General features: G+C 41.7%; 54 protein-coding genes and 2 pseudogenes. 24 read left to right on the top strand and 32 right to left on the bottom strand.

Annotation, left to right across the window (positions count from 1 at the left end):
* Positions 1–623: 623 nt before the first annotated feature.
* The 3 genes from HLH16_RS09695 to def all read right to left on the bottom strand — a co-directional run bounded on the left by HLH16_RS09695 (position 624) and on the right by def (position 3,806).
* Positions 624–2,666 (bottom strand): TonB-dependent copper receptor, encoded by a 2,043-nt coding sequence (locus HLH16_RS09695; protein ID WP_171529154.1) that lies wholly within the window; start codon positions 2,664–2,666, stop codon positions 624–626.
* Between the two features lie 87 nt (positions 2,667–2,753).
* Positions 2,754–3,182: a DUF2946 family protein gene (locus tag HLH16_RS09690; protein ID WP_171529153.1), complete on the bottom strand. Its 429-nt coding sequence runs from the start codon at positions 3,180–3,182 to the stop codon at positions 2,754–2,756.
* 93 nt (positions 3,183–3,275) lie between these two features.
* Entirely contained in the window at positions 3,276–3,806 is a 531-nt protein-coding gene (gene def, locus HLH16_RS09685) for a peptide deformylase (protein ID WP_171529152.1), read from the bottom strand.
* Positions 3,807–3,925: 119 nt separating this feature from the next.
* On the opposite strand from def, the gene HLH16_RS09680 reads away from it, so the two are divergent.
* The 3 genes from HLH16_RS09680 (at position 3,926) to tsaC (ending at position 6,948) form a co-directional block, all read left to right on the top strand.
* Entirely contained in the window at positions 3,926–5,086 is a 1,161-nt protein-coding gene (locus HLH16_RS09680; RefSeq protein ID WP_171529151.1) for a LysM peptidoglycan-binding domain-containing protein, read from the top strand.
* Between the two features lie 101 nt (positions 5,087–5,187).
* Complete coding sequence (gene dprA / locus HLH16_RS09675) at positions 5,188–6,333, top strand: DNA-processing protein DprA (RefSeq protein WP_171529150.1); 1,146 nt, start codon at positions 5,188–5,190, stop codon at positions 6,331–6,333.
* A gap of 45 nt (positions 6,334–6,378) precedes the next feature.
* A complete protein-coding gene (tsaC, locus tag HLH16_RS09670) occupies positions 6,379–6,948 on the top strand; it encodes an L-threonylcarbamoyladenylate synthase type 1 TsaC (RefSeq protein ID WP_171529149.1) in 570 nt (189 codons plus the stop codon).
* A gap of 418 nt (positions 6,949–7,366) precedes the next feature.
* Here the strand turns inward: tsaC and HLH16_RS09665 are convergent, their stop codons facing one another.
* Positions 7,367–8,281: a DMT family transporter gene (locus HLH16_RS09665; protein ID WP_171529148.1), complete on the bottom strand. Its 915-nt coding sequence runs from the start codon at positions 8,279–8,281 to the stop codon at positions 7,367–7,369.
* Positions 8,282–8,443: 162 nt separating this feature from the next.
* Between HLH16_RS09665 and HLH16_RS09660 the strand changes: the two genes are divergently transcribed.
* The 5 genes from HLH16_RS09660 to HLH16_RS09640 all read left to right on the top strand — a co-directional run bounded on the left by HLH16_RS09660 (position 8,444) and on the right by HLH16_RS09640 (position 12,016).
* On the top strand, positions 8,444–9,223 hold the full coding sequence (locus HLH16_RS09660; RefSeq protein ID WP_502707644.1) for an AraC family transcriptional regulator: 780 nt from the start codon (positions 8,444–8,446) through the stop codon (positions 9,221–9,223).
* Between the two features lie 186 nt (positions 9,224–9,409).
* Entirely contained in the window at positions 9,410–9,943 is a 534-nt protein-coding gene (locus tag HLH16_RS09655; protein WP_171529146.1) for a PM1805 family lipoprotein, read from the top strand.
* A gap of 174 nt (positions 9,944–10,117) precedes the next feature.
* Positions 10,118–10,663 carry a glutathione peroxidase gene (locus HLH16_RS09650; RefSeq protein ID WP_171529145.1) on the top strand — a complete coding sequence of 182 codons (546 nt, stop codon included), beginning with the start codon at positions 10,118–10,120 and terminating at the stop codon, positions 10,661–10,663.
* A 208-nt stretch (positions 10,664–10,871) separates the two neighbouring features.
* On the top strand, positions 10,872–11,249 hold the full coding sequence (locus tag HLH16_RS09645; RefSeq protein ID WP_171529144.1) for an RcnB family protein: 378 nt from the start codon (positions 10,872–10,874) through the stop codon (positions 11,247–11,249).
* A gap of 146 nt (positions 11,250–11,395) precedes the next feature.
* Complete coding sequence (locus HLH16_RS09640; RefSeq protein ID WP_171529143.1) at positions 11,396–12,016, top strand: PM1805 family lipoprotein; 621 nt, start codon at positions 11,396–11,398, stop codon at positions 12,014–12,016.
* Positions 12,017–12,074: 58 nt separating this feature from the next.
* Here HLH16_RS09640 and adhP read toward each other — a convergent pair whose 3' ends face one another.
* The gene (adhP, locus tag HLH16_RS09635; RefSeq protein ID WP_171529142.1) at positions 12,075–13,109 is read right to left on the bottom strand and encodes an alcohol dehydrogenase AdhP; all 1,035 of its coding nucleotides are present in this window, start codon (positions 13,107–13,109) and stop codon (positions 12,075–12,077) included.
* A gap of 348 nt (positions 13,110–13,457) precedes the next feature.
* Between adhP and HLH16_RS09630 the strand changes: the two genes are divergently transcribed.
* From HLH16_RS09630 to HLH16_RS09620, 3 genes are all read left to right on the top strand, one after another.
* Positions 13,458–13,901, top strand: coding sequence for an AAA family ATPase (locus HLH16_RS09630; RefSeq protein ID WP_171529141.1), 444 nt, complete (start codon positions 13,458–13,460; stop codon positions 13,899–13,901).
* Between the two features lie 81 nt (positions 13,902–13,982).
* Positions 13,983–14,927, top strand: a complete 945-nt coding sequence (locus HLH16_RS09625; RefSeq protein WP_171529140.1) for a hypothetical protein — start codon at positions 13,983–13,985, stop codon at positions 14,925–14,927.
* A 388-nt stretch (positions 14,928–15,315) separates the two neighbouring features.
* Positions 15,316–15,789 carry a hypothetical protein gene (locus tag HLH16_RS09620; protein WP_171529139.1) on the top strand — a complete coding sequence of 158 codons (474 nt, stop codon included), beginning with the start codon at positions 15,316–15,318 and terminating at the stop codon, positions 15,787–15,789.
* A gap of 44 nt (positions 15,790–15,833) precedes the next feature.
* On the opposite strand, the gene HLH16_RS09615 is transcribed toward HLH16_RS09620, so the two are convergent.
* From HLH16_RS09615 to HLH16_RS09570, 10 genes are all read right to left on the bottom strand, one after another.
* Positions 15,834–16,253, bottom strand: coding sequence for a F0F1 ATP synthase subunit epsilon (locus HLH16_RS09615; RefSeq protein ID WP_131290509.1), 420 nt, complete (start codon positions 16,251–16,253; stop codon positions 15,834–15,836).
* A 27-nt stretch (positions 16,254–16,280) separates the two neighbouring features.
* On the bottom strand, positions 16,281–17,675 hold the full coding sequence (gene atpD / locus HLH16_RS09610; RefSeq protein WP_131290513.1) for a F0F1 ATP synthase subunit beta: 1,395 nt from the start codon (positions 17,673–17,675) through the stop codon (positions 16,281–16,283).
* Positions 17,676–17,701: 26 nt separating this feature from the next.
* Positions 17,702–18,571, bottom strand: coding sequence for a F0F1 ATP synthase subunit gamma (gene atpG, locus HLH16_RS09605; RefSeq protein ID WP_131290517.1), 870 nt, complete (start codon positions 18,569–18,571; stop codon positions 17,702–17,704).
* An 88-nt stretch (positions 18,572–18,659) separates the two neighbouring features.
* Positions 18,660–20,204 (bottom strand): F0F1 ATP synthase subunit alpha, encoded by a 1,545-nt coding sequence (gene atpA / locus HLH16_RS09600; RefSeq protein WP_131290520.1) that lies wholly within the window; start codon positions 20,202–20,204, stop codon positions 18,660–18,662.
* Positions 20,205–20,250: 46 nt separating this feature from the next.
* Positions 20,251–20,787 carry a F0F1 ATP synthase subunit delta gene (locus tag HLH16_RS09595; protein ID WP_086193904.1) on the bottom strand — a complete coding sequence of 179 codons (537 nt, stop codon included), beginning with the start codon at positions 20,785–20,787 and terminating at the stop codon, positions 20,251–20,253.
* Positions 20,788–20,798: 11 nt separating this feature from the next.
* On the bottom strand, positions 20,799–21,269 hold the full coding sequence (locus tag HLH16_RS09590) for a F0F1 ATP synthase subunit B (RefSeq protein WP_131290525.1): 471 nt from the start codon (positions 21,267–21,269) through the stop codon (positions 20,799–20,801).
* Positions 21,270–21,307: 38 nt separating this feature from the next.
* Positions 21,308–21,553: a F0F1 ATP synthase subunit C gene (gene atpE / locus HLH16_RS09585; RefSeq protein WP_000424060.1), complete on the bottom strand. Its 246-nt coding sequence runs from the start codon at positions 21,551–21,553 to the stop codon at positions 21,308–21,310.
* Positions 21,554–21,636: 83 nt separating this feature from the next.
* Entirely contained in the window at positions 21,637–22,512 is an 876-nt protein-coding gene (gene atpB / locus HLH16_RS09580) for a F0F1 ATP synthase subunit A (RefSeq protein ID WP_004649569.1), read from the bottom strand.
* Positions 22,513–22,617: 105 nt separating this feature from the next.
* A complete protein-coding gene (locus HLH16_RS09575; protein ID WP_131290529.1) occupies positions 22,618–23,016 on the bottom strand; it encodes an ATP synthase subunit I in 399 nt (132 codons plus the stop codon).
* A 171-nt stretch (positions 23,017–23,187) separates the two neighbouring features.
* Positions 23,188–24,027: a metal ABC transporter solute-binding protein, Zn/Mn family gene (locus HLH16_RS09570; protein WP_131290532.1), complete on the bottom strand. Its 840-nt coding sequence runs from the start codon at positions 24,025–24,027 to the stop codon at positions 23,188–23,190.
* 141 nt (positions 24,028–24,168) lie between these two features.
* Between HLH16_RS09570 and HLH16_RS09565 the strand changes: the two genes are divergently transcribed.
* The 3 genes from HLH16_RS09565 to znuB are packed head-to-tail and all read left to right on the top strand — an operon-like array spanning position 24,169 to position 26,234.
* A complete protein-coding gene (locus HLH16_RS09565) occupies positions 24,169–24,666 on the top strand; it encodes a transcriptional repressor (protein ID WP_131290535.1) in 498 nt (165 codons plus the stop codon).
* The gene (znuC, locus tag HLH16_RS09560) at positions 24,639–25,430 is read left to right on the top strand and encodes a zinc ABC transporter ATP-binding protein ZnuC (RefSeq protein ID WP_131290538.1); all 792 of its coding nucleotides are present in this window, start codon (positions 24,639–24,641) and stop codon (positions 25,428–25,430) included. The genes HLH16_RS09565 and znuC overlap by 28 nt, the downstream gene beginning before the upstream one ends.
* Before the next feature lie 3 nt (positions 25,431–25,433).
* A complete protein-coding gene (znuB, locus tag HLH16_RS09555) occupies positions 25,434–26,234 on the top strand; it encodes a zinc ABC transporter permease subunit ZnuB (protein WP_131290541.1) in 801 nt (266 codons plus the stop codon).
* Between the two features lie 90 nt (positions 26,235–26,324).
* Here the strand turns inward: znuB and HLH16_RS09550 are convergent, their stop codons facing one another.
* Entirely contained in the window at positions 26,325–26,945 is a 621-nt protein-coding gene (locus HLH16_RS09550) for a LysE family transporter (RefSeq protein ID WP_131290544.1), read from the bottom strand.
* Positions 26,946–27,107: 162 nt separating this feature from the next.
* On the opposite strand from HLH16_RS09550, the gene HLH16_RS09545 reads away from it, so the two are divergent.
* Positions 27,108–28,025: a Dyp-type peroxidase gene (locus HLH16_RS09545; RefSeq protein WP_171529138.1), complete on the top strand. Its 918-nt coding sequence runs from the start codon at positions 27,108–27,110 to the stop codon at positions 28,023–28,025.
* A 61-nt stretch (positions 28,026–28,086) separates the two neighbouring features.
* Here the strand turns inward: HLH16_RS09545 and HLH16_RS15770 are convergent.
* Positions 28,087–28,236: pseudogene (locus HLH16_RS15770) on the bottom strand (lysozyme inhibitor LprI family protein); the annotation flags it as partial.
* Between the two features lie 223 nt (positions 28,237–28,459).
* Between HLH16_RS15770 and HLH16_RS09535 the strand changes: the two are divergent.
* The 4 genes from HLH16_RS09535 to HLH16_RS09520 all read left to right on the top strand — a co-directional run bounded on the left by HLH16_RS09535 (position 28,460) and on the right by HLH16_RS09520 (position 34,305).
* Positions 28,460–29,614: a methionine aminotransferase gene (locus HLH16_RS09535; protein WP_131290550.1), complete on the top strand. Its 1,155-nt coding sequence runs from the start codon at positions 28,460–28,462 to the stop codon at positions 29,612–29,614.
* 121 nt (positions 29,615–29,735) lie between these two features.
* Positions 29,736–31,103, top strand: a complete 1,368-nt coding sequence (locus tag HLH16_RS09530) for an MATE family efflux transporter (protein WP_131290554.1) — start codon at positions 29,736–29,738, stop codon at positions 31,101–31,103.
* 161 nt (positions 31,104–31,264) lie between these two features.
* Positions 31,265–32,635, top strand: a complete 1,371-nt coding sequence (locus HLH16_RS09525) for an LLM class flavin-dependent oxidoreductase (RefSeq protein WP_131290557.1) — start codon at positions 31,265–31,267, stop codon at positions 32,633–32,635.
* A gap of 308 nt (positions 32,636–32,943) precedes the next feature.
* Positions 32,944–34,305: an LLM class flavin-dependent oxidoreductase gene (locus tag HLH16_RS09520; protein WP_131290560.1), complete on the top strand. Its 1,362-nt coding sequence runs from the start codon at positions 32,944–32,946 to the stop codon at positions 34,303–34,305.
* A 115-nt stretch (positions 34,306–34,420) separates the two neighbouring features.
* Here HLH16_RS09520 and HLH16_RS09515 read toward each other — a convergent pair whose 3' ends face one another.
* Both HLH16_RS09515 and HLH16_RS09510 read right to left on the bottom strand, forming a co-directional pair.
* Complete coding sequence (locus HLH16_RS09515) at positions 34,421–35,248, bottom strand: ABC transporter ATP-binding protein (protein WP_131290563.1); 828 nt, start codon at positions 35,246–35,248, stop codon at positions 34,421–34,423.
* Between the two features lie 37 nt (positions 35,249–35,285).
* A complete protein-coding gene (locus tag HLH16_RS09510) occupies positions 35,286–35,501 on the bottom strand; it encodes a TOBE domain-containing protein (RefSeq protein WP_131290566.1) in 216 nt (71 codons plus the stop codon).
* A gap of 224 nt (positions 35,502–35,725) precedes the next feature.
* Here HLH16_RS09510 and HLH16_RS09505 point away from each other — a divergent pair, with 224 nt between their 5' ends.
* Positions 35,726–36,823 (top strand): sigma-54 interaction domain-containing protein, encoded by a 1,098-nt coding sequence (locus tag HLH16_RS09505; protein WP_131290569.1) that lies wholly within the window; start codon positions 35,726–35,728, stop codon positions 36,821–36,823.
* 181 nt (positions 36,824–37,004) lie between these two features.
* Here HLH16_RS09505 and HLH16_RS09500 read toward each other — a convergent pair whose 3' ends face one another.
* The 9 genes from HLH16_RS09500 to HLH16_RS09460 form a co-directional block, all read right to left on the bottom strand.
* On the bottom strand, positions 37,005–37,835 hold the full coding sequence (locus HLH16_RS09500; RefSeq protein WP_131290572.1) for an ABC transporter permease: 831 nt from the start codon (positions 37,833–37,835) through the stop codon (positions 37,005–37,007).
* Between the two features lie 22 nt (positions 37,836–37,857).
* Positions 37,858–38,691: an ABC transporter ATP-binding protein gene (locus tag HLH16_RS09495; RefSeq protein WP_131290575.1), complete on the bottom strand. Its 834-nt coding sequence runs from the start codon at positions 38,689–38,691 to the stop codon at positions 37,858–37,860.
* Between the two features lie 21 nt (positions 38,692–38,712).
* Positions 38,713–39,741, bottom strand: coding sequence for an ABC transporter substrate-binding protein (locus HLH16_RS09490; protein WP_131290578.1), 1,029 nt, complete (start codon positions 39,739–39,741; stop codon positions 38,713–38,715).
* Positions 39,742–39,752: 11 nt separating this feature from the next.
* Positions 39,753–40,565, bottom strand: a complete 813-nt coding sequence (locus tag HLH16_RS09485; RefSeq protein ID WP_131290581.1) for an ABC transporter permease — start codon at positions 40,563–40,565, stop codon at positions 39,753–39,755.
* A 2-nt stretch (positions 40,566–40,567) separates the two neighbouring features.
* A complete protein-coding gene (locus HLH16_RS09480; RefSeq protein WP_502699822.1) occupies positions 40,568–41,413 on the bottom strand; it encodes an ABC transporter permease in 846 nt (281 codons plus the stop codon).
* The gene (locus HLH16_RS09475) at positions 41,407–42,657 is read right to left on the bottom strand and encodes an MFS transporter (protein WP_171529137.1); all 1,251 of its coding nucleotides are present in this window, start codon (positions 42,655–42,657) and stop codon (positions 41,407–41,409) included. The genes HLH16_RS09480 and HLH16_RS09475 overlap by 7 nt, the downstream gene beginning before the upstream one ends.
* A gap of 24 nt (positions 42,658–42,681) precedes the next feature.
* Positions 42,682–43,728, bottom strand: coding sequence for an ABC transporter substrate-binding protein (locus tag HLH16_RS09470; RefSeq protein WP_131290590.1), 1,047 nt, complete (start codon positions 43,726–43,728; stop codon positions 42,682–42,684).
* Positions 43,729–43,752: 24 nt separating this feature from the next.
* The gene (locus HLH16_RS09465; protein ID WP_131290593.1) at positions 43,753–45,234 is read right to left on the bottom strand and encodes a putative porin; all 1,482 of its coding nucleotides are present in this window, start codon (positions 45,232–45,234) and stop codon (positions 43,753–43,755) included.
* A 663-nt stretch (positions 45,235–45,897) separates the two neighbouring features.
* Positions 45,898–46,746 (bottom strand): SDR family NAD(P)-dependent oxidoreductase, encoded by an 849-nt coding sequence (locus HLH16_RS09460; RefSeq protein WP_171529136.1) that lies wholly within the window; start codon positions 46,744–46,746, stop codon positions 45,898–45,900.
* A 233-nt stretch (positions 46,747–46,979) separates the two neighbouring features.
* Between HLH16_RS09460 and HLH16_RS09455 the strand changes: the two genes are divergently transcribed.
* The 3 genes from HLH16_RS09455 to phoR all read left to right on the top strand — a co-directional run bounded on the left by HLH16_RS09455 (position 46,980) and on the right by phoR (position 50,004).
* Positions 46,980–47,690 carry a TetR/AcrR family transcriptional regulator gene (locus HLH16_RS09455; RefSeq protein ID WP_131290599.1) on the top strand — a complete coding sequence of 237 codons (711 nt, stop codon included), beginning with the start codon at positions 46,980–46,982 and terminating at the stop codon, positions 47,688–47,690.
* A 219-nt stretch (positions 47,691–47,909) separates the two neighbouring features.
* Positions 47,910–48,620 (top strand): phosphate regulon transcriptional regulator PhoB, encoded by a 711-nt coding sequence (phoB, locus tag HLH16_RS09450; protein ID WP_171529135.1) that lies wholly within the window; start codon positions 47,910–47,912, stop codon positions 48,618–48,620.
* A gap of 25 nt (positions 48,621–48,645) precedes the next feature.
* On the top strand, positions 48,646–50,004 hold the full coding sequence (phoR, locus tag HLH16_RS09445; protein WP_171529134.1) for a phosphate regulon sensor histidine kinase PhoR: 1,359 nt from the start codon (positions 48,646–48,648) through the stop codon (positions 50,002–50,004).
* Positions 50,005–50,027: 23 nt separating this feature from the next.
* Here phoR and HLH16_RS09440 read toward each other — a convergent pair whose 3' ends face one another.
* The 3 genes from HLH16_RS09440 to HLH16_RS09430 form a co-directional block, all read right to left on the bottom strand.
* The gene (locus HLH16_RS09440) at positions 50,028–50,675 is read right to left on the bottom strand and encodes a glutathione S-transferase (RefSeq protein WP_131290609.1); all 648 of its coding nucleotides are present in this window, start codon (positions 50,673–50,675) and stop codon (positions 50,028–50,030) included.
* 98 nt (positions 50,676–50,773) lie between these two features.
* Positions 50,774–51,172, bottom strand: coding sequence for an OsmC family protein (locus tag HLH16_RS09435; RefSeq protein WP_171529133.1), 399 nt, complete (start codon positions 51,170–51,172; stop codon positions 50,774–50,776).
* 27 nt (positions 51,173–51,199) lie between these two features.
* The gene (locus HLH16_RS09430; RefSeq protein WP_131290615.1) at positions 51,200–52,147 is read right to left on the bottom strand and encodes a pirin family protein; all 948 of its coding nucleotides are present in this window, start codon (positions 52,145–52,147) and stop codon (positions 51,200–51,202) included.
* Positions 52,148–52,547: 400 nt separating this feature from the next.
* Between HLH16_RS09430 and HLH16_RS09425 the strand changes: the two genes are divergently transcribed.
* Entirely contained in the window at positions 52,548–53,750 is a 1,203-nt protein-coding gene (locus HLH16_RS09425) for a GGDEF domain-containing protein (RefSeq protein WP_252151806.1), read from the top strand.
* A gap of 56 nt (positions 53,751–53,806) precedes the next feature.
* Here the strand turns inward: HLH16_RS09425 and HLH16_RS09420 are convergent.
* Positions 53,807–53,920, bottom strand: a pseudogene (locus HLH16_RS09420) (IS30 family transposase); the annotation flags it as partial.

Genomic DNA, 53,920 nt, shown 5'->3' with positions numbered 1-53,920 from the left:
CACACAAGTTGTTCTTCATAATCTCTTAATGATCTTCTTGCTACTTCGTCAGCAGCAAGCTAGGTCGGCTATATTACTCTCTATCTCTAAAAAGTCAACAGGTTTTATTGATTATTTTTAAACTCATCCAAGATTTCCAGATTCAAACCATTTAGGCTAAACCCTTGTTTCTTAACAAGTTTTAATCAACATCACCGCCGATGGATGTGCATTCTACAGGATTTCAGTGGGGTTGCAATACTTCTTGCAAAGATTTTTTATCGTGTGTTTATTTTTCAAACCAATAAAAATATAAACCACTGTTATATATAATTAATTTATTTTCATTATTTTTGAATTTTATTGAGCACCCCCAAAAAAACCTACCCAAAATCACTATAAGCAATTGTTTTAAATAAATTTAAATTATAAAAATCTTTATCACATGACTTATACTGTTTAATTCATACTCTATTCTTGTTTTATTCTTCGCCAAGCTGGCGTTTATATACACAAAACTTGTTTTGTCCGGCCTTATTTCTAGAAATAGATGCTCTATTTAAATATGGAAAAATGAACTCCAACGCTAAAAATTAAAAAAGCCACCGCTATTTAGCAATGGCTTTTGGAGTATTGAGTAACAATTAGAATTTCATACTGATCCGCGCCCAGTAGTTACGTCCAATATTGTTGAATTGTTCACTTGCAGGTAATCCTACACCCGCATTCCCCATTTTATTCAAATGCTCGGTATATGCACGATCCAAGACATTATCAACACCAACAGAAAGATCTATACCCTCAGAGAGGTTATAAGTGCCATTTAAAGATAAAGTTCCAAAACCTGCACTTTTTTTATTGTCATAACCAACGATATTCCCTTCTCTTTCGCTAATTCGACTTTGGCCATCGACAATACGCCAGTAAGCCCCCAAGGTATAACGGTCTTGAATATAACGAAGATTGATGCGCCCTTCTAAAGGTGCGATTTGCGGCAATGGCGTATTATTGGTTGTGTTTTCTCCCCAGGCATACATGGCGCTCATGTCCGCCTGAATTGCGTCAGTAAACTGATACCCTACTCCGGCTTCTGCACCGGCGATGGTGGCATCGACATTCCGGCTATGGGCTTCAAGCATCCCCATCATGCCAGTAGGTTTATATGTCGTTAACACATAATCATTGATCAAACCCGCATATGCTGATGCCCATGAGTTGAACTTACCGTGCGAGTGTTGATAACCCAGATCAAGTTGTAAGGTCTTTTCAGTATCAATATTGGCAAAAGTATTAACGTTATCATTTCCCGTTTTAGGACTAAATAATTCCCAATAATCCGGCATACGCTCGACATAACCCAAACCTACATAAGTTTTGCCATCATCATGCTCGGGATGATGATTTTCAAAACGAATAAAGGCACTAGGTAAAGTTTCATTGCGTTCCTGCTGAGATTGAACAGCATCTACATTGACCTGATCCAGACGTAACCCAGACACTAGCTTATTGTTATCACTAAGCTGATAACTGAGTTCGCCAAAAGTCCCCATAGACTGGAATTTCATATCTTTAGTACGTGGCATGTTTTGATAAGCAATATTATTCTCTGTATCCGTTTTACGGATGCTGTGCTCATTATTCTGACTATCGATACCTGTAATGAGCTGTACCTTATCCCATTCACTGGTCATAGCTACACGCGCATTTAAAGTTCTACGCGATACATTAGTGGCTGTTGGTTTAGGCATCATCATATTTGGCTTAAAATCACGTAAACTATAATTATCCATGACATGATCGTTATAGTTATAGTTCACTTGAGCTTCGACTTTTTGAATGACATCGGTAAGATTTTTCTTTTCTACACGAAGTCCTAAACTTTCACGGGCAAACTTGGAACCATCCATCATGCGTCCCGCATAGACCGCTTCACCGTCTGCCTTACCCCCACTCAGCTCGATCCAGGTATTTTCATCGGGTGTCCAGCCTAAAGCGATATCCGTATTCCAGCGCTCCCATGCCGATGGAACAGTATCATCATTGCCATCTTGATAATCATCTGACTCAGAACGATTGGCATTTAAACGGATATATTTGGTTTCGTCACCAATCGCGGTTTCCACATTCTGATCCAGACGACCATAAGAACCGAGCAGCACACTGGCCTGACCACGATAATTTTTTTCAGCTGTTAATTCAGTTTCCGGACCACGCTCAAAAATGACCGTGGCTGCTGAACCAGTATTGGCATACTGAACCGTTTGCGGTCCTTTAATCACCGAGATCCGGTCATAACTTTCTGGGGAAATATACGAAGTCGGTGAGTCCATGCGACTTGGGCATGCCCCAAGATTTTCCGTGCCATCGGTCAGGATTTTAATCCGCGAACCAAACATGCCACGGAAAGTGACATCACCATTGGTGCCAGCACCGCTGTTGACCGAACTGAAGCCGACAATGCTCTGCAGATAATCTGCACCATCTGTGGCTGGAATAGGCTGGATTGGCTGTTTTGGATCTGCATGCACAATCAACCCATTGGCATCATTGCCTTGATGAGCTGTGGCCACAATTGGCGCTAAAGTTTGTACGATTGCCGTTTGCTGTTCAGCACATGCTGAAGCTGAATAACCGGCAACACAAATCGCAGCCGCAAGTGGCTGTAAAAAGAATTTTGGCTGAGCCATTTTCAATCTCACTAATACATAAATATGAGCTGCGGTTGAAGCAGCGTAAGGGGTAGAGTCAGTCAAGACCCGAAAATACCTTTTGATTTATGCAAATAGTGGTGGGGCTCGCCCTTGGGGCAGAAGAAAGAGTCGCTGCAAAACAAACCAGACATGACTAAAGGTCTTCTGGAATGCAATTAAGCGAACCTGGATACGATCTAAAACTTCTTTGACTTCTAATTCAGGGGGCAAAACCAAATTACCGTAGACGGTACAGTACTGACACTTATGATTGGCATCGTGATCATGCCCTGCATGTTGTTCATGCTCTTGAGTGTCTTGATGGATCTGATGCTGGGAATGTTCAGAAGGAGAAGTTTGATGAATAGAAGTAGAGCTGAGTAATAATGCACGCGTAATGGTTTCACAGACCGGAGCAATCTGATATTGCTTCGGAAGCAAGGGCTGTAAAAAAACAGCAATCTGTAAAAATACCGCTATACAAGATAGCAGTAGCCCACTACGTAAAAGCACAGGCAAACCCTAAAATTTGTCTAACTCAAGTATAACAAAGCCCAATCGAAATTGGGCTTTTTGTTATTTTTCATTTTATTTAAATATTTGTGCTTAACGTTTTACCGCAACCTTGTCTTTTTCACGTTGACGAACAACTTTTTCGACTTTTTCACGTGCACGTTGACGCTTTAATGGCGATAAATAATCGACAAATAACTTGCCATTTAAGTGATCCATTTCATGTTGAATACAAACAGCGAGAAGTTCGTCTGCTTCTATCTCAAATGATTGACCTTCAAGGTTAATTGCCTCAATTTTTACACGTGACGGACGCTCAACTTTATCGTATATTTGAGGCACTGACAGGCAGCCTTCTTCATAGGGCTGAGTTTCTTCAGTTAACGGGGTAACTTTGGGGTTAATAAATACCATGGGTTGGTCTTTATTTTCAGATAAATCCATGACAATCAGCTGAATATGATGATCGACCTGTGTTGCAGCCAAACCAATACCTGGCGCTTCATACATAGTTTCAAACATATCTGCTGCAAGCTGACGAATTTCATCAGTAACTTCTTCGACTGGTTTAGCAATGGTACGAAGACGGGGATCCGGGAAACTTAAAATAGGTAATAAGGCCATACGGTGTCCTCACTTATGCCATTGATCAAAAAACAAAATGAAGGAATGCTTCATCAAAAAAATGTGTGTAATATCGTTATTATAACGCAACTACATACATAATTTTAGGAATTATGATAATGAAAAAGGTTTTGAAGGGCATGCCAACTTTTAGTGCCTTGGGGTTTAAAAAACAATTATTGGCACTTGCCGTTTGCGTAAGTGTTGGGGTCGGCGTTGTCAGTATAGCTGAAGCAGCACCCGCTCGAAATATTAATCCACCTGCATTAAAAGCCGGAGCACCCCAAGTTTATGTGGTGAAAAAAGGCGATACTTTATGGGATATTTCCAAAAGATTTTTAAAAAATCCAGTACGCTGGCCTGAAATCTGGGCAAGCAATAAACACGTGAAAAATCCACACTGGATTTTCCCGGGCGACCGTCTGCTGATGTGTACCTATAATGGCAAACCGATTATCGGTAAAGATGAAGGTGATGGCTGTGAAGGGATTATCCGTCGTTATACCGGTGGCACTGGTACAAAACTGCAACCTCAAGTTCGGGTTGAATCTTTAAACAACGCCATTCCTGTGATTCCACTGGAATATATCAAACATTGGTTAGAACGTAGCACCATCGTGACCCCTGAATCGATTCAAGGTACGCCATACATTTTAGGTACTGCGGATCAACGTGTGCTTGCGGCAAAAGGTCAAACCGTTTATGCACGCGGAAATGGTCTGGAAGTCGGTCAACGCTATGCAGTTTACCGTGAAGGCGAACCGTACATGTTTAGCGATGCAAAAGGTCAAAAATACAATGCCGGTCTTGAGTTAATTCAAGTTGCCTCTGGTGTGGCTGTACGCGGTGAAAATGACATTACTACACTGGAACTGACAGACACTTATAATGCTGAAGTTCGTCGTGGTGATCGCGTTCTGCCTGAATACGATCCAATGCTGCCAACCTTGTTCTATCCAAGCAATGCCGAAGATGTGGTTGGCGGCGGCCAAGTGGTTCGCGTAATGGGCTCCATTGGAACGGCGGCAAAACACAGTGTGGTAACGATTGACCGTGGTAGCTTGCAAGGTGTTCAAGTTGGACATGTGCTCACAGTGAACCAAAAAGGCGAAGTCGTTACTGATCCGAAAACCAAAGAACGTGTTCAATTACCTGGTCAACGTATTGGTAACATCATGATATTCAAAAGCTTTGAAAACTTAAGCTATGCTTATGTGCTTGATAGCGAATTACCGATTAAAGTCGGTGCTGGCATTCAGCCACCACTGATGGATGAATAATCCTTTAATCTAAATCTAGAAATGAGGCTGACATTCAGCCTCATTTCTTTTTTAAACAATAATTTAAACAATAAAAAGAAGACATTTTTAAAGGTCTCATTATGCTCAATTCATTAAGCTCCTTACAGCTGGATTACATTCGCTTATGGTTTCTGGTGCAACACTCTCTAACCAGCTTTTATAAAATCAATTCACACTATTCCAATCTTGCTGAGGCAACACAGCCCGATCAAATTGAAACGTGGCAAAAGCTGGGTATTCACAAAAATCATATTCAGCGCCTGCGAGATTTTCACCTTCCCGAATCACAGCTGCAATTTCAGCATTGTGTTACCCTTATTCAAAAACATAGCGACTTTATTCTCACCTTCGAGCATCCTGACTACCCGACTCAACTACTGCCCTATGCCGATAAACCACCTATTCTGTTTGGTCAAGGTGATGCTAAAGCACTATTACAACCTCAAATTGCGATTGTCGGCAGTCGTAAACCCAGTGCCCACGGGCGACAAGTGGCTTATGATTTTGCCTATTATTTAAGTGATCAAGGTTTTTACATTATTAGTGGCTTAGCAGAAGGGATTGATGAAGCCGCACATCAAGGTGCTTTACGCCACAGTCGAACCATTGCCGTGATGGGCACAGGCTTAGACCAAACCTACCCGACACAGCATCAGCAACTGCGACAACAAATTATTGCTCATTCGGGTACAGTAGTGACTGAATTTTTACCCGGAACCCCGCCTTTACAGCAACACTTTCCACGACGTAATCGTCTAGTGAGTGGCTTAAGTCTTGGCGTGATTGTTGCAGAAGCCGCACTGAAAAGTGGTTCTTTAATTACGGCGAAATGGGCGGCCGAACAAGGTAAATTGATTTTTGCTATTCCAGGTCATATTTATAGTGAGCATCATCAAGGCTGTCACCAACTGATTCGTGAAGGTACTATTTTGGTCGACCATCCTGAACAGGTGATTGAAGATTTAGCGCTACCCACCCAATGGCAGAATCAACAGCAGATTGAACAATCAAAAAGTTTGAATGGTATTGAAGTACAAACCGAATTACCGCCTCACTTAACGCCCCTGTATAACCAACTGGATTGGGTGGGACAAAACATAGACGATATTGTTGCTAAACAACAATCCGATATCGGTACACTGACCAGCCAACTGATGGAATTAGAGCTACTTGGCTTATGTATGCAACAGGCGGGTTTGTATCTACGTTGTCGTCCAAGTAAATAAGGTTCACAATATCCCCCTTAAATATATTTGAAGGGATAAGATCCAATGATTACCACCTCTGTTGCCGAAGCTGCTCAATGTTTAAAACAAGGACAAGTTTTAGCATACCCTACAGAGGCAGTTTGGGGCTTAGGCTGTGATCCTTTTAACCAGCAGGCTTTCTTGGAAATTTTACGCTTAAAGCAACGTCCGATTGAAAAAGGGGTGATTTTATTGGCGGCACAGATCGTGCAAGTGGAGCCTCTATTAGAGCCCCTTAATACAGAAATGCGTGAAAAAGTAATAGATTCTTGGAGTCATCGCTCACCGACTGAACGAGCGACCACATGGTTACTTCCTGCAGGCGACCATATTCCCAACTGGATTAAAGGCAACCACCCTAAAGTGGCGGTCCGTGTCACCACGCATCCTTTATGCGTGGCGCTATGCAATGCGTTTAATGGTTTTATTGTATCGACCAGTGCCAATCCTGCCGGTGGCACGCCTGCACACTCACTTCAAGAAGCCAATCAATATTTCTCAACGCAAATCAATTATTTGAATGGTGATTTGGGTCTTAGCCAAGAACCGAGCAGGATTATTGATGCCGAAACAGGTGAAGTGATCCGCGCTTAAAGCGGATCATTTTAACTGTTTGATTGATCAATACTAATTTTTGGACAAAAAAAAGCTCAGCCATATAGGGACGGCTGAGCATAAAAAGGATGTGCATAAATCACATCCAGAGGGTCTGTAAATCTGGTTGCAAAAGTTTAAATATTATTAAGAAATACTTAAACATTCACGATATAAATATTATCTAATAAATTATGTTGCTATACAAATATATTATTTATCTTATAAAACACTTAAAAACTATGAAATACTCATCATATTTTCTTAACAATTTAAATTATCTCACTATTTTTTAATCATCTTTTTTCTAAATAATCGTTTCAAGCTATGATTAAAACGATTATTCATCTCCCAATTCAATTAAAAATGAGTGAAAAAAAGTAATTCATTTGTTGTTTTTTTGATCTTATTTTTTAATTTAAGCATTCAATTTTACTGTTTCTACTGTCACCACTTTCTTTTGCGCCAATAAAATTCCCAGCAAAATGACTACGCCACCCATACTATGATAAATCGTCCAAGCTTCAGCTAACCACAGATTGGCAATAATCGCGGTACAGACCGGCATTAAGTTCATAAAAATACTGGTTCGATTCGGTCCAATCATTTGTACTGCCAGCATCCACACTAACGGTGCAATCAAGGAGGGGAAAATACCGGCATAGACAACACTGCCGACATTGTATTGATCAATCGCATCCAATCCTAACCATAAAACAAAGGGCAGATGGTAAAGCAAGGCAAAAACCATCTGCACATACAAGCTAATCATCAGTGGAATTTGGAGTTGCCACTTTTTCAGGAATACACCATAAAAAGCATAGAAAAATACCGCCAGCACCATCATGATATCGCCCAGATGGCCGCCTGACTGAATCAGATGAAGCGGATTTCCCTGGGCCATTACATAGAGCAAACCGGCAAAAGATAAAATACTGCCCACCACTGCAAAACGGTTCGGAATCTCCTTGAGCATGAGCATGGAAACAAAGATGGTAAACACGGGAATAAAGGCATTGATAATGCCCATATTGGTCGCCGTCGTATAATGCGCTGCGGTATACCCCAAGCCTTGATACAACACCATGCCAAAAGCACCCAATACTGCAAGCTGTTTCCAGTGCTGCATAACCAACTGACGTTCACGCCAGACTTTGCCCAACAAAAAGGGCGTTAAAATAAGAAAAGCCACTAGCCAGCGATAAAAACTGATACTGACAGGAGAAATATAATCTGCCACATAGCGTGTCACCGTAATATTCATTGACCAGATTAAAACCGCCAGTAATGGCAAACCAAGTGCCCACCAGACTGTTTTATTTTGCTGTGTCATACCCTTTCCTGTACTTGAATATCCAGTATTCATTTTTACTGAAGTCTGAAATAATTAGAATATCGAATTTCAGACATCCATATCGAGCTACAGACACATATAGATTGCTTCACTGCTGCGTAAGTAAAATTCATGATCGTTATAAAATTGAGGCAGTGACATATAAAAATTGAGAACAAGGACATTCACATGCTGGAACATATTGAACACTATATAGAAGTGGATGATTTCTTTTATCAAAAGGATGAAATTGTTGCGCCACACAGTTCCTTATGGGGCGATTTTAATTTTAGCCTGAATGGTATTCTAGAATATGAAATTGAAGGACAAATTTATCTGTCGCCACCGAATTACGGTCTCTGGCTGCCCCCTCAAACAGCGCATACTTCTATCGCTTTAGATGAACAAATCACTCATTATGTCTGTATTCGAATCCATCCTTCATTATGTGAACATTTTGCATCTTGCACCAAAACTTTAAGTATTCGCCCTTTTCTTCGGCATCTGGTACATGAAATCCTAGAACAAAAACAACAAGGTATATCGACCACACATTATCCGCATTTATTACAAGTGCTGATGGATCAACTGAAAACTGCACCAGCTTATGAGCATTATTTACCACAAACCAGTCATGTCTTGCTCAAGCCGCTCTTACAGCAATTAGCCAATCCGCAGCTATTTCAGAAAAGTTTGCAGCAACTGCTCCGCGACTCATCCATAAGCGAACGACATCTACTGCGTTTAAGCCAGCAAGAATTACAGTTGAGCTTATCTGAATGGCGAAATCGCGCGAAAATTTTATATGCAATCACTCAGATTCGCCAAGGCAAAACCTTGAAAAAATTGGCCTATGAACTGGGTTATCAGCACAGTTCCAGCTTTATTGAGTTCTTTAAACGCTATACTGAAAAAACCCCTGCACAGCTGCGTGATGTCTAATATTTAAACGGCTTTAAATTACCTTTTTTGCAATTTTCGGCAAATAACCCAACAAAAAAACCATAGTCAGCAGCCAAAAAAGTATGCGATTTTGATCACCATACTCCACTTAGTATGTGCCGTATTTTTAAATTTGAATGAATAGAATCAGGTTTAATGATTGAATCAAACCTATGAGGATGCGTTATGAAAAAACGATTACTGGCTTCACTGTGTTTTGCGGCTATGGCATTAACAGCCTGTGATAAAAAACCAAATGAAGCACCTGCATCGTCATCGACTCGCCCTACTAACACTCAACCCGCAACTGCTGCCTTAAGCTCAAACAATGCCGCAGATATTAAAAATGATTTAAACCAAATTGAAACGCTCTCCCACAGTCGAGCCAAAGAAGCAGCAGCCTTGCAAAACAAAGCCAATGAAGCGGCACAAAAAAGTGATAAAGCTTCTTTAAATGCGATTGTTGCGGAAATGAAAACCTACATTGCACGCTTTAATCAAGATCTCGATGCTTTAAACCTGAAAAGTTCAGAGCTTGATGCTGTCCGCGACAAAATCAAAAAATCCAATAATATTGGAATAGAACTTTCTGAAGCGAGTATTGCCAATACACCCGATACTAAAAAAATTACCGAACTGCAAAACCGAGCCACTCAATTGCAAAAAGAATTGCTCACTGAAATGCAGGCTTTGCAAACCAAAGCGAAAACAGCTCCATAATCTTGGGCGGTTATATAAAAAGCAGGTCTGTCAGCCTGTTTTTTTAATTCCTTTATCTGGGAAGACTCGCTCACAAAGACTAAATTCTCAACAAGCCCGAATAAATGCTTGTCGATAGGCGCAATAACCGTTAAAACAAAACAGTGATAATCTCAAGCATTTAAGGACAACAGAATGAGCCAATCCGTTTATGACATTCCTGTCAGAACCATTCAAGGCAATGACACTACACTGAACCAATATCAAGGTAAAGTTCTGCTCATTGTAAATACCGCATCTAAGTGTGGTCTTACTCCGCAATACGAAGGCTTGGAAAAACTGTATAAGGAAAAGAAAGAGCAAGGACTTGAGATTTTAGGTTTTCCTGCCAATAACTTCCTGGCACAAGAACCGGGTTCTGATGAAGAAATTCAGGAATTCTGCTCACTCAATTACCAGGTCGATTTCCCACTGTTTTCTAAAATTTCGGTTGCCGGTGAAGACAAGCACCCACTTTATCAAACTTTGACTCAAGCGATTCCAGAACGTATTGGCGAAGGTCCGTGGTGGAAAGATTTGGTTGATTATGGTTTAACCCCGAATCCTAAACCGGAAGTGCTGTGGAACTTTGAAAAATTCCTGATCAATAAAAGTGGTGAGGTTGTGGCGCGTTTCGCACCGGATATTACTGCGGATGATGCACGTATCGTTGATGCGGTGAATGCCGAACTTGCCAAGTAATTTGTAACAACAATGTAGGCATCTACACACCGTGTAGGTGCTTATTTTTTATTATAGAAACAATAATTTAAATTAATGAAAATCCATCCTCCCTATTTCATATTTCATCCTTTATTTTAATCATTTAGCAACACTTCATCCATGATCTATCAAGGACTTAGGCATAAGATGAAGCTATAAACCAACCGCCATGAACAAAAGGTAAAGTATGAATACTCTAATAAAAGCAATCGTTTTATCACTCTCTACTGCTTTGGTTGCTGCACCTGCAATGGCTGCTCCACAAGAGCATCATTCGCAACAACACAACCAGCAACATAACCAACAGCCTGTTCAAAATCACCATAAAGCACCTGTTCAGCAACATCACAATGCTGTACATAAAAAAGCGGTAAATCCATCACATGACTGGAGAGTGGGTCAAAAAGTACCAAGTCAATATCATGGCAAAAGCTATAAAGTTGACCACACTAAATACAAAAAATTGAGCAAACCTGGTAAAAACCAACAATGGATTAAAGTGAATGGCGATTATGTTTTAATCAATGTGAAGAGTCATAGCATCATCAAAATCATTGGCGGCTAATTCCAGCGATCTCGGTGAGAAAAGAGTGCTTCGGCACTCTTTTTTAATGCCTGAAAATAAATTTGTTATCGCTTTGCAACAATCGGTTTTTTCTACACATTTCACCCTTATATTAAGCATCATTAAAGTAAAGATATGAATTGGTTATGAAAAAATTCATCCAAAATGTGGTTTCTCCTTTTGTGATGTTTAGTGCGGGCATTTTGTTGATGGGCTGTGAGCAAGCCAATTCTCCTGATTCAACAGAAAACCAAACTTCACAATCAAGCGAAGTATCTGAACAGCTTTCTAAAGAATCAGCAGAAACACCTAAGGCTGATCTGAAAAATGGCAACATGTTTTATATCGTGCGTGACGTTGCAGATATGCAGCTGAAAGCTGGCGATTATGTTGAGCAGCTCAAGCAAACTCAAACTGATTTAGAAACTGCCATCAATGACAAAGATCAGCAGCAGCTCCAAGCCACTGCCAAACATTTACAACAACAACTGACCGGTTTTAATCAGGCGCTGACTGGCTTGAACCTGAAAAGTCAGGAAATTGATTCGATTCGTCAAAATATCATGCAAGCCAATCAGCAAGTCCTTGCTACCCCATTTTTAAATGGAGAAGTGGATTTGAGTCAGGTCGATTTCAAGAAAATTGAAAAACAGATGGGCAGTATCCAAATGGAAATGATCAAATTGGCCGGGATGATGATTCCACAAGGACAGGATGAACCAGAGCAGAATGAACAAGACCCAAATGAACCAAATCAAGAAAGCTAATGCTTAAACCAAGTTAGACCAATTCAGTTAAGCTGAATTGGTCTAATAAAATGGATCCTTAAAGTCTCATATCAATCACAATACGCCCGTCAATTTTCCGGTGCTCCATACGCTCAAAAATATCATTAATATTTTCTAACGGTTCCACATGTATATGAGCCTTGACCTTGCCACGAGCAGCAATATCCAGTGCTTCTTTCAAGTCTAAACGTGTTCCGACAATCGAACCACGCACCGTAATCCCTTCCAGTACCATATTGAAAATGGACAAGTCGAATGTCCCAGGCGGCAAACCATTCAAAACCATGGTTCCACCACGACGTACAATCGCAACTGCTTGTTCAAATGCTTTAGGCGATACAGCGGTTACCAATACGCCATGACATCCCTCACCACCTGTAGCTTTTAACACTTCTTCTTTAACATCGACTTTAAGCGCATTTAATCCAACATCCGCGCCCAGACTTTTTGCCAAATCAAGCTTGGTGTCATCGACATCAATGGCGACCACATTAAAGCCCATGGTTTTTGCATATTGCACTGCTACATGCCCCAAACCGCCAATACCGGAAATGGCAACCCAGTCCCCAGTTTTGGCTTCCGTCATTTTCAAGCCTTTATATACCGTAACACCTGCACACAAGATCGGAGCGATTTCAAGAAGATCGACCCCTTCGGGAATGACACCGACATAATCACCATCTGCCAGGCAATATTCGGCAAAACTTCCGTTGACTGAATAACCTGAATTTTGTTGCTTTTTACACAGTGTTTCCCAGCCTGCATAGCAATGATCACAGTGACCACAAGCCGAATAAAGCCATGGAACACCGACAATATCACCCACTTTTAAGTGATCAATTCCCTCACCTATTTCTATGACTTCACCCACGCCTTCATGTCCCGGAATAAAAGGTAAACTCGGTTTCACCGGCCAATCCCCATGCATGGCGTGTAAATCGGTATGACAAACACCTGTGGCAATGATCTTTACCAAAACTTTGCCCGGGCTGATTTTGGGTATTTCAACTTCTTGTATTTGTAGTGGTTGATTAAATGCAGTCACCACCGCTGCTTTCATGGTATTTGCCATGTTAATTCTCTCCCTATTACCCATACTAAGATGGTTCTTTTTTTAAAACCATGGTTCACTATATAGAGCAATAAATAGCCAATAGTAGGGGTTTTGTAGCAGATTTGCTTGTTTTGAATTATTGTTGCAGCTCATTTACATGGTATCTTTCAGCTAAAATTTAAATGAATAAAATAAGCAGATCGTGAAACAAGAAAGTCAGATGTTCTGTTGATTTCAGGGCATTTTAAAAATACTGAAGTGATGAGCTGCTCACTACATTCAAAAGAAGGTCTGTTAATGGAATTTTGCCCCATTAGTCATTGCATGATTTAATGAAGATTCTCTTTCTAGTTCGCAGAATTTTTCATGCAACTGATTATTTTTACCGGTGTCCAAGCTTCAGGTAAATCCTCTTTTTACTTAATAAATTTGCATCACAGTCATTTGCGGATTAATTTGGATATGCTGAAAACACGGCATCGTGAAAATCTAATTTTTGAAGCGTGTTTAGCGGGTAAATCTAAATGTGTGATTGATAATACCAACCCGACAAAAGCAGATCGCGCACGTTATATTGAGCGTGCTAAAGCTGCCGGTTTTGAAGTAATTTCTTATTTCTTTGAAACGGACTTAAACAGTACTTTACAACGAAATAATCAACGTATCGGTAAAGCCAATATTCCTGAAGTCGGTGTTCGGGCAACCTATAAAAAATTAGAACACCCCAGTTTAGCTGAAGGTTTTGATGAAATTTTTAAGGTGAAGATTGTGGGAAATAGAGAGTTTTCTATTTTGCCTATAAATAATTGATGTTTTTATAAAAAAACAGTAACCACTTCTCATTTTTGCTATAAAATGTGCAAATAGAAATATAGAAAAACATTTTATATAATGAAAAAAATTGTTCTTGTGGTGGTCTGTTTAGCAATCATGGCATATGGCGTGTTGCATTTCATCATGCCTGAAAAAACCACGCCACACTTAAATCAATTTTTTTCTAAACCAATAAAAGATGTTCACCTGATTCAAGACTGGCTCAAACACAATCAACAGCAGCAATTATTATTGGTTGATGTCATTCAACCGGTCAATCCAAAGCAAAAAAGTGCTTATATTGAATATATAAAACAACGAATTGAATTCAACCAACAAAATATTCAGCGTCTTGAGCTCAGTCACTATCACAGCAAGACATTTAAAGAAATTCAACAACTTGAAATTCATGCTCTACAACAATGGAATAATATCCATCAAACTAATATTGTGGATGCTTTTGAACAGCAACAACGTTTTCTAGATCTGCCCATTGCAGAGTTTGAACAACTGGATTCTGGAGCACGTTATGTATTTCAACAACAAGAAATTAGCGTATTGCAACAATTACAACAGTTAGTCCAGCAAAACAGCGATTTTGTTGCAGATATTGACCACAGCCTACTTAGCGACTGGCTTAACTATCATTTAATGCAACATGAGATTCACCCGATTGTTGCCGAATGGCAAGACCCATCCTCAACTAGAACACGTAACCGTTCAGAAGCGTCGCAAGATTTACAATTGTATAAACGTTTTCAACCCAATACGGATGAATACAAATACATTAAGGCTCTTTCAACTCAGCTTTGGCATGTTGAATATCCAGCTTCATCCAATTTGGTCGCAGCAAACCCTCGACCTATTTCATATGCGGATCAATCTGGAGAAGATATCCTTTTACCTGAAGATGCACCAAAAGCTGAAAAATTAAAGCAATTGATTAAGATGCAAAACGACAGAGTGAATCGTCTATTGTTAGGTCAGCTCAGAGAGGCTTTCTTCAAAGACAACAAAAATTAGAATTTTAGTTTAGGAAAATAGCTCAAACAGTTTTGATGAGATGTTTAAGGTGAAGATTGTTGGAAATGGGGAGTTTTTGGTTAATTTATTGATATAAATAAATAAGCTAGTAAAATAATTTCATAATTTTCAAATATATCTAATCTATAAAATGAATACACCCCAAATAATCTATAATTTTCTTTGTCGACTTGAACCATGCCTTAAACAAGGCTACAGACCTTTTGAAAGTTTTTAAATTGCTCTTGGAGTAGAAAGTAACTATAAAGATTTCTATCGATTACAATTAAAGTTAGCTGAATATATTTATAATCTTGCAGATTTTATCGAACTGGAACAACCTGATATCGATATTGATCGGGCATGGGTAAATGACATTATAAAATTCTTGTCATTGCCAATAAATACTAAATCTGATGATTTTGCACTTTCAGCCCATAAATTATTTCCTCATGTTAAAAACTTTATAGGTTCACAAATTCGTATTTGGAACTTAGTACATGGGAATCAGAAAAATTTAGATAAAGACCAAATGAGTTCAATCAAACAAAAATCTGAGATATTAATAGAAGAATTTATTAAAAATAATGAGTTGGCACCAAATGTAAGAGCATTTTTAATTAAACAGCTTCGCAAAATTATTGAAGCAATTGATCATTATCAGATCTATGGTAATGAGGGTTTAGTCGAGATCCTGGATGAATCTATTGGGCATGCTTTTACCAACAAAAACTACGAAGATTTTTTAAAAGATGATCAAAGTACCACATGGAAAGAATATTTATTAATTATTAGCACAGTCGTAACCACATCAGATAGTTTTGTTTCTTTAACAAACAATATTAAGAATTTTCTCCCATAAAAAAACCACCCTTTCGGGTGGTTTTTTCAATCTCGAACCGTCTCTTACTGAGCGCGGTTTTTGATTTTGCGGATCGTTTCCAACTGTGCAGCAGTTTCTGCAAGAGCAGCCAAAGCAGCAGCAGAGTCCAAATCGCTCTTTTGATTTGCAAGCAATTGTTCAGCGTGTTTACGCGCTTCAATAATTGCAGCTTCATCTAAATCGTGTGCACGAACTGCAGTATCTGCAAGAATCGTAACCACGTGCGGTTGAACTTCAAGAACACCACCTGATACATAGATTAACTCTTCTGTACCATTTTCAAGCAAAACGCGAATTGCGCCTGGCTTGAGCAAAGTTACCAACGGAGCATGGCCAGGCATAATACCCAACTCACCGCCAGCACCTTTTGCAATTAGCATAGTTACAGTGCCAGAGTACAAAGACTCTTTTACACTTACAACATCACATTGCATAGTCGCCATGAGAATCTCCTAAATTAGAGTAGCTAATTAAAGTTTCTCGGCTTTAGCAATAACTTCGTCAATACCACCAACCATATAGAACGCTTGTTCTGGAATGTGATCGTATTCACCAGCTAGAAGACCTTTAAAGCCACGAATCGTTTCTTTAAGAGATACTAATTTACCAGGCGCGCCAGTAAATACTTCAGCTACGTGGAACGGTTGAGAGAAGAAACGTTGGATTTTACGCGCACGGTAAACAACCAATTTATCTTCTTCAGCAAGCTCGTCCATACCCAAGATCGCGATGATGTCTTTAAGCTCTTTATAACGTTGCAATACATTCTGTACAGAACGTGCAATTTCATAATGCTCTTGACCAACAACTAACGGATCTAATTGGCGTGAAGTTGAGTCTAGTGGATCGATCGCTGGGTAAATACCACTTGACGCGATGTCACGGCTCAATACAACAGTTGCGTCTAAGTGAGCAAACGTTGTAGCAGGCGATGGATCTGTTAAGTCATCGGCAGGTACGTATACCGCTTGGATTGACGTAATAGAACCAGACTTAGTCGATGTAATACGTTCTTGAAGAACACCCATCTCTTCTGCAAGAGTCGGTTGGTAACCTACTGCAGATGGCATACGACCTAGAAGTGCAGACACTTCGGTACCAGCCAATGTGTAACGGTAAATGTTGTCAACGAACAACAATACGTCACGGCCTTTACCGTTTTCGTCTTTCTCGTCACGGAAGTATTCAGCCATAGTCAAACCAGTTAACGCTACGCGTAAACGGTTTCCTGGTGGCTCATTCATCTGACCGTAGACCATTGCTACTTTGTCTAGAACGTTAGAATCTTTCATTTCGTGATAGAAGTCATTACCTTCACGAGTACGCTCACCAACACCAGCAAACACAGATAAACCTGAGTGAGCTTTCGCGATGTTGTTGATCAATTCCATCATGTTTACGGTTTTACCAACACCGGCACCACCGAACAGACCAACTTTACCACCTTTAGCAAACGGGCAAAGTAAGTCGATGACTTTAATACCAGTTTCTAAAAGGTCAGTAGAAGCAGCTTGTTCAGCATAAGAAGGTGCTTGACGGTGAATCGGTAAACGCGCTTCAGTAGCAACAGGACCAGCTTCATCGATCGGGCGACCAAGAACGTCCATGATACGGCCTAGAGTCGCTGTACCTACAGGTACAGAAATCGGCGCACCAGTGTTAACTACGTTCAAACCACGCTTAAGGCCTTCAGTAGAACCCATTGCAATAGTACGAACTACGCCATCACCAAGTTGTTGCTGAACTTCTAAAGTAGTTTCAGTACCATCAACATGGAGAGCGTCATAGATCTTAGGAACGCTGTTGCGTTCAAACTCGACGTCGATAACCGCGCCGATGATCTGAATGATACGACCGCTATTCATTGCTGTCTCCTCAATTCAAAATAATGTTAAACGGCAGCGGCACCACCAACGATCTCAGAAATTTCCTGAGTAATCGCGGCTTGACGCAGCTTGTTATAAATAAGTTGTAGGCTCTTGATGATTTCACCCGCATTGTCGGTCGCAGCTTTCATTGCCACCATACGTGCAGATTGCTCACATGCGATGTTTTCAATCACACCCTGATACACCACAGACTCGATATAGCGAACCAACAAACCATTTAATAGCTCTTCAGCTTCTGGTTCATAGATATAATCCCAACCGTATGAACGGTTCAGATTCTCGCCTTCTTCAGCAGCTGCCAAAGGAACGAGTTGCTCAATCTTTTGATTTTGAGTCATGGCATTCACAAAGCCGTTTGATACAAGATAAATACGATCTAACTCGCCTTTATCAAATGCATCTAACATCACCTGTACAGAACCAGATAACTGTTCAAGACTTGGAGCATCACCCACTTGAGTGGTTGCACCAAGAACTTTACCGCCGTAGTTTTTAAAAAACGAAACCGCTTTTTGACCAATTAAAGCAAATTGAACTTCAATTGACTGCTCTTGTTGTTGCTGTACGTGTTTAACAACTTTCTTGAACAAGTTAATGTTCAAGCCACCTGCCAAACCACGATCTGAAGAAACAATGATATAGCCAACGCGTTTTACCGGACGTTCAACCATATAACGGTGTTTGTATTCAGGGTTCGCTTGTACCAAATGAGCAATTACACGGTGCATATTTTCGGCATACGGACGGCCTTGAGCCATGCGCTCTTGCGCACGACGCATTTTAGAAGCAGCCACCATTTGCATCGCGCGAGTAATCTTTTGCGTGCTCTTGATACTGGCTACTTTGGCGCGAATTTCTTTTAAATTTGCCATACGCTTAACCTAGTATTCGAAGGCTCTTTCAAGCCTCCGAAGGTTGATTCCGTGAACCAAACCGACTAGCTTTTAGCAATTGCTAAAATTAGTAAGTTTGAGTCGCTTTAAAGCTTTCAACACCTGCTTTGATAGCAGCTTCGATGTCTTTGTTGTAATCACCAGTTTCATCGATTTTTTGCATTAACGCAGCATGTTCTGAACGGAAGTAAGAGATCAACGCAGCATCAAAGTCTACGATTTTCTTCACTTCAACGTCAGCCATGTAGCCTTCGTTAGATGCATAAATTGAAACAGCTTGGTCAGCAATTGAGTAAGGAGCATATTGTTTTTGCTTCATTAACTCAGTTACACGTTGACCATGTTCAAGTTGTTTACGAGTTGCTTCATCAAGGTCAGAAGCGAACTGAGCAAACGCTGCCAATTCACGGTATTGAGCCAAAGCGGTACGGATACCACCAGACAATTTTTTGATGATCTTAGTTTGCGCAGAACCACCAACACGAGATACAGAGATACCCGCGTTCACAGCAGGACGAATACCTGCGTTGAATAATGATGTTTCTAAGAAGATCTGACCATCTGTAATCGAAATTACGTTAGTCGGTACGAATGCAGATACGTCACCCGCTTGAGTTTCAATAATCGGCAATGCAGTTAATGAACCAGTTTGGCCTTTAACTTCACCGTTAGTGAATTTCTCAACGTAGTCAGCAGATACACGAGAAGCACGTTCAAGTAGACGTGAATGTAGATAGAACACGTCACCTGGATACGCTTCACGACCTGGTGGACGGCGTAAAAGCAATGAAATTTGACGATACGCAACAGCTTGTTTAGACAAGTCATCATAAATGATTAACGCATCTTCACCACGGTCACGGTAGTATTCGCCCATTGTACAGCCAGAGTACGGAGCCAAATACAGCATTGCTGCTGGATCAGATGCACCTGCTGCTACAACAGTGGTATACGCCATAGCGCCAGTTTCTTCTAGCTTGCGCACAACGTTAGCGATAGTCGATTGTTTTTGACCAATAGCTACGTATACACATTTAATGCCAGAATGTTTCTGAGCGATGATCGCATCGATCGCCATTGCTGTTTTACCAGTTTGACGGTCACCAATGATCAACTCACGTTGACCACGGCCTACAGGGATCATTGTATCTACTGATTTATAACCAGTTTGTACAGGTTGATCCACTGATTGACGCCAAATTACGCCTGGTGCTACTTTTTCAACAGCATCAGTTAATTTTGCATCAATAGGGCCTTTACCATCAATTGGGTTACCCAAAGCATCTACGACACGGCCTAAAAGTTCTGGACCAACCGGAACTTCTAATACACGACCTGTGCAACGCGCTTTTTGACCTTCTTGAAGGTTTAAGTAGTTACCTAAAACAACGACGCCCACTGAATCCTGTTCTAGGTTCAGTGCCATACCAAATAAGCCGCCGTCGAATTCGATCATTTCACCGTACATTGCATCAGCAAGGCCGTGAATACGCACAATACCGTCGGAAACCATAACAATGGTCCCTTCGTTCTTAGCGGTCGCGCTGGTGTCCAGATCGCCGATACGCTGTTTAATGAGCGCACTGATCTCGGATGGATTCAGTTGTTGCATTGCGCTATACCTCAATCTTTTTTAAGTTCAGTCTTCTTATATGCAATTAAGCAAGAAGACGAGTCCGCATTTTTTCAAGCTTGTTAAGTGCAGAGTCATCTATCACTTGGTCGCCTGCACGAATAACAACACCTGCGATTAACGCCGGATTAACTTCTACAGTTACATTTACAGCAGCGTTAAATTTTTTCTCTAACGCTTGAGCAAGTAATTGTTCTTGTACAGAAGTCACAGGGAATGCTGATTCAATCACAACATCCACAGTATTGTTATTCTGTGATTTGAGTAGTTCGTATTCTGCTTCAATTTCAGGTAACAACGCTAAACGATCGTTGTCTGCAAGAAGAGTCAAAAAGTTTGACACTTCTTGAGTTTGATTCTCACCTAAAACTTTTGCAAAAACACTTACCTGCTCAGCAGGAGTAAGCTCAGGGCGATTCAAATAAGCGGAAAATGCTTCGTCTTGCACCGCAGCACTGAGCACTTGTAACACATTCGACCAATTGTCAGTTGCACCTTGCTCAGAAGCGAAAGCAAATGCTGCTTTTGCGTACGGGCGTGCCAACGTCAAGAGTTCAGCCATAATCGCCTCGCTTAAAGTTTAGCAGCCAGCTGAGTAAGCATGGCATTGTGAGCTTCCGCATCAACTTGCTGGTTCAGAATTTTTTCTGCACCAGTAACTGCCAAGGCAGCAACTTGTTGACGTAATTCTTCGCGTGCAGCATTGATTTCAGTATCAACAGTTTCTTTCGCCTGTTGACGGATACGCTCACCTTCAGCAGCTGCTTGGGTACGCGCTTCTTCGATCAATTGTGCACCACGACGGTTCGCTTGTTCGATCAATTGAGCCGCTTGTGCTTTTGCCGCATCTAATTCAGCTTTCACTTGAGCTTGCGCATCGGCAAGGTCAGCTTTTGCTTTTTCAGCAGCATTTAGCCCATCAGCGATACGACGCTGACGTTCACTAATCGCATTGATTAGTGGTGGCCATACAAACTTCATGCAGAATGCGACAAACATCGCAAATGCAATTGCTTGGCCAATCAATGTGAGGTTGATATTCATAGCTATTCCTCAATAGTTTAATTTAGGAATTAAGCTGATTAACCTACAAATGGATTAGCGAAGATGAAGAACAAGCCAATACCAACACCGATCATAGGCACAGCATCAAGAAGACCTGCGATTAAGAACATACGAGTTTGAAGTTGTGGAGCCAATTCTGGTTGACGAGCAACAGCTTCAAGGAAACGGCCGCCTAAAAGACCAAAACCAATCGCAGTACCTAAAGCACCAAAAGCGATCAAGATAGCAGATGCAATTGCAACTAGACCTAAAGTGAGTTCCATGATAATTCCTCAGAGGTTAGGTTTTATACCAAATTAAGTTAGAAAACTGTACCCAACCATCTCGTGATAGTCAGGCAATACCATTAATGTTTTTCGCTAGCCATACTCAAGTATACGATAGTTAGCATCATGAAAATGAATGCTTGTAGCGTAATAACAAGAATGTGGAAGATCGCCCAAGGCACAGACAACGCCCACTGGATCCAGAACGGTAATAACGCGATGAGGATGAAGATTAACTCACCTGCATACATGTTACCGAAAAGTCGGAGAGCCAATGAAACTGGACGTGCAAGGAAGGTTACCAATTCCAAAATTAAGTTCACTGGAATAAGCAACGCTTTTGCAACTGGGTTACTTGGATTGAACGGGTTAAGTGCCAATTCGCCAACAAAACCACCAATACCCTTTTCACGGATACTGTAGAACAGGATTAAAACAAATACAGACAATGACATACCAAGGGTAATGTTAGGGTCAGTAGATGGAACAATCTTGAAGTAAACGTGGTGAGGGTCCATACCAAACACGTTTGCACCAATCAATTGAGCTGTATACGGGATAAAGTCAACTGGGATCAAGTCCATTGCGTTCATGAGGAAAATCCACACGAAAATGGTCAATGCAAGTGGTGCAATTAAGCGTGATTTGCCATGGAAAGTGTCGCGAACACTTGAGTCAACAAACTCAATGATCATTTCAATTGCAGACTGGAACTTGGTAGGAACACCAGAGTTTGCAGCTTTCGCTACGCACCAGAACAACAAACAGAAAATCACACCAAGCGTGATTGACCAACCCATTGAATCCAAGTGAATAGCAGTGAACCCCATCTGTTGAGCTTCATCAGCAGTCTCAGCCAATTTCCAAGAACCATCCGGCATTTTGCCATAGGTTAAATTGGTCAAGTGATGCTTGATATACTCGGTCGAAGTAAGCGCATGTTCTTCAGCAGCCATAAATCACACCTGGTCAATGTCAAATACTAAATAGAGTGAACGAACATCGCGTGCTGCCTGATATCTCGTCCATCTCCTAAAAAACTTTTCAATTTTTTGTTGTGCTTAAACCCGTTTTTGTAGACGTGACGCCAAAAAAGGGGCGACCCACGACATGGCTTGAACGAGGATAAAACCACAAAACAACGCCACCGCTGACAACGGTTTAACGTTACTTAAAATTAAAATGAAACCAACGATCACAATTGCAAACTTGCCCATCAAGCCTCTATACATGTTCGAAAGAACCTGCTTTGAAGCTCGCGCACCTGCGGCTCGAAACGATTGCCAAGAAAAATAACAACTTGCAAGCCAACACACCAACGCACCAAGTGCGGCGCTGTAGGCTGCAGTCGAGTCTTTCAGGACCCACGCTATCAAGGCTGAAACAGGGATCATGCATGCTTGTAAGATGACCAAAGCTTTCGCTAATCGTCGATCAATCATGCGACTAGTTCGGCTCATTATTTATTCACTCACAGCATTCATGCTTGACAAGTTTAGCTGATGATCGTTTTTAATCGCAGGCATTATAGAGTTACACCCCTGAACATGCAATCTTTTCCCGACCTAAGTCTGGTTTTTTTCAACGATTAAGTTGCTTTCATACTAATCAATAGTTGTTTATTTTTTGTATTACTTTCGTGCATTTAGCACACAGTTATGGGTTTGCTCGGCAAGTTTTTTCCAAGCCAGCACAAAATCCCCTGCCCCACCCATGCTTTCGTCTACTGCCTGAAAGGTAATCGGATTCAATTTCTGGTATTGATTTTTACTGGCATGCCCTTCAGCCAACAGGCACATTTTGCGACTCGGACGGCTATCATTTAGGTATTTAATTTGCGCCATCGTCGGTGCGACATGCGGATCATCGGTCAATGCACCGGCAAATTTCAAATTTAAGGCACGTTCTAAATATTGATACGCATCGTGATATGCCCAGTAGGTCTTTGCAGATGAATTGGTATTATATTGTTGTGCAGTCTGCAACATCGCTTGTGCAAAGCGCTTGGCATTGGCCCAATAGGTATCTTTATATTCGGGTAATTGCTGTGAACGCAGGGCTGCAATAAAAAAGCCAATCCGCACCGCATTGTTAGGATCTAGCCACACATGCGTATCTACCGTATTGTTCAACGGCACACCACGGGTAGTACGCTGAGGTAAGGTTTGCACGATACCGGAATCTAAAATAGAAATGGCTTTAGGATTATCAGACAACAGCTTATTCAATGGGGCTTCATGTGCCTTGCCCAACCAGATCACCAGTGATGCATCCAGGATAGCTTTGCGATGTGCTGGCGTAAGCGTGACATCGTGTCCGGTTTGATCCGCCAATAACAGTACAGGCTTTTCAACCCCTTGCGTGATTTCTTCAGCAATAAGATAAATTGGATGCGTAGAGACCACTAAACTTTGTGACCAGCTTAAGGTGGTGAATAAAGCAAGCGCACAAAATGCAAAGAAACGGGACATGAAAGAAGATCACTAAATTTTCAACAGGTGTTATAATATAACAAATAGACAAAAATACCTACGGCTAATCGAAACGGGTATCGCTTCATGTTAAGATTTAATGTCCATTTGTTTTTATAAATTTCGCACTTGAGGTTGGCTATGAGCTTATGTTCGCACGAACATCACAATGCATTACATGGCGTACATGACCATCATAATGTCGAAACACGACTGGCTGAAGCTGAAAGCCTCTGTGCGGCAACTGGCGCACGTTTAACACCGTTACGTAAAGAAGTATTAGGTCTGATTTTAAATGCCACAGGTCCAATGGGTGCATATGACTTATTGGCTAAAATTAAAAGTGATTCCGACCGCCCTGCTGCTCCACCGACAGTTTATCGCACTTTAGACTTTTTATTGGAAAAAGGCTTAATCCACCGTTTAACTTCTATTAATGCTTACATTCCATGTTGTCATCCGCGTGAAGGACATCAGGCTGCATTTTTAATTTGTACCCATTGCAAGAATGTGACAGAAGCTTCTGCACAGGGTTTATTAACACAATTAGATGCGCTTTCAGCATCTGATCAATTTACTGCACATCACAGTATTATTGAAATTTCTGGGATATGTCAGCAGTGCCGCAACAAACAGTAACAGCTCACACACTGATTGCCTTAGACAAAATCAGTGTACGTATCGATGAGCGTGACATTTTAAAGAATGTCGATTTCGCCTTACATGAGCGAGAAATTGTCACGTTGATTGGTCCGAATGGCGCAGGGAAATCTACCCTGATTAAAGTCTTGCTAGGGATTGTGAAAGCCAATTCAGGCAAAATTCATAGTCATAAAAAATTAAAATTTTCTTATGTGCCGCAAAAGTTTAATCCGTCGCATAGCTTGCCTTTACGGGTACAAGACTTATTGGCCTTAGAAAAATGCGATGCGGATAGAAAAGCAGAAATTATTTGCGATACCGGCATTACTAAACTCCAAGATTCTAAAGTACAACAACTATCGGGTGGTGAACGACAACGTGTTTTGTTGGCACGTGCTTTACTGCGTCAACCCGATGTACTGGTTCTGGATGAACCGATGCAAGGTTTAGATATTCAATCAGAAGCTGAACTGTACGAATATGTAAGAAGCTTGCCAATAAAATATGGCTGTGCCGTGTTAATGGTATCGCACGACCTGCAATGGGTCATGCAGGGTACGCACCGCGTGGTGTGTTTAAATAAACACATCTGCTGCAGCGGTTTACCTGAAAATGTGCAAAAGCATCCAGAGTATCAAGCCATTTTTGGTACCAATCGCGTTTTCTATCAGCATCATCACGAGCATTGTGCGCACGGTGACAGTGCAACCCCGTGCCAGCATGATCCTCGTCCTCATATTCACCCAGAACCGGAAGCTTAAGCCATGATGGAATGGTTACAAATATTGTTACCTGCATGGACCATGGGAACGCTACTGGTGTTTCTGACTGCTCCGCTGGGTTGTTTAATGTTATGGCGACGAATGTCTTTTTTTGCGGACACCATGGCACACGGTACTTTACTGGGTGTTGCGATTGCCGGTGCTTTAAGCCTCCCACTTTGGTTAGGCGTGACCTTTTTGGCATTCTTGTTGGTCGGTATTTTATGGGTCCTGCATGACCCTCGCCTGCCCAATGATGCTTTGCTGGCACTCTGTTCAGCCACCCTACTCTGTTCAGGCTTATTGTTTATCCAGCATATTCCAAGTTTAAGACCCGAACTGCTCAGCTATCTTTTTGGCGATCTGCTGCAAATTTCATGGTCCGATCTCCCAATGTTTGCTTTTGTGATTATTGCCGCTTTAGCTGTGCTGTATAAAAACTGGCAAGCACAGATTCAAATTGCAATTGACCCTGATATGGCAATAAGTGAAGGCGTGAATGCCAAATGGCAACGTCTGGTGTTTATGTTGTTATTGGCACTCTTTACCGTGTTGGCTTTACGTGCGGTAGGTTCATTGTTGATGGGTGCTTTACTGGTTATTCCAGCATTAACTGCACGACTTCTGGCAAACTCACCTAAACAGATGGTGGTTTGGGCTTTTGTGATTGCTCAAATCGGGATTAGTGTAGGTTTATGGTCAAGTGTAGGTTTAGACACATCGACAGGCTTAACAATTGTGCTCACCATGGCGATTTTGTTTGCAGTGATTTTTACAGTGCAGAAAGTGAAGAAGTTGGCTTAGTCTTTCCTTTATATATCGATCATTCTTTTAAGATGCATTTATTTTCTAACAGCCTCTCCTTATAAGGAGAGGCAAAACAATCTTTACTGATTACTGATGTACCAAGCTAAGTAATCCCGCTGCACAGCTAAACAAGACCGCAAAAGTCCGGTTCATATATTTTTGCTGTTTAGGGGATTTCAATACGCGTAAAACTTTGGCTGCAAGCCCTGTATAACCCGCCATCACGATCAGATCAATCGTGACCATGGTTACCGCCATAATCAGATACTGAATCCATTGTGGTTTGGATAAATCTAAAAACTGCGGCAATACCGCCAGTAAAAATACAATCGCTTTGGGATTACTCATATTGACCAGGAAGCCATGCAAGATTAGTTTAGCAATTGATTTATTCGGTTGTTCCTGTTGAATCTCAATCGACTGAGTCGGTGCTTTCCATTGTAAATAAGCCAAATACAATAAATACAACACACCAAACCATTTCACTACCAGAAAAGCCCAAGGCGTCGTTGCAAATAACACCCCTACTCCGGCTGCGACAATCCCAATTTGCACCAACAATGCGAGTTGCAAACCTAAAGCATTCCAGTAGCCACGGCGAAAACCATAGTTTAAACCACTCGACATTGAAGCGATTGCACCTGCACCAGGAGAAATGCTAATCACCCAACACGCCAGCATATACGCCAGCCAAACTTGGTAAGACATAAAATATAAGGATATAGAAATATGGAAGTATTATATGACTTTTCATCTTTTAGAAGCTTTAAAAATCAACTATCAAAATAAAACTTTGGGCTATTCACTCAGGCAGTGATGAGGCACAATAAAGCCAGCCACGTATTTTATAAAAATTGTTAGGAGCCATGTATGACTGCCCAATCTGTAATTTTACCATTACCATCAGATCATGCTCGGTTTATTGTTTTACGTTTAAAAGACTTAACGATTAATGAGTTAAAAGAAAAGCTTGCAGATTTATTTACTACACGTGATCGTTTAATCACACAGCATCCTAACGCACAAATTAAAACGGGTGTAGCGTTTGGTCCTGAGCTTTGGGCAAAACTCTATAATCAACCCCCTGAAGGTTTTAAACAATTGGAACCCATCCACGGTTCATTTCAAATGCCTGTTGTCCCTGCTGATATTTTAATTCATGTTGCATCTCAACGCACTGACATTTGTTTTGCATTAAGCCAATCTTTCTTTGAAGGTATTCAAGATAAAGTTGAAGTGCTGGATGAACGGGTATGTTTCCGCAATTTTGACGGTCGTGACCTCACAGGTTTTATTGATGGTACTGAAAACCCTCAATTCCCAGATGACCGTGCCGAAGTCGCTTTACTCGGTGAAGATGCAGGCATTTTTGCTGATGGTTCATTCGTCTTTGCACAACGCTATGCGCATAACTTGGCAAAATGGAAACAATTAAAAGTCGATGCACAAGAAAATGTGATTGGTCGAACTAAATTAGAATCTATTGAACTGGATGATGAGGTTAAACCTAAAAATGCCCACATTGCCCGTGTGGTGATTGAAGATGATGAAGGCGAAGAAATGGAAATTTTACGTCACTCTCTTCCTTATGGGGATGGTAAAGGTGACCAAGGTTTGTTCTTTATTGCGTATACCAAGAACTTAGAAATTATTGATCATATGTTGCAACACATGTTTGGTACAACTGGCGACGGTATTCATGATCGCCTGCTTCACTTTGTAACTCCAGTTGATGGTGCTTATTACTTTGTACCAAGTGAGGAGTTGCTGGAAAAGGTTTTGGCATAATAATAAAGTTAGAAATAGCTTATTAAGCTATTTCTAACTTTTTAATGGTTCAATATATAAATTAATTATATTTTTCTAAAAATAATATTCTTTCTTTAGTCATATCGATTTGACATTGCATAGCATCAAAATGACTTTCTCTTCCATAATTTTTTTCATCTGCTACACATGTTGATTCCTTAAGCTTGATCCATTCTCGTTGAGAGTTTTTTAATTTATTTTTTTTTTAAGAATATTATTTTAATAAGTGGCTGCATTCTAGGAAATGTTGTTTTTTTAGTCTAGTGAGTTTTTTGTTAATTTTATGAAAAAGCGGCATTCACTTAAATTGATCAGATGAGTTTAAAAATGCAGAGATTAAATTAGACTTTTATTTTTCAGTTCCTGTCTTGCTGCTACACTGAAAAGAATAACAATATTCAAGAGTTCGGGTCATGATTAACCTCCATTCCAAACTACCCGCGCAAGGGGTCACCATTTTTAGTGTGATGACTGCAATGGCACATCGCCTGAATGCCTTAAATCTCTCTCAAGGGTTTCCCGATTTTGCAGCCCCTCCTGCGCTGTTAAAAGCGTTAAGCCAAGCTGCTTTGGATGGCTTTAATCAATATGCCCCAAGTGATGGACTGATTTCGCTACGTGAACAATTAGCACATCAATTTTTAAAACGCGATCAACTGGTGATTGATCCTGTCACGGAAATCACCATTACCCCCGGGGCAACCATCGGGATTTTTTGCACGATTCAGGCACTCATTCATGCCGGTGATGAAGTCATTATTTTTGACCCCAGCTACGACAGTTATGCTCCAAGTGTGCAACTGGTGGGTGGCAAAGCCATTCATATTCCTCTGGTTGCACCCAAGTTTTCCGTGAACTGGAATCAGGTTAAAGATGCCATCAACGACAAGACCCGAATGATCATTGTGAATACTCCTCACAACCCTAGCGGTGCAATTTGGTCACGTCAGGACTGGTTAAATTTAATTGAACTGATTCGTGACAAGAATATTGTAGTGCTGTCCGATGAAGTCTATGAACATCTGGTTTTTGATGGTCAAAAGCACTATTCGGCGCTGTCTTTCCCTGAATTGCGTGACCGTAGCATTGTGGTCGGTTCCTTTGGTAAAACCTTTCATGTCACGGGCTGGAAAACCGGGTACTGCATCGCATCGCCTGAACTGATGAAACTATTTAGACAGGTTTATCAATTTGTCAGTTTTTGTGGTGTCACTCCAATACAGATGGCACTGGCGACTTTTATGCAGCAGCATCCTGAACATATTGAACAACTTGCCGACTTTTATCAGGATAAACGCGATCTGTTTAATTCAGGCATTCGCAACTCACGCTTTTATTTTACCCCGTCGCAAGGGACCTATTTCCAGAACCTAAATTACAGTGCCATTCGCCCCGATTTAAACGATGTCGAGATGTGTAAATTTCTAGCTGAGCATCATGGCATTGTGGCGATTCCTGTTTCCGTTTTTTACCAGCAAGCGCCCGAAAATTTACGTTTAATTCGTTTTTGTTTTGCCAAAAAAGATGAAACCTTAGAACAGGCATCTGCCATTTTATCTGCTGTTTAAGTTGATGATTTATTCGTAAGTTTAAGCCTTAGTTACTTAACAACTAAGGCTTTTTTAAGCGAACTCAGGTAGTGTAATTTTAAATCTGAAAAATGATAAAAATACCTTTACAGGACGTTCCATGCCTCATCATCAATCACTGCTCGATCAACAAAACTTATGGAAAACATTTTTAGTTTTTCTGTGGCCGTTGATTGCCACCAATATTTTACAAAACCTTTCAGGCACGATTAATACCGTTTTTGTGGGGCAAATGATGGGGGTGAATGCGATTGCTGCCGTGGCGGTATTCTTCCCGATTTTGTTCTGTCTGCTGGCTTTTGTGATTGGTCTTTCAGCAGGTGCAACCGTATTGATTGGACAAGCTTGGGGGGCGAAAAATATTGAAAAAGTCCGTTTTGTCGTCGGTTCGACCCTGTTTATGACTTTAATTGGCGGCAGTATTATTGCCCTGTTCGGGGTGCTTTTTGCTGAACATATTTTGCTTGCCTTAGGCACAGATCCTGATGTTATGCATCTGTCATTGCCTTATGTACAGTGGATGCTTGCCGGCAGTCCCTTGCTGTTTATTTATATTATTTATACTTCAATTTTACGCGGTGTCGGTGACAGCACTACCCCGCTGATTGCATCCGGCATGACCATTTTGATAGGCGTACTGATTACCCCTGTGCTGATTGCGGGGTATTTCGGCTTTCCGAAAATGGGCATTGTTGCACCTGCCATTGCCACCATTGTCGGTTACCTTGCTGTACTGATCTTTTTAGCCGTGTATTTAAATAAAAAAGATCATCCACTTAAGCCTGACCGTCATCTGCTCAGTCATATTCGCCATCAACGTGAACTCAGTATAATCATTCTACGTTTGGGCATTCCAACAGGGGTTCAAATGGTGACGACATCCGTTGCTGGCTTAGTCATTGTCGGCTTGGTGAATCGTTATGGTTCTCATGCAACTGCAGCTTATGGTGCAGTCAATCAGGTGCTGAACTATATTCAATTTCCCGCTCTGTCTATTTCTATTGCAGCGTCGATTTTTGCCGCACAAGCCATTGGTGCAGGAAAATCGGAACTCCTGAACAAAGTCACGCGTACCGCACTGGGTATGAATATCGTCATTACCGGTGGACTGGTGGCTTTGGCTTATCTGTTCTCAAAATATCTGATGGCACTGTTTATCATTGACCCGACGGTGGTTGTACTTGGACAGCAACTTTTATTTATTGTGTTGTGGTCGATTATTTTCTTTGGTGCGAGTGCCATTTTTGCTTCAATCATGCGTGCCAGTGGTACCGTGACTGTTCCCATGATCATCAATATTGCTGCCATTATTGGCATTGAAGTGCCGTGCGCCTATTTGTTCAGCCAATGGTGGGGCTTGCAAGGCATCTGGTATGCCTATGCCCTGGCCTTTGTCTGCTTATGTATTCTACAAGGTCTGTATTATCAGTTTGTGTGGAAGAAAAAAACCGTTAATGCGTTAATTTAAAAATCACTGTTCTTTGCAAAAGCCACTTCAAAAGGCTGATTGATACAATCTATTTTCCTTATCCCATATAGCTGATAAGGATTTAATTTTATCGTATTTTCCAAGCTTCTGATTCCTTGTTATAACCCTGTAAAAATGAATGATTACAATAGGGTATGACCATGTCGAAACGACAAATTAAACTGGGTGCTTTTATTCCCACCACCTCACAGCACGCAGCAGGCTGGCGTCACCCGCAGTCTCGTCCACACGATCATTTAAGCATTGATTACGCAATTGAACTGGCGAAAACTGCTGAAAAAGGTTTATTCGATGCCTATTTTCTTGCCGATGGCTTATCGGTAAATTGGAGTCATGGCGCTTCCAAAAGCAAGCAAAGTATTGGTTATAGTGACAAGGTGGTTGGTTTTGAACCGGTAACCTTATTTGCAGCCATTGCTGCCGTGACCAAAAATATCGGCTTTATTGCCACTGCCTCAACCACCTATGAAGAGCCGTACCTTTTGGCACGTAAATTTGCCTCTTTAGATCATATCAGCAAAGGTCGTGCGGCATGGAATGTGGTGACCACCATTTCAGCTGATACGGCACGCAACTTCGGCTTTAGTGCCCATCCGGATGCAAAAGTTCGTTATGAACGTGCCGATGAATTTATTGAAGTGACGCAAAAACTTTGGGATTCCTGGGAAGATGATGCATTCATTTACAATAAGGAAAGCGGTCAGTTCTTTGATGCCAGTAAACAACATGAACCACTGCATACAGGCAAATATTTTAATGTACAAGGTTCATTGAATGTCCCTCGCCCACCGCAAGGTTATCCGGTGATTGTCCAAGCCGGCCAATCCGAAGATGGTCGTGAACTGGCTGCAAAATATGCCGAAGTCATTTTTACCGCACAACAAAATTTGGATGATGCACAAGCCTTCTACCGGGATGTGAAAGCACGTTTAAGCAAATACGGTCGCCATGCCGATGACTTAAAAATCATGCCGGGCGTATCCATTTTCGTGGCAAAAACCGAACAGGAAGCCCAAGAAAAATATCAATTATTAAACAGTCTGATTCACCCAGATGTCGGTCTAGGTTTATTGTCAGGTCTGGCAGGCCATATCGATTTATCCAAATTTGACCTGGATGCCCCGTTCCCGAAACTGGAAGAAGCCGACATCAACTTCTCTAGCCGCCAGCAAATGATGATTGAGATTGCCCAAAAGCACCATTTCAGCATTCGCCAGCTGTATGAATATATTGCCTCGGCACGGGGTCACTGGACTTTAATTGGTACACCTGAACAGGTGGTGGACCAACTGCAAAACTGGTTTGAAAATGAAGCCGCTGATGGTTTTAATGTGCTGCCGCCTTCGACCCCGGCAGGCCTGAATGATTTTGTTGAGTTTATTGTGCCTGAATTACAGCGTCGCGGCCTGTTCCGTACTGCATATGAAGGAAGCACTTTGCGTGAAAATCTAGGTTTAAAGCGTCCTGAAAACCAGTATGTACTGGCACGACAACAAGCGCAGGCATCTTAATCCAAGAACGATTTTAAATGCCCTTCGGGGCATTTTTTTATGCCACTTTTTAAATATCACACCATTTTGATTTATCTAAAAAATAGCATAACAACAGAGATTGCCCCTTTTCATTCAATAGCTCGCTTTTCATATAAGCACTGCATTTTTTCTACTGTCTGATTTAAAACAAAGCAGCGTCTTTAGTGTTCATTCTCAAACACATAAAAAATTATTCATCCTATATTATTGTTTTAATTGTATTTTTTAATTGGCATACATCTTGAAATATGGACTGTTGAGAAAAATACAAACCATAGGATAAAACAATGTCAAAACGTCAAATTAAACTGGGTGCCTTTATTCCCGCGACCGCTCAACATGCTGCAGGCTGGCGTCATCCTGAATCTCGCCCTCAAGACCACTTGAATATTGATTACATCATCGAACTCGCAAAAACTGCAGAAAAGGGTTTATTTGATGCTTACTTTTTAGCAGATGGCTTATCCGTTCGTTGGGGCTCGGCAATTGAAGGTGAATTGGGTTTAGGGGATAAAGGCGTCGGCTTTGAACCGGTGACCTTGTTTGCTGCGCTGTCTGCAGTGACCAAAAATCTGGGCTTTATTGCGACCGCATCAACCACCTATGAAGACCCGTATCTATTGGCACGTAAATTTGCTTCACTAGATCACATTTCTAAAGGTCGTGCAGCATGGAATGTGGTGACTACAGCCTCACCCGATACCGCGCGTAACTTCGGCCTAGAACAACATCCTGATCCTAAAACACGTTATGAACGCGCGGATGAATTTATCGAAGTGACGCAAAAACTTTGGGATTCTTGGGAAGATGATGCCTTTATTTACAACAAGGAAAGTGGTCAATTTTTCCATGCTGATAAAATCCATGAACCTCAACATAGCGGTAAATATTTTAGTGTTCAAGGACCATTAAATATCTCTCGCCCACCGCAAGGTTATCCGGTGATTGTACAAGCAGGACAATCGGAAGATGGCCGCGAACTTGCCGGAAAATATGCTGAGGTGATCTTTACCGCTCAACAAAACCTAGCGGATGCACAAGAATTTTACCGCGATGTCAAAAGCCGTCTATTGAAATATGGTCGTCACCCAGATGACTTAAAAATCATGCCGGGTGTTTCTATTTTCGTGGCTAAAACTGAACAAGAAGCGCAAGAAAAATACCAACTATTAAATAGCTTAATTCATCCAAAAGTCGGTTTAAGTTTACTGTCAGGTTTATCGGGCGGAATCAATTTAGAAAAATATGACCTGGATGCCCCGTTCCCGAAACTTGAAGATGCCGATATTAACTTCTCCAGCCGTCAACAAATGATGATTGATATTGCGCGTAAGCATAATTTCAGCATTCGCCAACTGTATGAATATATTGCATCAGCACGTGGTCACTGGACTTTGATCGGCACACCTGAACAGGTGGTCGATCAACTGCAACAATGGTTTGAAAATGAAGGCGCGGATGGTTTTAATATTTTGCCACCGACCACCCCTGCCGGTCTGAATGACTTTGTCGAATTTATTGTGCCGGAATTACAACGTCGTGGCTTGTTCCGTACCGAATATGAAGGCAAAACTTTACGTGAAAACTTAGGTTTAAAACGTCCAGAAAACCAGTATGTTTTGGCACGTCAGCGAGTGAAAGCCTCTTAATTTAAAACCAGTTGAATATCCCTCCTTGCTGAGGGATTTTTTATGTCGAATCATCTTTGAATAGACATAAAAAAACCCACTTTACGCAGGCTTTTGGATAAAAAATACAGCCAAATTACCAGGCAAATTGATAATCTGAAAACTTCGCTGGCTGTTTGTTATTGTGTAATTGGTCTTTTAAGGGATCACTAAAATCCAGCAAAATATTATTTTTAATATTATGCAAACGCACATCTTCACGTTTACGTGGATGCGCAACCGGTACATCCACAATGCGTTTAATTCGACCCGGATGCGGCTGCATCACCACCACGCGATCCCCTAAAAATACCGCTTCTTCAACGTCATGGGTCACAATCACCATGGTGATTTTTTCTGCCTGCCAAATCCGCTGCAATTCATCCTGCAGGTTCTGGCGGGTTAAGGCATCCAGTGCACCAAACGGCTCATCCAGAAATAAAATTTCCGGACGATTCACCAGACTTCGCGCAATGGCCACGCGCTGGTTCATGCCGCCTGAAAGCTGCGATGGATAAGCATCTTTAAACTTGGTCAATTTAACCAGTTCTAAATGTTCATCAATGATGAGATCTTCTTCGGCACGGCTTAAATTGCTTTGATGCAATGCAATGCGAATATTTTCTGTCACACTTAACCACGGGAAAAGACGATGGTCTTGAAATACAATTCCGCGGTTTAAACTGGTGCCAAAAATCTTTTTGCCATCCACCTGGATCTGGCCTTGATAGCTGTTTTCCAGTCCAACCAACAAGCGTAATAGTGTAGATTTTCCACAGCCACTGCTGCCGACAATACTAATAAATTCACCCGGCTGAATGTCTAAATTAATATCATCCAGCACGGTTAATGCTTCATCATTTTGCGTCGGATAGGTTTTGCTGAGTTGCTGAATGGATACATGGCCGGTCTGTTGCTGTGTCATCTCTCAATTTTCCTGTAAAGCTTGAAGCCATGGCGAATTAAAGCTTCGCCAATGACACTTCCGTCGATTTGATTAACACCACCACTTCAGAACCCACTTTAAGATCGAGGTCTTTGACTGAACGGGTACTAATAATTGAAGTAAAAAGACCGGCTTTGGTTTCCACATTGACTTCTGAAACAACGTCACCTTCTAATACTTCTTGAATAACGCCTTTAAATTGGTTACGTACGTTAACGGCTGTGATTGTCATTATAATTACTCTGTGTTTATGATGTTATTAATATAAAATACTTTTGGCTGATCATTTATCTCGATTTAATATTTAGTTATGCGTGCTTTATTTATCTGTTTAAAATATATATTTATCAAAAAGCATTTATGCAGCAAAACAGATAATTAAATATCGTTTTATTATTTATTTTTCGATATTAAATATTTCATGATGAGTTCAATTTTTATAATGAAGCAAATCCTATGTCTATATTAACGCATCCTAGCGTCAGTCAGACGGTTCGCTACGAACGTGCAAGAGCGACCGTCTTTGAAGATCCCCTGTCAAAGGCGCTACTGGAGCGCATTAAACAAATTGCGCCAAGTGATGCCAATGCCTTGATTATTGGCGAAACCGGTACCGGTAAGGAGTTGGTGGCCAGACAAATTCACGCCTTGAGTCACCGTGCCAAAGGTCCTTTTATTGCGGTCAATTGCGGTGCTTTAACCGAATCCTTGGCGGAAAGCGAGTTATTCGGCCATGAAAAAGGCGCCTTTACCGGTGCGATTCATCAGCGCATTGGCTGGTTTGAGGCCGCGCATAATGGCACCTTATTTCTAGATGAAATTGGTGATTTGTCTCTGTCTATGCAGGTGAAATTACTGCGCATTTTACAAGAACGTGAGATTGTTCGGGTCGGTTCACTCAAGCCGATTCGGATTAACGTACGGATTATTGCCGCGACCAATGTCGATCTTGAAAAAGCCGTGCTGGAAGGCAAATTCCGTGAGGATTTATTTTACCGTCTATATGTCGCTCTGCTACGTATTCCAAAGCTTTCAGAGCGTCGTGATGACATTTTACCCTTGGCTAAATTCTTTGTAGAACGCTATCAAACCGATCCGCATGCCACACCGTTACGTATCAGTCCACTGTCAGTTAAAAAGCTGTTACAACATCGTTGGCCAGGCAATATTCGTGAACTGGAAAACACCATTCATCATGCAGTTTTGGTCAGTCAGAATGGTGTGATTGAACCGGATGATATTCGCTTCTCAAACCTGTTACATAGCCGCAGCAAAGGACAAAATCCAGGTACACGACAAAACGATTTAGATATATCCGCATTACCGGAAATTTTGGCCAATGCGGATGCTGAAAAATTATTACAATCCACCTTTCAACATTTGTTTCAAGCCTCGCAGCAATTACCACAACTGAATATCAATGAATTGATTGAAGAACAATTTATTCGCAGTGCTTACACTTACTGCGAATACAATCAGGTGCATACTGCACGCTTGCTTGGCGTGACACGAAATGTGATTCGCACGCGTTTAATGAAATATGCATTATTATAATTGAATGTATTTTTTAAAAAATAAATCAGAAACTACATTAAAAAACACATAATTTATTTTAGATTTTTATTTTAATTCAAACTAAAAATTTAATATTCTATTTATTTTATAGCTCATATACTTATTATTTTAGTAAACATAAAAAAGCAGTGAATCAACACTGCTTTTTTACATCCTTATATTATTCCGATGGATTACGTTTCCAAGAAGTAAAGTATTTTTCAAGCCCAATCAGAATATAGTTAAATGATAGACCGACCAAGGTAATCACTAAAATCCCGACAAACATTTGCGGAATTTCAAAACTGAACTGTGAATACATAATCAGATAACCCAGTCCGGCTTTGGCACCAAACATTTCTACTGCCACCAAAGCCAGGATCGAGATCGCACCGGCCAGACGGATACCGACAAATATGGTCGGGACAGAAGCGAGTAAAATCACTTTACGGAACAGTTGATAGGGTTTTAAGCCCATGGTCCGTGCGGATTTAATCAGTAGTGGATCAACCGTTTGTACGCCGGTAATGGTATTTAAAAGAATTGGCCAGGTGCAGGCATAGACCAGTAAACTGATTTTAGAGGCTTCGCCAATGCCTAAAAATAAAATAAACAACGGCATTAAGGCCAACGCCGTGGTGTTACGAAACAGTTCCAACAATGGGTTTAAAGTTTCTGCAACCAGTTTGTACCAACCAATCACCAATCCGAGTGGAATGGCAATGGCTAAGGCCAAAACAAAACCAATAATCGAACGTTGAATACTGGCGCTAAAATGCGTGCCCAGTTGCCCACTTTGATAGAGCTGCCATGCCGTATCCAGGACGACCGACAACGGCGGTAAAAATGCAGGACTGACCACACCTAAGCGTGGCAAACTTTCCCAAACTAATAAAAATAATATGATGGCAATGCTGCGTTTAAAAATGGTGTTGAGCCACGTGAGTTGTAGTCGCGGTTTTGCCGCGCTATAGGTTTCGCTATGTGCGATAACCTGTTGAGTCGATGACATGATGAATAATCCTCAATTTTATTTATGCGTGAGCAAGCTGTTTGTCTTTTTCGAGTGCTTGCGCCTTAATCACTTCTTCGCTGAGTTGCGACCAGATTTGATGACGAATTTTGCCGTATTCCGCCGTGGAGCGGATGTCCTCGCCTTTGGCTTTGAGGCTGGCTGGAATGTTGATGACTTCCTTAATTCGCCCCGGTCTGGAGGTCATAATCGCCACACGCTGGCTGAGGAAAATCGCTTCATCAATACTATGGGTAATGAACACAATGGTTTTTTTCGAGCTTTGCCAGATTTTAATCAGCTCTTCTTGCAAGGTTTCACGGGTTTGTGCATCCAGTGCAGCAAAGGGTTCATCCATCAACAAAATTTCAGGTTCATAAGCCAAGCTGCGCGCAATCGCAACACGCTGTTTCATGCCGCCTGACAGTTCATTCGGATAATGTTTTTCAAAACCTGAAAGTCCCACCAGTTGCAAATAATACTGGGCTTTTTCACGGCGGGTTTTCTTGTCTACGCCTTTGGCTTCCAGACCAAATTCAATATTTTCCAAAGCGGTCAGCCATGGATAAAGCGCGTATTGCTGAAACACAATGCCGCGATCCAAACCGGGTTGAGTAATTTGCTTGCCACTGAGTAAAATTTGCCCCGAAGATGGCTTGGTTAAGCCGGCAATCAGGTCAAGTAAAGTCGATTTACCGCATCCACTCGGCCCAACAATGGAAACAAATTCACCTTGCTGGATATCTAAAGTGACATTTTCAACCGCGATGAATTCAGGTTTGTAATTTTTGCTATTGGGATGATTTTGCGCAGGAAAAACCTTGCACACATGATCTAAATTTAAGGCACTGGTCATTATGATATTCCTTTTCTAATCTTAATTTTTTTGCGCTGCATAAGGGTTGAATTCGTTGCTGTACAGCGTGCTGACATTGAGCTGATGCGGTTTTAATTTTTGTTCTTGTACCAAGGCCTTGACCCAAGGCGCGAAGTCTTGGTCTTTTTGTACCCCACCCACCGCTTTTACCCCTGTTCCGGTGTAATACGGAATCAGGACTTTGGTTTCGTTGCGCTGACGTTTATCAATAATGCTTTCCATACGCGCCACGATTTGTTCTTTCGGGGTGTGATGTAACCACTCTTGCGCACGTGCGACACCGCTCACAAAGGTTTTTGCTGCATCACGATGCTCTGTAATAAAGTCCTTACGCATCGCATAACTGCCCGCGGTAAATGGACCGTATAACTCAATGTCTTTAAAGATCGGGCGCACACCACCACTCTTTAATGCGCGTTTTTCTAAAATGCCTGAGAACACCGCAATATCAATTTGACCATTTCGCAGCGCTTGTTCGGTACTGACCGGCGGCAAGACAATCAGCTCCACATCACGAATTTCTTTTTCAGTTAAACCATGACGTAATAAGTAATCTTTGATGACAAACTCATAATGTGCGCCAAAGGCATTCACCGCGACTTTTTTACCAATAAAATCACGTGCGCTACGAATCGGACTATTTTCCAGTACATAGAAACCCACGTTCATTTCCGTATCGCTACCGTAGGATGCAACAACTGGCACGACATCCAGTCCCGCTGCAATCACTTTCACCACGGCGCCATTAAAGGCAGAGGCAAAATCGACATCGCCTGAAACCAGGGTTAGTAAATCCTGTGGGCCACCTTGCACCGTACCCACATAATCCAGTTTAATTTTACCCAGATAACCCAAGTCTTGTGCCAGCTCAGGCAAGGACACCAGACCGGGATAACTTTGATAACGTAAATGCGTGACTGCTGCGGCAGGATTTTTTTCCAGCTGTTGTGTGCTACAACCAGCAATCACACTGGTTGCAATCACTGCACCGAGCAGCGCTTTTTGCCAAAATTTAGGAAGTATTTTCATTGTTATTTCTCCTAGCTACGCTGCTGCCAGCGCAGTACTTTTCGTTCTATACGGGCTAGGATGCTGTTTAAAATCACTCCAACCATGCCAATGCTCAACATGCCTAAAATAATCAAAGACACATTAAACTGCTCACGACCACGAATGACCAGATTACCCAGTCCAACACCATAATTTGCCAATAGAAATTCGGAACCCACGGTTGCCAGCCAGGCAAAAATCAAACCCAGTTGCAGACCGACAGAAATCTGTGGACTGGCTGCCGGTAAAATCAGCTTGCGGTAGGTGTAGAGTTTGGGAAATTGATAGACTCTTGCGACTTCGCTGTATTTCGCACTGATGCTGCTCACGCCTTCAAGGCTATGCAAGGCGACGGGATAAAATACTGAAAGACTAATAAACAAGATTTTTGCGCCGTTGCCATAGCCTAAAAAGGTCGAGATCAACGGCAACCATGCAAACAGTGAAACCTGACGTAACACATTAAAACCGGGTGCGAATAGCCAGTTGATCCAGCGCGTGGTGCCTAAAGCTACACCAAAGGCAACACCTAGACTGGCGCCAATCGCATAGCCGACAAAATTACGGCTCAGGCTGGCGGCAAACCCTTGCCAAAATTCAGCTTGGCTAAAGCTCTGGATAGCACCCATTAGTACCGTGAGTGGCGATGGAATCAATTTAGGATCGAGCCACTGTAAAGCCGATGCTAGCGCCCAAAGTGCAATAAAAGTGATAGGTAAAATCAAGGCTTGCAGCACTTTGATACTTTTTTCCACCCCTGGATTTACGCTGATTACTGATTTTGCAAGACTGAGTTCTGACATGATTAGCCTCCTACTCGTGTTGCGTAAAAACGAGCAAGGCGTTCAAAGGCAGCCAATACACTGTCTAAAACAAAGCCCGTGATGCCAATTAAAATGATGCTCATGAAAATAATATCCATCTGCATCAATTGACGTCCCCATACCATCAGAAAGCCAATGCCTTCACTACTGGCCAGTAGTTCGACAAAGACCAAAGCTAACCATGCCTGCATTACGCCTTGACGCAAACCACTAATAATGGCCGGCAGACTGGCAGGCAGAATCACTTTAGAAAAGGTCTGAAATTTAGAGAATTGATAAACTTGCGCTACTTCTAGCAAACGGTTTGATACTTGTTGAATGCCTTTAAAGGTCGCAATCAATACTGGAGAAATTACCGCAAGTGAGATCGCAACAATCTTCAAGGCTTCATCAATGCCCAAGAAAATCATCAGCAATGGAATCCAGCCAATGATTGGGAACTGGGTCAGTAAATTGATACTCGGCAAGACAAAACGCTGTGCGCGTTGTGACAAAGCAAACCAGATCCCCAAGCTCAGTCCAAGACTGACACCCAGTGATACGCTCCATAAAATACGTTTGGCGCTGATGGCAAAGTGAAATTGTAAATCGCCCGAATGCCACAGTTCTACGCTGGTGCTCCACACCAATTGCGGTGCAGGCAAAATTTGTTCAGGCAACCACTGCTGCACGGTTGCCACATACCACACAGCCAACAACAACACCGGTAGCAGCAGACCACAAGCCAATTGCAAGGTTACTTTCAGGTATTTCTTAAAAAATTCAAATGCACTCCGGTAACTTTGCCACTGTACCGAATGTGTGCTTACATTCGTAAGGCTCATGATTCTTGTCCTTCTGCGAGTTGTTGTGAATCATCAGGCTTTAAAAATGAAATAAACGCCTGATCACGAGAGATCAATAAAATCAGTCCGATAAACGCCAGACCAATCGGGAAAAATAGATTTTGCAAGCCGATGCTGGCGCCAAAAGCTGCGCCTAAAAAGCCGCCAAACAAGCCGCCAGCCGGACCCACCAAAGCTAAAATCGGTGAGATTTTTGCCATCGCGGTTCGCTCTCCGACTTTGGCAAAAGACATAAAGTTGGCAATGTGCAACATGCCCAAACCGAGTCCCAGCATCAGCGATGCCGGCCACATCCAAAACGTCACTGGAGTCAATGCCAAAATCAGTAAGGCACTGCTGATCAAACTCAACCCGATCCAGTAAAATTTCGAATAGCCAATCAGTTCAGCCAAGCCACCCAGTGTGAAAAGTGAGCCAACAAACACAATACCTTGGGTGGTGAGTAACATCACCGCGACCGATTCCGACATGGAGAAACTTTGAATGGCGATAACGACAATAAAAAAACCAAAATAGTTATTCGCGACGCTGCTTAAAAACTCTAAGGCACAAACCATTCGCAATGCGGCATGGGTTTTCAGTAATGCAAGTGGAGCCAGCACATCACGCCATTGAAAGCGGGGTGCATTGGCTGCAGTTTGATAAGTTTTCTGAAAACAAAAAGGGGCAAAAAATAGCGTGGCCAGAAACATCACAGCGACACAGTAAAAACTGCTGCCATAACCAAAATGCTGAATCAGCAATACGGTCAAAGCTGGAGCAATCAGGAAAAATCCCATCATGTGTGAACCGCGGAACCAGCCGGCTTTAGCTGGCCCGAGGCGTTTTAAGTTGCTGAGGAAAACCGTATTAATCGAGACAAAACGCATCGGTAAAACAAAGCTCACCAAGGCAGTCAATACCAGTAAATACCAGGCACTTTCTTGCAGCGGAGTCAGTGCATATAAAACTGCCCCGATCACACTACCCAGACTAAAAACTTTCAGTGAACCGAGACGCTGCACCAAAACACCGATCGGCAGCGCCATAAACAAAATGCCGATACTTTGCGCTGCCGCAATCAGTCCCAACTGAAGCTCAGTCGCCTCAAGTTGCACGGCGTACAATGAAATCAGGATACGGGCAACGCCCACGCCCAAACCGGCAATAATCGTGAGGAGCACAAAACTGCTCATGAATTTCGCGGTTAACGGTGTAGTGACAACATTGCTTTCAATCGGATTCATAACCATGTCCCTGAATTATTTCGGCTAACCATTGGCATTAAATGCACGCCAATAGTTCTGCAAATTCAGTTCTTTTAAAGCATTGTTTAAATACTTAGGCTCATACCAGGTTTTGGTATCGACATCACGACGTATTAAGCGGGCTTCTTTGGCAATTTTTAATGCGCTGTCAATTTGTGCACGATGAAACTCATCCAGTAAGGGCGAATTACGGTCTTTGAGGTTCCAGCCATCCCAGGTTTTTTGGTAATCGACCAGTGGAGTACCGCTTTGTGACCACAGCTTATATTGGGTCACACGGTTGGCTTCTTCTGAACTCCATTTTGCCTGTTTAATGAATGTGGTGACCACGCGCTGAGTTACTTCTGGATATTGTTTTTCAAAACTTTCGGTTACCCAAAAATGTGCTACGGGGGCAACTTTTGGATCTTTAATTTCAATGAGTGTCTTTGCGACTCCACGTGAAACCAGACTAAAGGGTGAAGTAATCGTGGCGTCGATGTCTCCTGTCGCTAAAGAAGTGCGTGCTGAGTAACCATCTTGTGAAATCACACGTAGATCACGTTCAGTAAAGCCATATTTTTCCAAGATGCGATTAAAGACGATTTGGCCATTGGTCCCTTTAAAGATTGAGAATTTTTTACCTTTAAGGTCAGCAAAAGACTTCGCGCCAGAACCGGCTGGTACGGCCACATATACTGGCCCAAAATGCCCCGTGGAGAACAATACTTTGGTTTTAAGTCCAGTAGAACGACCCACCAATGACGGCAAATCCCCATGTAAAGCAAAATCGACTTTACCGTTGGCTAAGGCTTCATTGGTTGCAGGGCCTGCGCCCGGAAAGAATAACCACTTCACAGCAATGCCATCTTTCTTAAATTCCTGTTCCAACACTCCACGTAGATGCGCTGAAGCGGCAAAGCTCCCCCCTACTTTAGGTTTGCCCCCTTCACCGGCACTGGACATAGAAATTCGGATTTCTTTCGGGTTGGCTGCATGGATGTGTAAACTTAAACCGAATGCAGAGAGTGCTAAAAATGTTGCCGCAATTTTTTTAGAAAAAAGTTTCATCGAACTGTTCCTTAACAATCAAAATTAAAAGGTGTATTGGAATTGCGCTTGCAATTCGTTGCTGTCTTTTTGTGATGCGGCTTCAATGTCGTAGGTGTAGTGATTGAGCTGCAACTGGAATTTGGTGGTCTGGGCAAAAAACAGGTTTAGGCCAAGTGAATGAATGTCATATTCACCAATGCGGCCACTGACTGTATCCAGATAATTTTGCTGATTTTTATTTGGGTTATAGCTGTCATAACGGTAGTAACCTTGAATCGATTTCGGCCAGAAATCGTCAAATTTGGCATTGGATTTAATACTGTTATAGAACTGGTCACCCAAGGTATAAAACGCGGTAAAGGTATGCCCTTCTGCATTGGCTTCTTTTACAGTAATTGCAGTCGTGTCGATATAATCGGTCTTGCCTTGCAGATATTCATAGGTCACACCAAACGGTGCATGGTTGTAATAGATATCGAAACCCAGCCGATCACGTTTTGCCTTGTTATCGCTGATGCCTGAGCCGGATAATTTTGCTTCGCCTTTGATATAAGATGCACCAACTTTGAATTCACGTAACCAGCTGGCATAGTCCACCGGCAAAGTGAATGCCACACGGCCGATATAATCTTTGCCATTATTGTCATCGGTTTTGTTGCTACCATTTCCGTTGGTCACACCAATTGCATATTCAAACAACGGTGCGCGATAGTTCGCACCGTAGTCGACAAAGGGCTTGGCATCGCCACGGACAATCAAGCCATTTTGGCGGGTAAACAAACCCAGATAGGTGGGTGCAGTGGCGGTGCTAATGGTTGGGCGTAAATCTTCAGGTGATTGAACATCTAGACCAAAAGGCAGCAATTGCTGACCCAAGGTTAAATTCAACTTGGAAATTTCTGCACCACCATTGGTGGAAAATACGTGATAACGTAAATAAGCATCTAACAGGTTAAAGTTACTGTTGTTGCTGCCATCATTACGTTTTGAATAACCAAAAGAGGCCTGGTAATCGAGGTTTTTACCTTCGTTATAATCTTTAAATAAATTACCGCGTACGCCCAGTAATGCTGTGCCGATATCAAAGGTTGATTTTGGTGTATTCGGTGCAGTGTTATTGTCTTGAACATTGGTACGCAGTTGAACGGTGCCAAATAAAGTCGTGTCACGTGTCGACTTGACCGTTTGGCGTTCGTACTGCCGCGACTGATCATATTTATAGTTTTCTAAATCGGCACGTAAACCTTCAATATCATCCGAGGTTGCTGGCGTTGGGCCTGCAGCCAATTCAGAGCCATCGGCGTCTTCACTGCTGTGACTTTCTACGCTGTCATTCACTGGTACCACAACAGCAGCTTTGGCTTGGGGTTGTGCTTCAACAGCATTTAAGCGCTGTTGCAGGCTTTCAACTTGTTGTTTCAAGCTGCTCAGCTGCTGTTGTAAGTCAGCGTCACTGGCAAAACTCAATGGACTGCTTGCAGATAAAATTAATGCTACTGCAAGGTTTAACGACGTTTTTTTCATACTCTCATTTCACTTTTTTGTGCCCCAAAGCGCAAAGTTGCCCCAACCCCAAGCCAAAGACCTGGGGGTAAATGTAGTGCGTGGGAAATACGGGTTATGCGGCCTGTTTTTTCTTCAGTTTTTCTTTATTTCCTGAAACGAATTTCGGATGATTCACGTGATCCATAATCCAGATCATCCAACAGCCATTTTTTAAATCAATTTCTATTAGCGACAGCGTGTACAGCCACACATAGTCATGCACATCACTAAATCAGCTGAAGTCATGTGGGCTATACTCAAGCACTGCGGTTTTACTTTTAAATGATTTAAATTGCGCATAGGTTTTGACCTATTCTTCATATTTTAGTTTCTGTTATTTCGCAACAACCGTGCCAACTCAACAAATTATTGTTTTTAATAAATTTATTGTTTTTATTCCAACCAGGCATGTTGGTTTTAACGCGGTATGTGTGTTGATATTTCAACACTTGCTTATTTCAAATCAGCTTGTTTCTATATTTTTATTTCTTATTTTTAGATATAAGGCTGCTTTTTAAACATCTGCTCCAGCTTCAATTTATAAGCTAAAACTTAAGGAAAAATAATTTTTTGAGTATTCGAAATACCGCAATTTTAAGGCATAAAAAAACCCGCGATTTGCGGGTTTTTAAGCGCTTTGGTTTAAGCAGATTTCTTGCTTTTATTGCCTAATTTTGTAGCGAATGCCATGATACGCTGATAACCAGTCGGCAAAATGCGCTGCATCAGATCAATAGCTTTGGCATCATTACCAATCAATAAACGGCGTTTATCTTTTTGCACTGCTTCAATGATTTGACGTGCTGCTTCTTCTGGTGGGCAACGTAATAATTTATTAAAGGATTCTGCCGATTTTTCCGGATGCATACCTAAGTTTCGAATGCTGTCATTCATTTTTGCCGCATTGGCAATATTGGTACGAATACCGCCCGGGTGAACACATAGCGCACTTACGCCACAATTTTCCATGTCCAGTTCCTGACGCAGTGATTCAGTAAAACCACGTACCGCAAATTTGGTGGCGTTATATGCAGACTGGGTTGGTTGAGCCGTTAAACCAAACAGACTGGAAATATTGATGATATGCCCTTCGCCAGATTTCTTGATTAAAGGTAAAAACTCTTTGGTGCCATAGACCACACCCCAGAAGTTAATATTCACAATCCATTCCAGTTCTTCGTAACTTGCCCCTTCAACGGTTGAACCCAGTGCGACCCCAGCATTGTTAAAAATCATGTTCACTGAACCGTGATCCTTAACGGTTTCGGCGGCCCAGTCACGCACTTCTTCAAGCTTGGCCACATTGACTTTTTTCGTCGTCACCCGGACATGACTGTCTCTGACCAGTTCAACTGTTTGTGCCAATCCCTGTTCATTCACATCACTTAACGATAAATGGCAACCTTGCTTTGCCAAAAGTACAGCCAATTGCTGACCAATACCTGAACCCGCACCGGTAATGGCTGCGACTTTATTTTTAAAATTTTTCATGACTCATCCTTATCCAATTTTTTCTGCACCATTCACCTCAACATCTCGATTGTTTTTCTGTTGGGATGATGGGCAGTTCATACATCCAATATAATTTTGACAATACTCATTGTCAATATAATATATGATCAATAGCAAGATCGAAGACCATCTGGCCATTTTCAGCATAGGTGTGTGAATAAATTATTGTTAACATAGGGCAAAACCCAGATTGAATTCGGCACACCATATTTATGACTGAACCACACGAAAATCTTGAACAACAACAAAATAAGCCGTCGAAAAGCAAAGAACGTCAATTTAAAGGCCTGTCTTTAACTGAGCGCAAACAGGCACGTCGTGAAAAGCTGATTGAAGCAGGCATTGAAGCTTATGGCACGCATGGTTTTTTTGCGGTGACCGTAAAAGATATTTGCAATGAAGCCAAACTGACCGAACGCTATTTCTATGAATCTTTTAAGAAAAGTGATGAACTGTTTCAAACCATCTTTTTAAAATTGATCGATCAATTGCAGCACAATGTCATGCAGGCCATCATGCAGGCCTCGACCGACCCACGCAAAATGATTGAATCAGGCTTAACCGCCTTACTGACCACCTTAAAAGATAATCCAGGTATGGCACGGATTATTTATATCGATGCCATGCTGGTTCAAGAGCTGCATAACCAAGCCACCATTCATGAAACCATGTTGCGTTTTGACCGCATGATTCATGCCTTTGTCATGTTAATGATGCCGCATATTGACCGTTCTGAACGTGAAATTTCACTCGTTGCAACCGGACTGAATGGCTATGTCACTCAAATTGCGATTCGCTGGGTGGTCAGTGGCTTTAAGCAGTCGATGCAAGAGGTTTTATCGTCTTGCAGTATTGTTTTTCTATCATTGCTGGATACTTTTTCAGAAAAAGAAAAAATAATGAAAAAAGAAAGTTCATCTTAATCTTCAGGTTAAAATTCACCCAATACGTTGAATTCATTATATTTAGATGACTGATTTATTTTAAATTGTTAATTTTTCAGTATAAAAATTGTCACATTTCTTTGCGAAAATTGGCATACCCCCCTTTTCTGCAATGATACTGTCATAATTAATCTTTGTAATAAGCCTGTCATAAAATACAAAACGGTTCACCGTTAACATCAAATAGGATATTGCGTTGTGAAAGATGACTATATATTAATCGTCGATGACGAACTTCCCATTCGAGAGATGATTCATACATCTTTAGACATGGCAGGCTTTCAATGCTTACAGGCAGAAGATGCTAAACAAGCCCACCAGATGATCGTGGATCAACGCCCTGCGCTTATTTTATTAGATTGGATGTTACCGGGTGGTATCAGCGGGGTTGACCTCTGCCGCCGCTTAAAACGCGATGAAAGCTTAAATGAAATTCCAGTGATCATGCTGACTGCACGCGGTGAAGAAGACCATAAAGTACAAGGTCTCGATGCGGGCGCAGACGACTATATGACCAAACCTTTCTCGACCCGAGAACTGGTTTCGCGTATTAAAGCGGTATTACGTCGTGCCAATGCCTTAAGTGGCGAAAAAACCATTGATGCCAATGGCCTGATACTTGATCCGGTCAGCCAGCGCGTCAGTTACGGTGATAATATTCTAGAGATGGGGCCAACAGAATACCGTTTATTGGCATTCTTCATGACCCATCCCGAACGTGCCTATACCCGTGCTCAATTGCTTGATCAGGTTTGGGGTGGTAACGTATATATTGAAGACCGTACCATTGACGTGCATATTCGCCGTTTACGTAAAGTGCTGGAACCTTTTGGGGTTGACCGCTATATACAAACCGTTCGTGGCACAGGTTACCGTTTTTCTACCCGCGCGGATGTCGCTTTAGGTTAGTCGTTTTTTAGGTAAATCACATTTTATGTATGAACCCTACCCCATCCCGGAAATTGCACGAGAACATAAACAATTCCGTTACAGCAGTTTATGGACTTTTGCCAAGCAAGATTTACGTTTACTGGCTTTTTTACTGCTTATTGCAGCTTTAATGGGTATCGGGATTGGGTATTTTTGGATTTTTATTTTCATCGCTTTCGCGATATTTTTTACTCTGCAACTCCGTTCACTGTATTTGGTGAATGAATGGATTTCTAACCGTCCTTATGATGTTCCGCCCAACTTGGATGGCATCTGGGGCGCATTACTGTTTAATGTTTATCGCGCACAGCGCCAAGAACGTATTGTACAAGCAGAAATGGTCGGCTTAATTGACCGCGCACAATCTTCACTGGTTGCGCTAGCCGAAGCCGTGGTTCTGATTGATGACTTACATCAAATTGAATGGTGGAATCCCGCAGCGGAAAAGTTACTCGGGATAAAACCTTTAGATCGGGGTCGTAATATTTTAACCCTGCTGCGTCAGCCAAATTTTATTCAATATTTCAACAATATCGACGATGCGCCCGACGGCTTGAAAATGAAATCTTCAGCCTTTGAAGACCATTATGTACAAGTCAAAATGACCCGTTTTGGTGGCGAGAGCCGTCTATTGGTGGCCTATGACGTCACCCGCATGCATAATCTGGAACAAATGCGTAAAGACTTTGTCGACAATATTTCCCATGAACTGCGTACACCCTTGACTGTACTCAGTGGTTATATTGAAACCTTTACCGATCAAGAAGATTTAAATCCACGCTGGAAACGTGCCTTTGACCAGATGCAGGCACAAACTAAACGTATGAATGCCTTGGTCAATGACCTATTGCTGCTCTCTCGTTTAGAAAGCAGCAAGCAAATTGCCAAGAACCAGATTATTGAAATGCCGAGTCTGATGAACCAGCTGTTTGATGATGCTCAAGCCTACAACGTTGACTATCACCACACGCTGAATCTAGATATTGACAGTCATTGCGACCTGATTGGTTCAGATACCGAACTGGCCAGTGCTTTCAGCAACCTGATTACCAATGCCATTAAATACACCCCTAAAGGTGGAACCATTACCATGGGCTGGCATGATGATGGCGAGCACGGCATCTTTACCGTTGAAGATACCGGGATCGGGATTGACCCCAAACATCTGCCGCGTTTGACCGAGCGTTTCTATCGTGTCGATAGTGCACGTAGCCGTCAAACCGGTGGAACCGGTCTAGGACTGGCTATTGTCAAACATGTGTTGATGCAACACGGCGCACATTTAGAAATTGAATCGAAAGAAAACCAGGGCTCAACCTTTAAAGTAATCTTCCCTAAAGAACGCCTCTATCACATGAGCTAGACGTATAGTACATCTGGCTTAATCTAAGCCAGGTTCTGTTCTTTAAACTTTGCTCGCTGATAAGCTGGACGCTCAGCCAAACGTTTTATATAGGCTGCGATATAAGGATATAACCCTGATGTTCTTGACTGAATGACCTCTAACGGAAAACCCATCTGAATATCGGCAAAAGAAAAATCGCCTGCCACATATTCATGCTTCGCCAAATAATCTTCCAGATAGTTAATATGATCTTTTAAACGCGGTTGAATAAACCCAGCCTTCACCCCTGCTGTAATTTTTTTCGCGACCGGCTTTACCAGCCAGGGTACTTGTTTCGGTACATTGTTCATTACCAATTGCATCACCAACAATGGCATCAATGAACCTTCCGCATAATGCATCCAATAGCGATATTGCTGCTGATCTTTCTTATTCTGCAGTTTAAATTGCTGTTGTTGGTCATAGGTTTCTTGCAGATATTGCAAAATCACCGCAGATTCGGCAATGGTTTGATCAGCATCGGTCAATACCGGTGCTTTAGCTAAAGGATGAACCAGTTTTAATTCAGGCGGTGCGGCAAAAGTGGGCAAGCGTTTATAAAACTTGACCTGATAATTCAGAGCCAGCTCCTCTAAAGCCCATAAAATTCGAAAAGAACGCGATTGATCTAAGTGATGCAAGGTAATCATTATTTTGCTCTCTATTTTTTCTGCTTTGACTATACGCATAGCCCTAAAAAAATGACATCCTGCTTTACACAAAATGTCATTTCAATCGGTTCATCAACTTAGACAAGTACAGTATTGATGTCTAAGCTACGTAATAATGTTTTGGTCACTGGCATTTTACTGCTGATCTCTAAAACCTTTTGTTTAAGCTCATCCGACAAGGGTTGTGCAAACGACAAACGGCGTTCAATCCACTCTTTGCCTTCTTTATTGGCATTAAAATCGGCTTCAACAGAAAACTCACCCAACTCTATGCCTTTATGACTGGCATACATGCGTAGCGTAATCATGGTACAAGAAATCAAACCTGAATAAATCAAATCATAAGGTGCAGGGCCTTTATCCTGCCCACCAAAAGATTCGGGTTTATCCGTCATAAATTGGTGTGTACCCGTCTTGATCTCGCCCGACCAAGGTTCAGCCAAGCTGTGTACTTCTGCATTTGCAATAATGGCCATGAGGATGATCATTCCTAAATGTTATTTTTATTTAGAGGCACGCATTTTATCTGGGAATGCCGGCGCTTCTAAGCGTGGTCCTGGATAATCAGGAATATTGCCAAAGCGTTCATCTTGTTCAATCCAGTGGTCACGAGCCTTGCAAAGCTCCTCCTGAGTACGACCGACAAAGTTCCACCACAATAATATTGGCGACTCAAAAGGTTCCCCACCCAACAGTAGAATACGGCTACCCGCATGCAGCTGGATTTCAATTTCGACCACCCCCGGCTCAAGAACGACCATATTGTCTTCAGTCAGTTCATGACCATTCACGACAGCACCGCCATCCAAAGCCATGAAACCGTATTCAAATTTTGGATTGAGTTTAATTCGGGTGGTAGTTGATTCTTTTGCCGTTAAATCCACCCCGAGTAATTCTGTATGTACGGCTACCGGTGATTTAGTTTTTAAAAACTCGCCGACCAATACGGTAAATTCGACCTGATCTTTTTCTACGACTGGAAGTTCTGGATAATGATCAAAACAGGGCGCCATATTCATTTTATCATCTGGCAACGCAATCCAGAGCTGTGCAGCATGCATATGGGTTTCAGTTTCTGGTGCAACTTCAGCATGTGAAATCCCATAACCTGCGGTCATCAAATTGACCTGCTTCGGGCGAAGTAACTGTTTTGTACCCAAACTATCAGTATGCATCATGGTGCCTTCAATCATCCAGGTAAAGGTCTGCAAACCTATATGTGGATGCGGCCCAACATCTAAGCCATCACCTTGCGGAAAAGTCACGGGACCGGCATGATCCAAGAAACACCATGCCCCAATTAAGCGTTTATGGCGACTTGGCAAAGCGCGTTTGATCACGGTTCCCTGCCCAATTTCCGCGCTACGTAAAGGAAACTCCTGAATAAATTGATTCACGTATTTTTCACAATCATCTGAATCAGAAAGCTCTATATAGTTGCTATTGGTCATATTTTTATCCTGAATCGTACGGACTAAACCGTTCTTGAATGTCCTGAATCTATTCTTATGATCATATAGGCTCTTACAGATTCAGCCTATAGTTAAGTTAATACGCTGAATACCATGTATAGGACAATATTACTTTTGAAATTTTCCTTAATAAAACAATCTCTTCATTCTTTACCCACCCCACTATTCATGTCCTATTCATATGAATTTTATATATAAATAAAATTTTGTCACAATTGCCCACCCCATTAATTGTTTAAGTTATATACAAAATTCATTACTATCCCTATTATTCTTGCTTTATGAATCCCACACAGAAAGGGGTATCTCCATGTTTAGGGGAGATCAAAAAATTTCTCATAACAACAATGATAAAAATCCTGATCAGATTGGGACAAATGTGGATAAAAATTCAAATCATGAGGCTGCTTATATTTTACCAAAGCAGCTGTGTACTGCTGAAAATCAAAAAGTGATAGAACAAGAATTACGAGATCCAGCCACACGTATTCCGGATCAATTTCAACAATATTACTTGGACTATCAAAATAAACACCAACGACAATTTTTAAAATGCGTCAATTTTATTGGTCAGATTACATTTTTAAGTTACTTTTTTGTAGACTGGTTGCTGATCCCTGAAATTGGCATGCTTTCAGGTATTTCACGGATTATTCTTGTGGTCTGTGCAATATTAATCAACGGAATCGCCTTTCGTTACTGCAAAAATATTAAAATTATAGACAGCTTACTTCCCATATACGTCGCGGTAGCAGTTGCACTATGGCTAGATCTTCTGGTTTTGTCACATAGTCCAATCGTGACCACGTATATATATGCCGCTGTGATTTTTATTTTATTGGGCAATTTATCTGTACAAGTTTCTTTTCGAAATTCAATTTTCACCTCTTTGCTGATTAGTGCTGTCATTTTTTATGGTGTATTTCAGTTGGTCAGCCTGGATGAAATGGTTTTATTTTCTCTCATCTATGTCCCTGTTTTACTCCTCAGCATGTATATCAGCTGGAATAATACTTTAAATTCAAAACGCAATTTTTTACGGGTTCTATTAAATGACTGGAACTACTATGCCTTAAGTGAACTGGCACATACAGATGAATTAACTCAACTCAATAATCGTCGCCAGTTTTTGCAGGTTGCTGAACAAGCCATTCAGAAATGGCCAAAATATAATTTAGCCTGTTTATTGATGCTGGATATCGACTTTTTCAAAAACATTAATGACACCTATGGACATGATATAGGGGATGAAGTGCTTCGGGTGCTTGCTGAAATTGCTCGCAAGGAAATGCGGCACACCGATGTGTTAGCCCGTTTTGGTGGTGAGGAATTTATTGCATTACTGCCAAATACCACACTAGAAGATGCAGTCACGATTGCGAATCGATTGTGCCGAATCATTGAAAGTCATCAAATCTGTATTAAAGATAAATTCTATTTCAATTTTAGCGTATCTATTGGGGTATCCCAACTGCAACCGCATCAAAATGATTTGAATTTACTGATTAAAAATGCAGATATTGCCCTTTATCAAGCCAAGAAAAATGGACGCAATCAGGTTGCGATTTTTAATTATGAATAATTAAAAAATTATCTTCATCAAAATGGTCTTAATATATTTTATAAATATAGGCGGATTCAAGCGGCAAGTGCAACAGTATAAAAACCAGCCATAATATCACTGGGTGTATACCAGCCCAGTGTCTTTCTAGGACGATTATTTAGAGCAGTCTCTATCTGTTCTATCCGCTC

It is taken from the genome of Acinetobacter sp. ANC 5378 (assembly GCF_013004315.1).
Taxonomy (GTDB): Bacteria; Pseudomonadota; Gammaproteobacteria; order Pseudomonadales; family Moraxellaceae; genus Acinetobacter.
This window is presented reverse-complemented; position numbering and strand designations above follow the sequence as displayed.

What these genes read in the sequence shown, in the direction of transcription:
- HLH16_RS09485 (WP_131290581.1), bottom strand. Translation starts at nt 40,565, where the DNA reads ATGTCAGAACTCAGTCTTGCAAAATCAGTAATCAGCGTAAATCCAGGG.
- dprA (WP_171529150.1), top strand. Translation starts at nt 5,188, where the DNA reads ATGCTCAATTCATTAAGCTCCTTACAGCTGGATTACATTCGCTTATGG.
- adhP (WP_171529142.1), bottom strand. Translation starts at nt 13,109, where the DNA reads ATGGCAAATACCATGAAAGCAGCGGTGGTGACTGCATTTAATCAACCA.
- HLH16_RS09495 (WP_131290575.1), bottom strand. Translation starts at nt 38,691, where the DNA reads ATGACCAGTGCCTTAAATTTAGATCATGTGTGCAAGGTTTTTCCTGCG.
- HLH16_RS09615 (WP_131290509.1), bottom strand. Translation starts at nt 16,253, where the DNA reads ATGGCGACTATGCAATGTGATGTTGTAAGTGTAAAAGAGTCTTTGTAC.
- HLH16_RS09470 (WP_131290590.1), bottom strand. Translation starts at nt 43,728, where the DNA reads ATGAAACTTTTTTCTAAAAAAATTGCGGCAACATTTTTAGCACTCTCT.
- HLH16_RS09505 (WP_131290569.1), top strand. Translation starts at nt 35,726, where the DNA reads ATGTCTATATTAACGCATCCTAGCGTCAGTCAGACGGTTCGCTACGAA.
- HLH16_RS09550 (WP_131290544.1), bottom strand. Translation starts at nt 26,945, where the DNA reads ATGTCTTACCAAGTTTGGCTGGCGTATATGCTGGCGTGTTGGGTGATT.
- HLH16_RS09650 (WP_171529145.1), top strand. Translation starts at nt 10,118, where the DNA reads ATGAGCCAATCCGTTTATGACATTCCTGTCAGAACCATTCAAGGCAAT.
- HLH16_RS09430 (WP_131290615.1), bottom strand. Translation starts at nt 52,147, where the DNA reads ATGACCAATAGCAACTATATAGAGCTTTCTGATTCAGATGATTGTGAA.
- HLH16_RS09460 (WP_171529136.1), bottom strand. Translation starts at nt 46,746, where the DNA reads ATGAAAAATTTTAAAAATAAAGTCGCAGCCATTACCGGTGCGGGTTCA.
- HLH16_RS09455 (WP_131290599.1), top strand. Translation starts at nt 46,980, where the DNA reads ATGACTGAACCACACGAAAATCTTGAACAACAACAAAATAAGCCGTCG.
- phoR (WP_171529134.1), top strand. Translation starts at nt 48,646, where the DNA reads ATGTATGAACCCTACCCCATCCCGGAAATTGCACGAGAACATAAACAA.
- HLH16_RS09525 (WP_131290557.1), top strand. Translation starts at nt 31,265, where the DNA reads ATGTCGAAACGACAAATTAAACTGGGTGCTTTTATTCCCACCACCTCA.
- HLH16_RS09570 (WP_131290532.1), bottom strand. Translation starts at nt 24,027, where the DNA reads ATGTCCCGTTTCTTTGCATTTTGTGCGCTTGCTTTATTCACCACCTTA.
- HLH16_RS09575 (WP_131290529.1), bottom strand. Translation starts at nt 23,016, where the DNA reads ATGAGCCGAACTAGTCGCATGATTGATCGACGATTAGCGAAAGCTTTG.
- atpB (WP_004649569.1), bottom strand. Translation starts at nt 22,512, where the DNA reads ATGGCTGCTGAAGAACATGCGCTTACTTCGACCGAGTATATCAAGCAT.
- znuB (WP_131290541.1), top strand. Translation starts at nt 25,434, where the DNA reads ATGATGGAATGGTTACAAATATTGTTACCTGCATGGACCATGGGAACG.
- atpA (WP_131290520.1), bottom strand. Translation starts at nt 20,204, where the DNA reads ATGCAACAACTGAATCCATCCGAGATCAGTGCGCTCATTAAACAGCGT.
- HLH16_RS09520 (WP_131290560.1), top strand. Translation starts at nt 32,944, where the DNA reads ATGTCAAAACGTCAAATTAAACTGGGTGCCTTTATTCCCGCGACCGCT.
- HLH16_RS09630 (WP_171529141.1), top strand. Translation starts at nt 13,458, where the DNA reads ATGCAACTGATTATTTTTACCGGTGTCCAAGCTTCAGGTAAATCCTCT.
- HLH16_RS09665 (WP_171529148.1), bottom strand. Translation starts at nt 8,281, where the DNA reads ATGACACAGCAAAATAAAACAGTCTGGTGGGCACTTGGTTTGCCATTA.
- HLH16_RS09510 (WP_131290566.1), bottom strand. Translation starts at nt 35,501, where the DNA reads ATGACAATCACAGCCGTTAACGTACGTAACCAATTTAAAGGCGTTATT.
- def (WP_171529152.1), bottom strand. Translation starts at nt 3,806, where the DNA reads ATGGCCTTATTACCTATTTTAAGTTTCCCGGATCCCCGTCTTCGTACC.
- HLH16_RS09640 (WP_171529143.1), top strand. Translation starts at nt 11,396, where the DNA reads ATGAAAAAATTCATCCAAAATGTGGTTTCTCCTTTTGTGATGTTTAGT.
- HLH16_RS09565 (WP_131290535.1), top strand. Translation starts at nt 24,169, where the DNA reads ATGAGCTTATGTTCGCACGAACATCACAATGCATTACATGGCGTACAT.
- atpE (WP_000424060.1), bottom strand. Translation starts at nt 21,553, where the DNA reads ATGGAACTCACTTTAGGTCTAGTTGCAATTGCATCTGCTATCTTGATC.
- atpD (WP_131290513.1), bottom strand. Translation starts at nt 17,675, where the DNA reads ATGAATAGCGGTCGTATCATTCAGATCATCGGCGCGGTTATCGACGTC.
- HLH16_RS09655 (WP_171529146.1), top strand. Translation starts at nt 9,410, where the DNA reads ATGAAAAAACGATTACTGGCTTCACTGTGTTTTGCGGCTATGGCATTA.
- atpG (WP_131290517.1), bottom strand. Translation starts at nt 18,571, where the DNA reads ATGGCAAATTTAAAAGAAATTCGCGCCAAAGTAGCCAGTATCAAGAGC.
- HLH16_RS09465 (WP_131290593.1), bottom strand. Translation starts at nt 45,234, where the DNA reads ATGAAAAAAACGTCGTTAAACCTTGCAGTAGCATTAATTTTATCTGCA.
- HLH16_RS09530 (WP_131290554.1), top strand. Translation starts at nt 29,736, where the DNA reads ATGCCTCATCATCAATCACTGCTCGATCAACAAAACTTATGGAAAACA.
- HLH16_RS09515 (WP_131290563.1), bottom strand. Translation starts at nt 35,248, where the DNA reads ATGACACAGCAACAGACCGGCCATGTATCCATTCAGCAACTCAGCAAA.
- HLH16_RS09645 (WP_171529144.1), top strand. Translation starts at nt 10,872, where the DNA reads ATGAATACTCTAATAAAAGCAATCGTTTTATCACTCTCTACTGCTTTG.
- HLH16_RS09590 (WP_131290525.1), bottom strand. Translation starts at nt 21,269, where the DNA reads ATGAATATCAACCTCACATTGATTGGCCAAGCAATTGCATTTGCGATG.
- HLH16_RS09535 (WP_131290550.1), top strand. Translation starts at nt 28,460, where the DNA reads ATGATTAACCTCCATTCCAAACTACCCGCGCAAGGGGTCACCATTTTT.
- HLH16_RS09545 (WP_171529138.1), top strand. Translation starts at nt 27,108, where the DNA reads ATGACTGCCCAATCTGTAATTTTACCATTACCATCAGATCATGCTCGG.
- HLH16_RS09475 (WP_171529137.1), bottom strand. Translation starts at nt 42,657, where the DNA reads ATGAATCCGATTGAAAGCAATGTTGTCACTACACCGTTAACCGCGAAA.
- tsaC (WP_171529149.1), top strand. Translation starts at nt 6,379, where the DNA reads ATGATTACCACCTCTGTTGCCGAAGCTGCTCAATGTTTAAAACAAGGA.
- HLH16_RS09695 (WP_171529154.1), bottom strand. Translation starts at nt 2,666, where the DNA reads ATGGCTCAGCCAAAATTCTTTTTACAGCCACTTGCGGCTGCGATTTGT.
- znuC (WP_131290538.1), top strand. Translation starts at nt 24,639, where the DNA reads ATGTCAGCAGTGCCGCAACAAACAGTAACAGCTCACACACTGATTGCC.
- HLH16_RS09490 (WP_131290578.1), bottom strand. Translation starts at nt 39,741, where the DNA reads ATGAAAATACTTCCTAAATTTTGGCAAAAAGCGCTGCTCGGTGCAGTG.
- HLH16_RS09595 (WP_086193904.1), bottom strand. Translation starts at nt 20,787, where the DNA reads ATGGCTGAACTCTTGACGTTGGCACGCCCGTACGCAAAAGCAGCATTT.
- HLH16_RS09625 (WP_171529140.1), top strand. Translation starts at nt 13,983, where the DNA reads ATGAAAAAAATTGTTCTTGTGGTGGTCTGTTTAGCAATCATGGCATAT.
- HLH16_RS09500 (WP_131290572.1), bottom strand. Translation starts at nt 37,835, where the DNA reads ATGTCATCGACTCAACAGGTTATCGCACATAGCGAAACCTATAGCGCG.
- HLH16_RS09435 (WP_171529133.1), bottom strand. Translation starts at nt 51,172, where the DNA reads ATGGCCATTATTGCAAATGCAGAAGTACACAGCTTGGCTGAACCTTGG.
- HLH16_RS09680 (WP_171529151.1), top strand. Translation starts at nt 3,926, where the DNA reads ATGAAAAAGGTTTTGAAGGGCATGCCAACTTTTAGTGCCTTGGGGTTT.
- HLH16_RS09440 (WP_131290609.1), bottom strand. Translation starts at nt 50,675, where the DNA reads ATGATTACCTTGCATCACTTAGATCAATCGCGTTCTTTTCGAATTTTA.